Here is a 57,671-nt window from a genome sequence, read left to right on the forward strand (position 1 = left end):
GCTTGTCTGGATAATATCACTTCCGCTTGCCCCATGCCCCGCAAAATCAATCACCTTATTCCATTGCACATTTCCGGTGCCATCCAACTTCACGATCATGATGGCGCCGAGGTCATAACAGTAGGAAGAGGTAGTGCCGATAGCGATATAGCCATTGTCGGTTGTTGGGGCCAGGCTGGTAAACTCGTCATTCTGTACATCGCCATAAGTTTTGGCCCATACCAGCTCACCTTTGCTGTCGGCCTTGATCACATAGGCGTCTTTTGCGCCTTTACTACAACCAGTGGTAGAGCCGGCCATGATATAACCGCCATCCTGTGTTTTTTGGATGTCCATAATCACGTCCGTTCCGCCGTTATTATAGCTGCTGACCATTTGCTTGGCAGACTCCCCGCCAGGCTGGCAAACCACTACCCCGTCGCCGGGTGCAGGCGCCTGGTCACATTCACTCATATAGCTGATGTACTCCCATGCCTGTTTGGTGAAGCCCAAACGATTGTTCATGTAATTGGCAAAGAGCTCGTTCTTGAGTTGCTGAATAGAGTCTACTTCACCGGTTACAGGCACCACACCCGGATAAGTGCTCAGGAAAGTATTGTACAGTGTTTTCACCTCTTCGCAGGTAGTGCATGAACTTGCTGTACCGCACTGCATAAAGGCAGGAATGGTCAAGGGCTTTGGTAACCAGGTGCAGGCTCCTTCCGGTGCTGAACAAGCGTCCAGCAGCTGATCCAGGTTAGATTGTGAGATCTTCAGCTTCCTGGTGCGGAACAGGTATGCTGAGAAAGTACTATCCACAGGCTTCTTTAAGGCCAGGTATTCATTCTTCAGGATGCTCAGCTTATTACATTCGCATGCTGTTGGTTTGTTGTAGCTGATATTATCCACATAGACTGTCTGTTTGTCAAAAGGCTGTGGAATAGCCAGCAATTCAGCATTACAGGTATACTGATCCGCAGGATGGTTGTGTGATGTATTGAAATCATTGATCACGTCTGCAAAGCTTTTGTATTCGCTCAGGCTGCCAGGCCTTACGGTGCTGGCTCCTCGCAGGTGATCCGGGTCGCCGCCTTCCCTACACACATATTCCAGCAGGGGCGCCAGCTCGTTCCTTACTACGGCTTCTCCATAACATGGCGCCAGCTGATGTACCCAATACTCTACATAAGAATGACAGTTGTCTGCGATCAGCTGAGCCATCTGCGCCTTAGAATAGCTGATGGCTGCGGATTCTTCTGTTGGCAGATTATTCAGGCCGGCACTTTCAACAGCGCCGCCGGTGGTATAGAACCGTGGCATCTTTGGTACTTCTGCGCCTGTAAGGTCTTTATTTGAAGGGCCGCAGTTGGGTATCAGGCTTTCCAATAAAAGGCGTTTTTCCCGCAGGTAAGACTGGCGGAAAGAGCGCCATGCCATATCCCTGTCACCCGGGCATAGCATCACCTCGTCAAATGCCTTTTCAGTGGTATTGTATTTGGCGGCGCAGCCCAAGTCGTCCTTACCACATTTTATACTGATCGTTGCAACGCTCCACATGGAGTATCCAGGATTGTTCCCGTCCTTTACATAGGTGATCAGCTTATTGGTAAAATCATTGCGTTGTGCGGCAGACAGCTGCGATAATAACGGATCAATATTATTTGCAGGGAACAGCGAGATATTACCCGCAGGGTTCAGGAAACCGGAGTCTTTTGCTTGTTGGTAAGTATCTATCTTCTCCATCCTTCTGTCCCAAAGGCCGCTGGCCTGATATTGCTCGTATGCTGTCAGCTTGCAATATTCCGGGTGGAACTGCAGCAGCGCAGCTGCCCAGGATGGTTTGAACAGGGCTCCGAACTGCTCTTTATTCAGTTGCTGGGGCTTTACATAGACACCTGAAAGATCATCATATACCAAATCCGGCTTGCCTGCTTCATCCAGGTATACTATATCATCCCGTTGATAAGGAGATTTTGCATCGGCATTGGGTTTATAGAATATCGAGTACGGATAGAGGGAATCAATAGCCGGATTGGCATACTGGCCGGAAGGCGCAGACACGTCTGCCAGCATTAAAGCCCTGATATCGTTTGTTTCTGTATTTTCATCACAAAGGGACCTACATGCCTCAACCGCGCTCTGATAAGCGGCAAGGGCTTCTTCCCTGAAAAGAGCTGTATCTGCTATATTATTACCGGCATCCACCACATACTTCACACGAAAATTATCCCAGCTGCCCAGGTTAGCCTTACAGCTTGCGCAATCGGGGAAGCAGCTTACTGTACGCTGTATGATCTTCTGTTTTTCAATCTCTTCGTTCAGCGAGGTACATACGTTAGTGGTCAGGAAGAGGCTATCCCGGTAATATTCCATTCCCTGCTTATTCACGGAAAGCGACTTGGTGATCTCGTAGTTGCCTTTTTTCAGGAGGAGATCAAACCTGATCGTATCCGGTATAGGGTTACAGTCGGGCAGCACGTTGCCGCCTGTGTAATTATGGAAAGATGTATCAAAGGGTTGTTTGCCAGGCAGATGCTGGTTGTATACGTTATCTGTTATCCTGATGTTCAGATCATACAAGCCGGCATAGCATATCATATTTCCCTCACAATCCGGTTTTCTGAGCACTGGCTTGGGTAATATATATATAAAATGGTAAGTGCTATCTTCTCCCACCAGCAGGGAACTTTTACTTTCCATTACCAGGTCTTTCAGGGTATTCTTTCCCGGGCCGGAAAGGCTGTCGGTCACTGTTCTTGTTTCTTTGTTAGGCAGATCGGACAGGCTGATATTTTCCGGGGATCCCAGCAGGGCGGTAGCAATGGTACGGCCGTGCATGTCCTGGTACGTTACAGCGTACTGTCCATTGGCGTCTGCTACCATGTTCTTGAAATAATGGGTCACATCGCCTACTTCGGTACCAAACAATGCATACAGGTCTTCCTGCGAAGGTGAGCCATAAAAGTATTGCGTTTCATGGTTGCTGCCTATTTTGAAGGTGGGCCCTACCCCACTTTGCTTAGCGATACGGCCGGTGTTATCCTGCGTGTATTGCGTTTCGGTAAAGGCAAAACCTTCTGCTTTAGGTATGTATTTGTTGAAACCGTTATTCTTGTCTGGGTTCTGCGAAGAATAGTAACGGTTGGCGCCGGACGTTGTATCCATCGGCGCAGCGCTGGCCGTGAGGTAATCTTCGGGAGTCGCTATATAATCATAGTGATCTTTATCATACTCTGCACCGTTGATATCGCGGTTCAGGTTACGCGTGAACTTGAGCACATTGCTGAGCGTAGGCGCCGGCAGTACCTGTATAGCGGGGCGGCCCTGGTAATCATAGGCTGTTTCTGCAACAATAGTGGTATCGGTGTTATTATCCTTCGTTACCGTTTGCCGGCTTCTCAGGCTACCGTCAAAATATTGTACGGTTACTTTGCGTTTACCATCTTCTGCATAGGCAATGGAAGACTGCCAGTTCAGCAGGCGCTGATGCCCCATGAAACTGTAAGCCCCTAAACCACCACTAAAATATGAGCTCCAGACGGATTCCAGGCGCCGGTTATTTCCTTTCTCCTGCACTGCTCTTACGCGGTAGAATAAGATACCGCCATCATCATACAGCAAAGGGATCCTGTAGGAGTTAGTGGCGATAGTTACACGCGTGCTGTTATAGGCGAACACCAGGTCTGCATTTACGGGGTTGCCATAACGTGACAGCGCGCTGGAATCTATGTATGCCCATTCCAGGTCATATACATCAGCACCGGTAGCTACGTCCCAACCCACCCGCAGTTCATCCGTAGAGTCAGTGTTGGGCGTCGTGTTTGGATGAAAGCCCTCTACTGCATTGTCAGTACATGACCACTTATAAGCGGGATGCAGCTCAATTGCGTTTTCCAGCATAAGGGCGGGCAACACATTGGCGGCAGCATCCGTGGTGATGCTCATGATCTCTACCTTTACCTTGTGCGCATGGGCAAACACGAAGCTGCTGCGCATGGTATAGGTATTGGCGGTATCGTAGTTGATCGTAAGATCCTGCTCAATTGTTTCCTCATTCATCTGCGGTGTAGTATACGTGATACGCACATGTGCAGTAACGCTGAATGCTGTGCCCAGATAGAGCGGAGAGAATTCATTGATCTTCAGGGTAACGATATTCCGTACCGGGTAAGGTGTATCCAGCTTACTACGGAGCGCTTCATCGAAATAATCGCTATCCTGTACCGTAACGGAAGAATCTTTTGCCAGTTGGCCTTTGGCACCATCCAGTACATTCTTTAGTACAATTCCGGGGCCGGTTTGTGCCTGTACTTTATTAACAACTGCCAGCAACAGCATCCATAAAAAGCATATACCGGTCAGTTTCTTCAAAATAGGGCTCATATTCTATAGGTTAGGCGATCCTGTGAAAATTTTATAGTCATTGTAAGCGGAAGTAGCTTTAAACTCCTGCCCGTCTTTATAAAAGAAGCTGTTTTCATTAAAGCCGGCATAATCTGCCGGAAGCAGCTGATAGTGATCAAATACCGTTTTCACGATGGCATATTCTCCGTACTCCGCATTGACCTGGTCTGCATTGAGAGCAGTATTCTGGCCCATCAGCATGGCGGTCTTAACCACATACCGCATAGATGTAACATAGCCGGTCTTCTTTTCAATGCTCATATCCATTTCCCGGTAGGGCCCATCCGGCCCGAAATCGACGTGCAGGGTTTTAATGCCTCCCTGCTGGGTAATGCGGCAGCTTTTATACCCGGTTTTCTGCAGCACCGTGCGCATTTGCTGCACGGGGTCCAGCGTAGGGCCCAGCGCGGAAGGCTTTGACAGGTACATTACCTTGTCCTTTTTAAACAGGGTAATGCTATAATTTTTATTGGAAAAGGTTTCCACGCTATCGAGCCAATAGTGGTAGTTGGCGCCTGCATAAGCTATCCCTCCTGCTGCGGAATCCTGTACAGCACCGGGCTGCTTTTCGCTGGCATAGGTAATTCTCATGTTGAACGACAGGCTGCGGTTATAGATCTCCTGCATCTGTTTCATTTCAGCAAACAGTGCAGCAGTGTCGCTGGCATCCTGCGCTTTTACCTGCTGCCCAAGCACGGTGAGCAGCAATACTGCGGTCGTCAAAAATATCCTGCGCATTTTCATATCAATAAGTGTCAATATTGGGGTCCTGATCTGCTGCTTCTTTTATCAAAGCGCTCCTTGTTTCTTTAATTGTTTTCACGCCTCTTTCTGTTTCTTTCTTCACGCGGGTTAAAGTGCCGTCGTCATCATACTCATAGAAAGTAGCGTAGTTATTTTCATCCAGCTCGGCCATGAGGCGCAGGTTCTGCGCATCGTAAACAAATGATTTCATGTTGGCATTGTAAGGATGTATGCGGATATCATCAAAGTACGCTACACCTGTCGTATCCAGCAGGATCAGCGAAAGGGCCTCTGTGCCGTCTGGCAGATCCACCACCTGCTCAATACGCTGCCAGCCGTCTATGATGGCGCCTTTTGGACTTGCCGGATAGATAGCGCTACCGCTGGCGTCTGCGCCTTTCACTACTACTTTGATATAGCTATTGGTATAAGAAGTGCACTTACAATCCTGTGCTTCTTTTACCCAGGCGCTTACCACTGCTTTTTTGCCGGAGAGCAGTGACAGTGCGGGCAGCAGCACGTTTTTATTTGCTTTTACCTCTACCAGTAGCGAATCATAGGGCGGACATCCGTCTTCTACTTTAATGAAAGTGGGATCTGTTGGATCAGTGGCTGTTGCGGTTACCGGCATCATAATCGCGATGCTGTCTTTATCAGCATTGGTAACTTTCAGGCTGTACCTGCCTGTATGATATTCTGTATTAATGATCCTGGTGCTGGCGCCAGAAAGGTTAAACCGCCTGTCTACCGGGCATTTTCCGTCGTCGCAGTTGCTGCTGATGAATGCGTAGTCTTCAAATCCATCGAAAGTAGATTCACAGTAGCGGCTGTTCTGGACTACGGCTACCGGTACGGCGTTGTCATAACCGTAGATACCGGCGTTGTAACGGCCCAATGGGTCTTTATTCTCCAGTTCAAACCCTTTCTTATTGAAAAGCGTAGTTTGTGCGTTCCATACCCAGTTGGGGTCCGTTGTCTGTGCTTTCCAGCCGTCTGTTTGCTGTTGCCAGAAGGCCATAAAGTCGTTAAAGGCGCCATTCTTACGGATATTGGTTCCCTGGTTGGGGTCGGACTCTGCGCGCGAACCGTAATATGTATAGGTACGCACCGGCCGCCAGGCCCCCAGGAGCCCATAGGCGTAAGGGTTTACGCTGGTGTCTGTAACGGCGCTGTAACAGCTGGTGATGTAAGATGCCAATACGACGTTCACATCTGCAGTAATGGGCTGTTTACAGATATCGGAGCTGATGGTCACATGATAAACACCTCCGGTCTTTTCCGTGACGGGGCTTATGGTTGGATGATGTGCCTGACTGCTGAAATTATCGGGGCCTGTCCACTGATATGCGATGGCTGTAGAAGGCAGGTTGATCACGCTGAAACGCACCTCGTCGCCAAGGCAGTACTCCGCCTGGTTGGCAGTAGCTATTTCTGCGGTTGTGAGATCCACAATCTTAATTGCCTGCACTACGGAAGCGCCACACTCGTCCACTATCTGTATATCATAATTCTGATTCCTGGTCAATGTATAGGCGCCGCCTGATGCGGAGGTGCTGAACTGACCGCTGGTATTAGTTGCCAGGTAAGGCCCGGTAGCTCCGTTGCCTGCTGCGGCAAGCTTATAGGTATATACTCCGGTGGAAACCGTACTGCCGCCGATGCCGTAGACCCTGAGATATCCTGAGTCAGCCGGAAGACCCGGACATACCCATCCCATTGACCGGTTAACGTCTACGGTTAAGGGAGCAATCTGGAACACTTGCGTTTTTGTATTAACATCGGGACCGTAGTTAAATATGTATGACTGTGCGCCTATGCCAATAGTATACCAACCATTGGATGTGACGTGTATAGGGGTGCCTAAAGGCACGCCCGCATTGATGCCAAAACTGGTGGTAAAATAGACCGGGCGGCTGATGCCTTTGTACATGGCAGTTCCGGTAGGTGTAACGTCAAGCCCGTTACAGGTTTGTACGGGCGCAGGGATGCTCCAGTTGTAATTGTACACATCATCTTCTGTTACAGTGATCGGTAGCTCTGTGGTAGTACAACCATCTGACACCTTAAATTTGTAGGTATCCGGATAAAAAGGAACATCTCCGTTTGCGGCAAAGATCAAAGTATTAGCAACACCTGCGTCTGCGAAATCGGAATACTGATACGTAGACGGGCTTATCAGGTCAATGCGGGTTTGTGACGTAAAAGTCCCGATAGACTTATGAATACTAAAGCTGGCCGCTCTATGCCTTCCGTATGGCCCTTCAATAGCACCGGAGGTGATAGAATAACTTGCTATGGGAGGAGCCTGTAGAGACCAATTCGTATTCTGCAGGGTAAAGCCGTCTGCCGTGCTGGCCGTAACTGTGTAGCTGCCGTAGGCGAGCCCATTAACAGTCCAGGAAGTAGTATTGGTAAGCGTATCCCTGGAAATGCCGGTGCTATTATTGGTAACTGTAAAGTGAACAGGATAGCACAAAAAATCGTAACCAAAGCCAACAGACATATTAAAATCAATGTCGCAATTGGGTGAAGCCGAAATATTGAGGGTCGGCGTAGGTAAGGTTGTATTACTTTGTACTTCCTGCCCGCAGCTTGTCCTGATGTAAAAGGTCACTATCTTGCCGTACATATTCTTTAACGTTTGCCCAGCCGGCAATACCACGGTATCTATGGTACTGGCTATTGGTTTGTAGGGAAGTTTGGCGCCACCATCAAAGGAAACACTGTAACTGAGCGGAGTACCAGGAACATTGTAATCCTCAGTGACTATTTGCCATATCGGCCTTCCAACCGTAAACTGGTTACAGCCGGTTCCCAGTGCAGCCGGATAATTCCAGGAGAAAAGACCGGTAGACAAGGTCGGCGTTTTGGTCACTGTTACTGTCCGCGGAACAGCACCACTACAATCGTCGCTTATATTCAGCGAATAACTACCATCAGATAAATTATCGATCACATAGGTATTGCTGCTTGTAACAAAAGTTGTGGGGCCTGTATATGTTGCAGGCTTATTAGTGATATTAATTGTATAAGGAGCTTTACCGAATGAAAGGTTAACCAATATGCGGCCGGTGTAGCAGTTTTCCAATGTTCTACGGGAAACCACCGCATTGGCAGAAAAGGGCGCATAGAATCCCTGTACGGTGATCGTGGTGGATACAGAATCCGACGCACCATTGCACACGCCCAGCGCAACCACTTTATACTGATCGGGCGCAAGGTTTTGAAATACCGGGGAACTGCTTTCGGGCACTTCAAAGATCCTCGTCAAAGAGGTCAACCTATACCTGATAGTGCCTGTTATCGATCCGGCATTCACAAGCGTGGCCGTTACGGTACCATTAGCGAGGCAGGTAGAAGGCTCAGATGTGGCAGTAACACTCCAGCCACAGTTCTGCGCATGTGATCTGACCGCCGTCAGCAACAGCATTAACAACACCGGCAGAAAAGCTATATATGTTCTTTTATAAGCAATACTCTGTGTCATTGTTTCTTACTATTTTTTCCTGTAATAGCAGGTGTACACCAGCTTTACTGCCAGGTTTCTGTTAATGTCTTTATAAAAAGCTGCAGGCATATTCACCACCAGTGCAGATGATTGCTGCAGGCGGTAGGTATATTCAGTACCGGTCAAGCCGACCAATTCACGGCGGGAGGCCTGTTTCCTGAGCCGTTGCTGCGCCAGGCGAAGCACATCATCCTGCAGATATTGGAAGATGCCATTCTGCGGCAATACATAGTGGCCATGTTCCGTGCCTGAAGGCGATGTTATTGTACAGTCATGCTGCCCGAACCTGATACTCAGCGGTACAAAGGCGTTTATAGCCTTCATATCGTCCGGGGAAGTATATGTTTTTGTTTCCAGCAAGGTGTTTCCCTCCTGTGTAAGCAGTTTCGTTTCTACCTTTTCAATCAGCCATTCTCCATGCAAGCGCGCGGTATCAGACCTTTCCTGTGCCTGCAGGCCGCCGGCAGCGCCCAGGAGCATTGACAATACAATAAGGAATCTTTTTATGAGCATATTGCTTATTTTATTCGTTTGTGTTTACAGTTAGAAAGAGCATCTTGTCACTGACTTCTTCTTATCCTCCACCTGCCAGCTCTGTTTGTACTCTGTTACTGCCGCATTAATTATTTTGGAATCCTTGTTTATTATCAGGTTGTACTTGCCGCTAACATCTTTCTTCAGCGGGTTTAACAACATGGTGACTGAGCCTGCGCTCGCGGAGATGTTCTTTCTGCCGGAGCGGATCACTTTCAGGATGAGATCATTGCCGGAGTAAGGATTGCCGTCATGATCCATAAAGAAAAGGTCTGGTGTGCCGCCCTTGATGGCATTAGCATCCACCACCCATACTTTCGCCGTGCTACGGAAGCTGGCCAGCTGCGGATCACAGTCGCCATTAAAGTCGACCGCATTACGGGAATAAGCAATGATCTCATCACCCGAAGCGAAGTACTGTCGTACCTCTTCCGGTGTAAGGCCGGAAGTAATGCGTCCCTGCCTGATGTTAACACTGTCTGTTGTGAAACCGACGTTCTTATACGCCCCGCTCATACCGTCATACACCCAGGCGGCCGGATAATTGAACTGGTAAATAGAATCACCAAATTCATTCTGGACCGCAGAAAGCAGCACATCACCTGTCTCACCATCGTACAGCAGATTGCAGGTAGTTACCTTGCTGCCTTTATCAATGGCAATGGTACTATCCAGTATGCCGTGGCGGTTAATGATCTTGGTAGCAGCTGCCGAACGGAACAGGTTCTCCTCAGAGTTCGGCCTTGGAATGAGAGACAACCAGCTGAGCACCGGCGGCAGGGCAAAGGTGAATACGTCTCCGTTCACATTGGCGCTCATACCTTTGGTAACAGATGATTGTTCGCGCATGTCCATCATCAGCTCTATATCTTTTCCAATCACAGCTGTGGTGTCTATTTCACCCTGGGGGCTCATAGACAATACCGTATTGTTCAGGTGCTTGAATTCATCGGTTACATTATCTACGTGATAGTAGTTTTCTGTGTAAGAAATGGGATGCAGGCTGTCTGTTTCTGCATATACAGCATGACCCCTCGGTTTGCCATGCATATCATTCAGCTCAACTTTAAAGCCCTGGCTCATTACCAGGTGATTATGCGCATCTATCCGCAGCAGGTTGCCCAGTGCAGGCTTGTAAGTACGTTTGGTGCCGTTACCGCTGCCCAGTATAGAATGATCGGTAATGGTGGGGAAATCATACGCCGTATAGAAAGTGCTTTCTTCATATCCATTGGCAGAACGGGTATTCTTCGTTTTAATAGAACGCGTACGCACTTTACTATAGCCTACCGAAGCAGAGGGGAAGAAAGATTCTCCCAAAGGCTGTTCCACATAACCCATGTTGGTGGGCGCCAAGGCTGCCGCCTGCTCGGTATATTCGATCGGCAAGCGCCAGGGGTTCTCTTCATTACCCATCACAGGCTCATATGCAGCCACCCCGCTGCTGATTTCTACACTATCTCCGTGGATGGTCTTAATAGTAGTGTACAGGTATTCTGTACCGTAAGTGGATTCCTTTCTGGCTTTACCAGTCATGGCATTCCAGTTATCGTTGACCACGACACGTTTTACACGCAGGCCACCACCAAGCTTCTTGTAATTGGGCACGTTGAGCCTCACAAAGCTACGGCTCAGGTCTACATCCCTTGCCCATCCGTTGCTTCTGGCGATATTGTCAAAACCGGTGAACAGTTCTTTAATATTACCGGCCATTGAGAACAGTACTTTTACGCCGTCTACCAGGTCGAGGTTGTCTCCTACGTCTGATCCGGGATAGGCTTTGGAGGGCAGGTTAAGCCGCAGGAACTGTATAGCAGCTTTAGCCATAGGGCTCAGTGAACCACCTGAATTGCCGTTATTGTCTATGCCCTGTACCTGCGCCCAAATGATATTGGTGTTGGGAATGAAACCATACTCCCCTTTTACCAGGCGCACATAGCCGGATACATATTCGTACCCTCTTCCGAACTTATCTGAAGGCATTTTCACATTCAGACGGTAGAACATGGTATCGCAGCCTTCCAGGTATTTATAATATACCTCCTCTTTTGAATGAACTGGTTCCGATACGTTAATGGCGATGAACAGATTTTCTTTAAGACCACCATACAGACGGTTTGTCAGCATACCTGCAGCGGTAGGCTGTACCGGCGAGAAGCCTGCAACACTTGTCATCCTGGCGGCACGGCGATTCTGCACATAGGCATAATCATCGCTCTCATAGGTGATCGTAGTGCGGCCGCCTGAAGGGAGAATGATGGTATCCAGTGTCCATGCGGCAGCATTATAAGCTGCCTGTGCACTATCCTGCAAAGCGTAGGGAAATTCTGCGTTGGTGATCAGGTTTCCGGCAGAAGATCCCGGGTTTTGCAGTGCATTCTTATAATTACCCCAACGGTCATACGATTTTGTATTATAGTCGGGGTTGTTGGGATGATATTTGAATATGTAGGGATTTTTACGTCCTTTATTATTTCCGTTATAGGTGAACCAGATCCGCTTCAGCGTGAGCTTGCCGTTGTTACCCTTGGGTGCGTTGATACCTTTACACAGCTCATAAGAGTAATCAAAGTGCACGGTTTTTATCGGCTTGGCGCTGGTACCGTATTTCAGAAAATCGGCCTTTGTATACAGGTTGATCTCTTCGAGTTTCTGCGCCAGGTGGTACCCGGTATCTTTCACGCCTCTTTCATTGATAGGCGCCAGGTCTTTACGGGGGCCCAGCTTGAAAGTGGCTATCATATTCTTTGACACGATGGAATTGAGGTACCAGAGCTCTTTCTGACCGTATACGTAGCTGCCTTTAGCGTCGCGGGTATCTGTTTTCAGTCCCTGGTTAAAGTTGGCTGAATCTGAATAAGGCGTGCGCCATTCATATGGATTATACTGACCGGCTGTTTTGGTATAGTTGAACTTCACCGCATCGCCCAGGTCATCATCCGAGATACCATCGCCTGTAACGTCCACATAATCGGGAGATAGTACGCCGGTAAGCAGGAAAGAGTGTGCGTAAGGCGGCGTTTCCTCGCTGCTGAAATAGCGGTCGGTACCATTCATGTTTGTGGTAGAGTCGTCTCCGTCGCCTTTGTGGCCGGGATCCAGGCGGGAATCATATTTTGCAAGACCGGTTTCAGGATTGCCGTTCTCGTTCTTCACAGCGAAGCTTACTTCTTTCTGCTTCAGGTTGTAAACAGGTATGCCGTATACATAACGCTTGCCATCGTTATTGAGCACGGATATTTCCGACAGGTGATTGCTCTTGCGATAGTTGTTCACCCTTTTCTCTTTGTGCAGCGGGGCATTTGCCTCAGCAGGGAAGGTATCCAGTTTAGGTACCATATAGAGGTACTGCGTTGGCACGATCTCTTTTGGCTGGCCGGGGTAAGTCCAGCTGAATCCCATATTAGAACCTTCCATACCGCCACCGCCCCATTGGGTGTAATTTACCCGCAAACGATAAAAATGATCCTTCTCCAGCCATAAAGTCGGGGATGTTATATTCCAGTGATGCCCTTCATAAAGCGCATCTATCACGCGGATATCCTCGATCCAAACTTCTGCTCCGTCATCGCTGTCGGTGATAAAGGTATAGGGACCGGTTACCGGCGCTTTGAGCAGGCCAGACCACTTAATAGCGAAGCCGTTATCAAATTCCACCCAGCTGGGTGTGCCCGGAAGCTTATTCTTCAGATAATCTTTTGCATTGGGGAAAGCAGCATAAGGCTCAGGCCCTCTTGCAAACATGAAGCCGTACTTAAACGTCTGGTCGGCCCAGTATTCTGCCCACAAGCCTTTTCCTTCACCACTCAGCTCGTCCTCCGGGAACTTGTTATCACAGTTGCTTAACGTGTAAGTATTAAGGCTATAGTTCTCGATATATTTATTCATCGCCCCCATATCCGCATCTTCCGCGCTGAGATAGGTGATCAGCTGTGATCTTTTGTCGCGATGCTGCTTTATAGCGGTAGCAGGCGTTATTTTAATATCGCCTTTACTTTCACCACCGGCATACTTTGTCAAAAAGTTAGTGGTGGCAATATAAGATGAACCATTGTTCCCGGTTAATTTGGGCGCCACTACATCGTCATCCCCGATGGCATTGTAGAAGTCCCGGGTATTGATCGTCTTTTCGCCGGGGTTTTTAAAATAAACAGCTTCGTAGTTCTTATCAGATTTTGTGAATTGAATGGTCCTGGCCAATGGGTTCATCGCTTTCCAGGGGCCGCTGGTGGTGTTGGCCGAAGTGAAGTTGATGTCAACACCGCCGTGCACCAGGTCGCCACCGCCAAAGTCAACGCTGGCGCCGCCTGATTTATCTTTGGTGCGCATGGCGTGATCATACACATAGCCGATGTCGCTGCGGTAAGCGCGGAATGATCCGCCTGTTCCTTCGCCGGACATGCTGAACACGTCGTAGGTATAAGAGGGTATCGCAATATTGGGGATCTCGGGTTTGTCGCGGTAAACCATTTCTTTTTCCCGGTTAAAATCGAGCAATGCGCCCGGATTGCCGGTCCCATTCTGGTAGTTCAGATAGCCGAAGGCAGGTATACGCGTTCTTTTATCTTTGTCGTCTATATATTGTTTGGAAACATAACCGCTGATAAACAGGCTGGGGTGACCTACCTTTATTTCACCGCCAGTTTTTAATGTAACAGTGTACAGATAACTGGTATAGGGCAGGTTAATAGTAGGTGTGAAAGACGGATAGGCAAAAGAGAGACTACTGCTGAACAAGCCCAGGTTTGACCCCAATGGTTTGGTATCTGCAACCGCCTTGCCGGTCGCCTTTGCAACGGTCTCCAGTTTATACGTTTGGCTAACCCCTGCCGAGAACTGCAATGCTTTCATACCAGACCGTGTATTGTAGGACAGTCCTGTAGATACGCTGCCACTATAGCCGCCTTGTTCTTTCGTATCGGCGATAGCAAATGAATAAGACAGACTTGGAGACAGGGTAACACCGTTCTGGGAACTGCTGGTGAGCGACAGGCCGCCTGCGAGCGTGCCCGAGGAACTGGCGCCGGAGTTGATACCTGCACTGACACCGCTTTCCATTCCCCAGCCGCGATAATTGTTATGCAATACGCCCAATGAAACGCCGAGCGTCAATGGGAAACCAGCCAGCTCGAAATCTGCGCCCGCAGTCACACCGATCGTTTTGTTTTCCTTAATGCTCGCTGTTTTTATGATAGAGTCCGATGCTCCGCTGAAATCATCCGGCAAACCGCGCATGTTACGCGTGATAGTACCTGGGTTGATATTCCAGCCGAGACCCACCCAGCTGGCTTCCTGGTCCATGGTAATACCGCTGTTGTAACCGATGGCTACGGGGTAGCCGCCTACGTCTATCAGGGGAATGCTATAGTTGAGATCACCTGTGAACAGGTCCACCATATTGGCATTATTCACCGACTGGAAGGCCTGGCTCTCAGGCTGTGTAGGGCCGCCAATATCTTCCATTTTCTTTACGCTGCGCGGAACCGGTGCCGGGGCTGGCAATAAACCCTCCTTCACCACATTGCTATAATAAACCGCCCGGGGAGTACCCAAAGCATAGGAAGGGATGACCGTTTCGAAATAGATCAAAGCCAGCATTACGCACGCAATCTTTTTCTTCCCTTTTGCAACAAGAGCCAGTATCATTTCAGCTTTATTTATAGGTATAAAGTGTTATCTTATCTTTTTACAGTTAATCTTCACGGGTATAAATGAATTTCACCTGCCAGTATTCATTACGGGTGTTGCGCAGGCGGAAGAGGTAACTTTTTCCCACATCCAGGCCTCTTTTCAGCGGCACATCCAGTTTATTTGCTCCCCGTCTGACAGCTAAGGTTCCCGTAGTGACAACATCGTTGTTATTTTCCAGGGCAATCACTTCGTAACGCAGGGTACTGTCGGCAGTTTCATTATTATATTCACAATGCAGGCTGCTGCAGCTGATGACGGTTCCATCCAGTTCCTTTCTGAGCGCTACATATGCGCCGTTAGCGGCGTTCAGTGACGGGTGCACACCTTTTATGCGGAAAGTCCATACTTCGGTTTGAGCGGCAAACAGTGAGCCGTTACGCGCCACTACCGTCCATGCATATTGTCTGGCCGTATCCAGGGCTACAGCGCCTGCAGGATAGTTCACAAACATGTTCCTGAGGCGGGGCGCCCTGTACACCGGGATATTCGTCTGGATGGCTTCCTGCGCAGATTGCCCCGGGCGTACTTCTACAAGGGTCATTTCATAATTCAGATCATTAAACATATTCAGCGGCGCAGGCGGCAGCCAGGTGAACTGGGGCAGTCTTGACTCCAGCACGCTTTCATTGGCGGGTGTATTCAACAGGGGCGGGCTTACGGGTTCCACTGCAAAAGGGATACAATCCTCGCCGGGCTGATTGCCATCCTTATCGTTGACCACCACCAGGCTGTAGCAGGCCACATAGCTACCGGCAGGGAGCATGCCATTCACACTTCTGTCTATGGCTGCGGAGAGATATTCATATCTGTACCGGCATCACATCTCCTATGCGGAGCTGTTTGGCGCCTTTATTTAAAATGATGGTACGTGTGATGCCTGTAAGCACGGGCTGATTGGTCTGGGCATCCATCAGGCGCATGGTGATCTTTACATTCGACGGCCTGTCAACGGCAGACACCAATACGATATTCCACAGCTGGGCTTTCTGCAACACTCCTGCTGGTGGCAGCTGTACGGTCATACTTACCTGTGCGGCCGCACGAAAAGCCAGCATGGACAATACCAGGTATAGGTATAGGGATCTTTTCATAGTATCTCCTGTTTAAAATATCTTCGTATAAGTGAGGCGCCCTGTTTTGTTGGGCACCAGTTGTTTATTCACACCGGGCACAAATCCCTGGTCTGCCATCAATGCTATCTCACCGATCTTCGGAATGTTCACCTTTGCATTGGCCGTATAACCGGTTTGCTGCAAACGGTAGGTGGTCTGATAATTATATTTCAATCCTCCGCCCAGCTCCAGCCATGATGACACCCTGTATTGCAGGTTGCCGTCTGCCCCATATACTGCATAATCCTGGTTGGTGGCGGATGACAATCCCCCGTTAACAGTAAACTTACCCAGGAAAACTGTCTGGTTCAGCAGGAGGTTAGTACTGTTGAAGTATACAAACCCGCTGTCTGTTTGATGATTATAGAACCTGGTTCCGGAAAAGATCGTATTCATACTGATCCCCCGGTACTGGTAAAAATAGCTGGCGGTACCAACAAATGTATAGAACAGGTTCTCTATATACTTGTCATCGCTGAGCTTCATCAGCTGCGAGCTGGGAAAATATCCCAGGGAGAGCACCGGCCATTTCTTTCTGCGAAAAGTAGCCTGTATACTTTTGAAAATGGTGTTGCTGCGGTAGCTGGCATTTTCGAAAACACTGGTGTAAACATTCTGCCTGACAGACCCGGTAAGCGTCAGCTGCTGTTTGAAGAAGGGCTGTTCCGCCTTGATCATCCAGGCGCTTTGCGCAGAGCCGGTGGAGTACAGGCTAAACGATTGAAAATTGGCGCCCATGCGCTTAAACATACCGCTCAGACGTGTGCCGGTAAGCGGTACAAAAGACACCGCTGTTACGGCCAACGCTTCATTAGAGTGGTCGCTCATACTTACCATGCTGGCGCCCAGCCCCTGGCTGTGTGCTTCCCTTTTATAATATGGCATGGAAGATTTAGCCGCCTCTCCTATTATGTAGTTGTTCTTATTGATCTGCCACCTTCCTTCAAGGGACACTCCCATTATTTTATAGTCAGGCGCTTCCGTTGACACGCCTCCTGCGGAGGTATTAAAATTATACACCTGCTTTTTGCCAGTGTAAAAAGAGAGAATGACATTATTCCCTTCCTTCATACCGGTACCTACTCTCACCATGTTAAGATACTGACGCACCCTGTTGTCATTCACCACGAAATCGCGGAAGCGGTAATCCACCGCGCCTGTCGCAAATGCAACATAGTAAGACGGATTATACTCGGCCTGTACACCGGTGATGCTGATATTCTTTGCAGTCAGCTCAGAATAGTCTACCAGCGTTCTGCCGATGCCTACTGATCTAACAGCCAGCAGCGTACGGAACCCACGTGGCAGCACTGAATCGGGCAGGTGCATCGCTTCCAGGCTGTCCGCCAGCTCTTTATTGTTGCGGCTTTTCCTGAGCACGTCCATCAGCTGCTGTTTCCTGGCGCCTAAAAGCTGCCGTTTCCCGCGATACAGGGCTTCCCAATGGGCCAGTTCCTGCTGCAGGGAATCCAGTTTGGCGGCGTTTGCATTGTAAGTGTCTTTCACCTTACGGCTCAGGCTATCTGCTTTATCTTTCAGGGCGGTAAACTTGCCCAGGCTGTCGGGCATACCGGAATTCAGAGACAAACTATCTTTTACCTTTCCATACAACTTTCTTTCCCTTTCCTCGATCAGCTGCTGCAATGCAGAAGGACCGGATTTCCAGCTCTTCAAACGGTTAATTTCCTTCAGGCGTGCAGCTATACGCAGTTTCAGCTCTTCCAGCTCTTTCCACTGTTTTAACTGGCCGGCATCCCATTGCTGGGCGTTCTGCAACAGGATATTTTTGAAGTCGCGGTTGGTATATTGCATATTCGCTCCCGTCAGGTCGCGGAACAGGTATGAATTCCCTCTCATGGTAGAAAATGCTACTCTTACAGGATACCTGTCTCTTACGGTCACTTCCAGGGAAGTTTGCACCGTGTGCTGGTATATTTCTTTCTCCAGGTAAGGAGTGTCGGCATTTGACTGGTAGTAAAAATCGTACATCACATTTCCATGCACTACCAGGAAGGGTTTGCGTTGCGGCGTGATAACAGCCAGGTCTGCTGGTTTCCTTGGTTGATGTATCACCAGCGTTCTGACAGAATCATAATGTCTGGGGTAAGGAGGAATGGGAACAACTATCAGTGACTTGCATCCCGTTCGGGCAATAAAGTAAGTGCTGTCAATCATTTCCGGTCCTTCATCCCGGTGCGAGCCGTACACAATAACACCTGTATCCTTTGAAGAAGTCTGTGCTACCAGGGAGCTGTTCATAGTCAGCAGGCTACAAACAAAAAAGAATAACATTCTCACATATAGACTGGTTACTCCTGGTCTAATAACAGGCATAAGGACTCTTGTTACGGTTAACGGCTTGCAAGATATAAATCAGTTTTTAAGAATCATATTTTTTTCAGATGAAAAAATAGTGTTGACAGATAAATCACATGTTAGTAGTATCAGGATTTTTTCTTACAAAATTGACACGGATCACGAACACAATCGCATTCATGATCCGTGTTGAAATATTTATTCCAAGCCTACAAATTCAACTCCAGTCTCGCAAACAGGAACCTCCCGTTATAACCAAACTGTGTAGCCCGGCGACTATAAATAAACTGGTTATTGGTAGTATTAGCAGGATTAGCTACTTTATCCGGGTAGATGTCAAACACATTATTCGAACCTACGCTCAGCTTCACGCCTTTCGTAAACTTATAACCCACTGATACATCCGTTACCACTTTCGGATCAAAGGTCTGGAAGAAAGCAGGATCATTGGTCGCTTCTTCTACACTGCCGAAATACACATTACGCACAAACACGTTAAACCGGTTAATGTTGTACGTTAAGGTAAGGTTGATCTTCTCACGCGGCACGCTTCTTTCCAGGTAGATCCTGCTGGCGCGGCTGAAATAGATATTTTCTTTACCTGCCAGCTTCTCAGATGCCTTCACGTTTCCTACCTGTTGTGTATAGGAGTAGGTACCTGCAAGATCTGCCCTGAAACTGCCTGTGCCCAGGCGGGTACCATAGGTGAGCACTACATCCACTCCCCTCGTTTCAGAATTAATAGCATTGGCAAAGAACGCAGCGCGATTGGCGTTGGCCAACGATAAGAGCTGGTAGATCTCCTTATCTACGGGAGAGGCAGCGGAATCATTACGGCCGGAGAACTGATCGGTATAAACAATGCGATCATTAATACGGGTGTAGTATCCGTCTACGGTGAGGTTGAACTTACCAAAGGTACCGGTAAAGCCGGCGCTAAGGCTCTTTGATTTTTCCGGCTTCAGCTTAGGGATGCCCAGCAGTTCTGCCGGACGGCTATCATTGGTAAAGGTGCCCACTTCATACGGCAGGCCGTCTACAAACAATGTGGAGGTGCTGGAGTAAAAACGCTGATGCAGTGAAGGCGCACGGAAACCTGTACTGCCGGAGGCACGTAAAGCGGTTCGCTCACCGAGCTTGTAACGTGCAGTCAGCTTGCCGTTCAGCGTAGAGCCAAAATCGTTATAATTCTCAAAGCGAAGCGCACCGCCCAACAGGAATGCACTGCTGAAATTAGCTTCCACATCCACATATCCTGCGATGGCGCTGCGGGCGGCATTCACGGCATTCTCCGGACGGAAGCCGGGAAATACCTGGGCGCCACCGGGACGGGCCGTACCATCAGGACCAAACCTGGTATTGATAGCACCCTGCGGATCGGGAATAAGGATGGGACGACCGCTGCCGTCCTCCCCTATCTTGGTGGCGCGGCCGTAATCAGTGTAAGAATTTTCTTCACCCGCCACCAGCTGGTAACGTTCAAAGCGGTATTCTCCGCCGAAGGCCACATCAAGGCCCTGCAATAGATCAAAACGCTGGGAGAAATCCAGGTTGGTTGTATTCTGCGTGAATACCGGCCCGCCGGCATTGAAAGTGGTTGGCGAAGCTTTTTCCAGCGAAGCATTCAGCGAATTCGCTACGCTGAAAATAAACTGGTTTTGCCCGTAGGTATTGCTCACATCTACTTTCCAGTTACCCAGGTTACCGCGGATGCCGAAGGCCAGGGACTTATCATAGATGTCTGAGTGGATTTCCGGCAGGAAGCCCAGGGGATAGATATCGAGCACATTGCGGCTGTCGCTGGGCAGGCGGTAAACACCGGCCGCCTGGCCATTGCGGTAGCCAAGACCACCAAACAGGTAGAACTCTGCATTGTTCTCCATGGGAATACTGGCATTTACGAAGAGTTGTCCGCTACGCAGCTTTGATTGTCCTACCCGCATGCGGATATCATCGCGGGTGATCTTGTTGGCCAGCAGGAAAGAATCCGTTCTGTCTGCGCCGCCTGGGTAAGCACGATAGATAGGCCCTACCCAGGGACCGGAGCGGTTGGTATAATTACGGAAATCATAAGAGCCGCCCATGTTAATGAAGCCGCCCTTATTTCCCAGCGGGATACCGTAGTTGATACCGGTTTGCACTGTTTGTCCGTCAATATCATCAACAGATTGTGAAGTGAAGTTAGCGCCGGTAGTAACGTTTACGTTCAAACGATTGACGCTGTTCTTGAGGATGATGTTGATCACGCCTGCAATAGCATCTGAGCCATACTGTGCGGCGGCGCCGTCGCGCAGGATCTCAATGCGGTCAATAGCGGATGTGGGAATGGCGTTCATATCAGTGCCTACGGCGCCGCGGCCAAAGGTACCGTTCACATTCACCAGGGCGGTGTTGTAACGGCGTTTACCATTCACCAGCACCAGCACCTGGTCCGGGCCCAGTCCGCGGAGCGAAGCGGGATCGATATGATCAGTACCATCCGCCACTGTTTGTGTGCCCGAACTGAAAGAGGGCGCCACATAGTTCAGGATCTGGTTGATGGATACCTGCGGCGCATCCTGCGCCACTTTCTTGATATCGATCACATCCACCGGTACGGGCGTTTCCGTTTGTGTGCGCGGAAGGCTGCGGGAACCTAACACCACCAGTTCATTCATGGTGGTACTGGTCACCATGGAAAAATCCAGCTGTACGGTTTGCCCGGCTGTGACGGTAACCGGTTTACGTTGCGACGCAAAACCCACGAAGCTGACGGTTACGGTGTATTCGCCGGGAATGATGCTGAGTGAATAGCTACCGGCGGCATTCGTATAACCGCCTTTGTTAGTACGTTCTATCTGTACGGTGGCGCCGGCCAATGGCGCTTTACCATCTGTTACCGTTCCCTGTATGGTACCGGTTTGCGCCTGTGCGGCGGAGAAAAGGGTGAATAGGCATGTCAACAGTAACAGAAAAGGCCTTGAGGGTACTTTCATAGCGATTTAGATTAGAGGGTTTAGATTTGGTTATGTTCTAATTTACTAATTAAAATTGAGGTTTGAGGTTTGAAGTTTGAAGTCTGAAGTTCGTTAAATGTTTGGACGTTCAGGAAAAAAAACCTGCCTTAAACCTTTAAACTTCAGAACGAACCTCGGACCTCAAACTTCAAACCTCAAACTTTATGATAATGTTTAGTAAATTAGGCACAAACAAATGCCTGTAATGAGCATCAGATTTTTTCTTCTACCGACACTACTGATTGGAACGCATGCTTTTGCCCAGTCTGCACTTAGCACTGATCCGTATCATTATACTATCCGGAAAGAGGTGACCGTACAACACGGCGCCGTTGTTTCTGCCCATCCGCTGGCCAGCCAGGCGGGCGCCCGTATATTACAGCAGGGCGGCAATGCCGTAGATGCGGCTATTACCACACAGCTGGCGCTGGCAGTGGTATATCCCGCAGCCGGCAACCTGGGCGGCGGCGGCTTCCTGGTGGCGCATCTCAGTGATGGAAAAGATATCTCCATCGACTACCGGGAAATGGCGCCTGCAAAGGCCAAACGTGATATGTACCTGGATGCTGCGGGCAACGCCAATACTACCCTTAGCCAGGAAGGACACCTGGCCGCCGGCGTACCGGGTACCGTAGCAGGCATCTTCGCGTCCCTCCCTTATGCAAAACTGCCTTTGCGCAAGCTGATACAACCTGCCATCACACTGGCAGAAAAAGGATTTGCCATTACAGAAAAAGAAGCCAACAGCCTGAATGCGCATGCCGACATATTCAAACGGCTGAATACAAAACCCAGCCGCTTTGTAAAAAGCACGCCCTGGAAAGCAGGCGATACCCTGATACAGCCGGAGCTTGCCAAAACCCTGAAAAGGATCCGCGACAAAGGCATGGAAGGTTTTTATGAAGGCGAAACAGCCGCCATGATCGTAGCAGAGATGCAACGCGGCAAAGGCATCATCAGCGAAGCAGACCTGAAAGCTTATAAGGCCAAAGAAAGGAAACCGATCATCTTCAATTATAAAGATTACACCCTCATCACCATGCCCCTGCCTTCCAGCGGTGGTATTGTATTACAGCAGATGATGGGCATGGTGGAGAGCTACCCCTTATCCACCTGGGGCTTTCACTCACCACAGGCCATACAGTTGATGGTGGAAGCTGAAAGACGGGCTTATGCAGACCGTGCAGAATACCTGGGCGATGCAGATTTTGTAAAAGTACCGGTTAAGCAGCTTACGGATAAAAAATACCTGGAACAGCGCATGCGCGATTATGTACCCAATAAAGCGGGCACCAGCGTGGCAACAAAAGCAGGTGCGCCCATGCATGAGAGCGAACAGACCACGCACCTCTCCGTCATGGACGACCAGGGCAATGCTGTGGCAGTGACCACTACCCTGAACGGCAGTTATGGCAGCAAAGTAGTGGTAGGCGGCGCAGGCTTCTTCCTGAATAATGAAATGGACGATTTCAGCGTAAAACCAGGCGTACCTAATATGTACGGACTGGTAGGCAATGAGGCCAATGCCATTGCTCCGGGCAAGCGCATGCTCAGCTCTATGACGCCTACCATTGTGCTGCAGCGCAAGCACCCTTACCTGGTAGTAGGCACACCAGGCGGCTCTACCATCATGACCTCTGTTTTTCAGACGCTGATCAACATACTGGAATTCAGCATGCCGGTAGCACAGGCAGTGAATGAAACCAAATTCCATCATCAGTGGCTGCCAGACGAGGTAGAAGTGGAGCCAAATTTCCCGGACAGCATCAGCCGCTCACTGGAACAGATGGGTTATAAAGTAAAGCCCCGGCGCAGCACCATCGGCCGCACAGAAGTGATCCGGGTGAACAACAACGGCATGCTGGAAGCCGTGGGAGATGGCAGAGGAGATGATAGCGCGGCAGGATATTAACAGCTGAGGTTTGAAGTTGGAGGTTTACAGCAGGTTATCGGCCTTTGAAACCTCTAACCTTCAACTGACTTCAAACCTCAGACTTCAAACCTTAAACAATTTAAACTATGTCTATTGCAAAGATCTATCTCGACAGTATCAAAAAGCGGTTCATGACGTATAAGATACTCGGAGATAAAACACTGGAGCGGCTGGATGAGCAGCAATTGAACTGGCAGCCGGATGAGCATTCCAACAGCATTCGTTGCATCGTCAGTCATATCAGCGGGAATATGCTCTCGCGGTGGACAGACTTCCTCAGCAGCGACGGAGAAAAGCCCTGGCGCAACAGGGATACCGAATTTGCGGAGGGACACGCTTCCAAAGCCGAAATCATTGCCATGTGGGAAAAAGGATGGAACTGCATGATGCAGACCTTTGACAGCCTGCAGGAAACAGACCTGGAAAAGACCATTACCATACGCAGCGAACCGCTGATCGCTCTGGACGCGATCAACCGCCAGCTGGCACATATTCCCTATCATGTGGGACAGATACTGTATATTGGCAAAATGCTGCTGAAAGATAAATGGGAAAGTTTATCTATTCCCAAAGGTGGCTCAGCTGCATTCAATAAAGAAATGACGGAAAAAAAATAGGATCCAACATGATAAAATTCAGGTACCTGTTACTGCCTTTACTGGCAGTTGTGGCCATGTCCTGCGGCGGCAGCCATAACGACGCGCTGTTGAAGCACAAGAAATGGCGCGTGTACGACGTACAAATACCCAGCGGCGATCCCTATGACATTACACAGGTAAACCAGGCCACTGAGCTGAAAAAAGGCTATTACAGCGATGCCTATTACCAGTTCCTGGATAATAACCTTTTTATTGCTACCGTAGGCGGACAGGCTGATTCAGGCAAGTATCAGCTCCTAAGCAATGGCAGTATTATCAGTGTAACCGCCAGCAATGGATTGCGCACCGCAGAGCACCTGGTAACGGTTGTTCACCTGGATGATAAGCTGTTTGATATGAAGGTGCAATCCGGCGAGTATCATTTTATATTGAAGACAAAGGCAGAATAATGGAAATGGTTTGAGATTTGAAGTTTGAGGTTTGAAGTTAGTTGAAGGTTAGAGGTTAAAAGGCCGATAACTTGTCCTGAGCATTCAACATTTAACGAACCTTAAACCTCAAACTTCAAACCTCAAACTTTAAAGAATGGAAGCATTACAAACGCTCACTGTACCCGGCAGAACGGCCATTGTAGATGGCAGGACCTGCCTGTTCTTTTCCGGTTTCTCCTATCTCGGCATGCACGCCATGCCCGCATTCAGGGAAGCCTTCAAAGCGGGTATAGAACAATATGGCCCGGTATTCATGTCCTCCAGGGTGGCTAACCTGCGCCTCAGCCTGTACGAAGAGCTGGAACATGCGCTGGCAGTATTGTTCCGCCAGCAGGCTGCAGCTGCTTTTTCATCCGGTTATCTGGCTGCACAGGCAGCCATTCATTATGCCAGCCTGCATACTGCGGTGCTATATGCGCCCGGCACACATCCGGCGCTGCGCCTGAACAGGGACGCTCCGCCTGCAGTATCCTGGGAACAATGGGTGGAAGAAACGGTAGCGAAGGTGAACAGTGCGCCGGATCATAGCTTTGCACTGGCTGCGGATGCTGTAAATCCTTTAAGTAGTACTATTAACAACTTTGACTGGCTGCAGCGTATTGAGCGCAAGGTAATGGTGGTGATCGATGATTCTCATGGCGCCGGTATCCTGGGCCCTGATGGTGAAGGCATCGTACATGCTTTACCGGTACATCCGCCGCTGCGTTACCTGATCTCTGCATCAACGGCGAAAGCGTATAGCATAGAAGGCGGACTGGTGGCAGGACATGCAGCTGATATTGCCGCGCTCAAAAAACAGCCTTTCTTTACGGCCAGTACCCCGTTTATACCAGCCAATGCTTATGCATTTCTTCAAAGCAGGACGTTATTTGCCGCGCGGCGCCATCAGCTGAAATTCAATATCGATTATTTCCAGCGGCTGGTAGCAGGTAATACGATGGTACACAACCCGCATTACTTACCGGTATTTCTGTTAACGCCCGGTGAAACGCAACCATCTATTGACAGGTACCTGCTGGAGCACGACATCATCATTTCTTCCTTTGCATATCCGAGCCCTGACAGCCCGCCTATTCACCGCATCATACTCTCTGCCTTACATGAGCCATTTGATATGGACACACTGGCAGCATTAATTAATAATGAATAATTAACAATTAATAGTCTCAAGACTCGTAACAGGCCAGACTCCACGTAACCGGCATTATTAATTATTCACTATTAATTATTAATTATTGTTTGTCTCTCTGTATCGCCGCCTGTTCCTGTTCAATACGATCGCCGTTGTGATTCATGATACGCATATCATTCCTTTCTACTGCCAGCAGCTCACGGATGTTATCTGCATTAGCGGCCAGCAGCGCCTGGTCCCAATCGATCTTTCTGTCGAGGCGGGCTACCCTGGATGAATGGCCGGAATCAACGGCCTTTTGTCTTCTCGCTTCAAGCGACATCAGATCATCCTGCAGCGCTTCTTTTTCCTGTATCAGCTGAAATATCTGTGCCTGCTGATCTTCCAGGTTTGCTTCCAGGTCGTCATTCTGCTGCGCCTGCTGCTGGATCTCCATTCTATTCATTGCAATATCATTGCGTGCCGCCGGGTTACGGTCTCCGGCAAATGCGCCGGTGCTCATCATGGCAGTAACAGCCATTAAACTCATTCTCTTCATATTACTGATTTTTGGGTGCATGTTTTTAAAACTATCGGATATAAGACGCGGCATACATCATCACGTTTAACTGCGTGTTGGTTTTTAAGCTATTCTTAAGTTGTGTTAAAGGACTGTGAACACGGGACGGGATATATTGAGGCAGAGGCCGTCAAAGTGGCCATTAACAAGCGGCTAACAATACATTTTTGTTTAGCAGATAAAAAATCGGGAACTTTAAATTGTTATAGAGAACAGTGAATATATCTCCCCTCTCCGCTGTGTTTTAGTATTTGACCTCTCCTCTGAAACAAACATATTTATTACTGATGCAATGCTGTAAAGTGTGAACGGCGTTCTATATAAATGTGCACTGCATTGGTGAAGAATAAGCCGGGAGACCGGCTTGGCTACGAGTATTGAAAAGCCAACTTGGGGCGCCCCCTTTCTGAGCTTCAGCCAGAAGGGGGCTTTTTAATAGTGGACAGCTGTTATTAGTTGACAGTTATCAGTTATCAGTTGTCAGTTGTCGGTTGACAGTTCACTGCTAACTGACAACTGATAACTGACAACTGACAACTATATTATTTGTATATCAGCACTTCTACTTTTCCATCCGCCGTAATACTTCCACGGTACATACCTGCGGTATTGAAAGGCATAGCAATGTTACCATCTTTATCAATGGCGATGAGCCCGCCGTCTCCACCAAGAGCTGGTACCTTTTCCATGATCAGCTCATGAGTGGCCTGTTGAACGCTGAGCCCTTTATATTCCATCAGATCACTAACGGTCTTGGCTACACAGAGGCGAATAAAGAATTCGCCCCAGCCTGTGCAGGAGATAGCGCAGGTGGCATTATTGGCATAGGTGCCCGCCCCGATGATTGGAGCATCGCCTACACGCCCGAATTTCTTATTGGTCATGCCGCCTGTGGAAGTTGCAGCCGCCAGGTTACCCTGCTGATCAAGGGCTACTGCGCCTACTGTGCCGAATTTGTGGTCTTTATTTTCAATGCCCAGCAGGCTCGAAGATGGCTTGTTCAGGGCAGAGTCGTGGTCCAGCTGTGTTTTATTGGCGTCCATCGCTTTAACCTTTTGCAGGGCCTTCCAGCGTTCTTCCGTATAAAAGTAGGACGCGTCTACGATCTCCAGTCCGGCTTCTTTGGCAAATTGCTCCGCACCGCGGCCGGTGAGCATCACATGCTGGGATTTCTCCATTACAGCACGGGCTGCGCTGATAGGATTTTTGATCACCGTTACCCCGGCTACGGAACCTGCACCCAGGGTTTTACCGTTCATGATCGCGGCATCCATCTCATTCTTGCCTTCATTGGTGAATACGGCGCCTTTGCCTGCGTTGAACAAGGGAGAATCTTCCATGACCTTCACGGCCGCTTCTACCGCATCCAGGCTGCTGCCTCCGCGCTGCAGAATAGCATAGCCATTGCGCAATGCCTGTTCCAGCGCTGCTTTATAGGCCTGTTCGCGCTGGGGCGTCATCTGGGATTTTAAAATAGTGCCGGCGCCTCCGTGGATCACCATTACATATCGCTGTTTGACAGCAGAGGTATCGCCATTATGAGACAGGGCACTGGTGTTGATGCTGATTGTCATAAATAGGGCTGCAGTTAACAAGGTAGTTATCATGACATAAAAGTAAATGATTTGATTTTGGTATTTTTGCCGGATAAATGCGAATCGCTGAAAAAAGTACGTAAAATATTATCCATTGTCCTGCTTTCCCTGCTGGGCATTATTATATTGACGGGCATACTGGTGAACATTCCTGCTGTACAGCACTGGCTGGTGGGCGAAGCCACCCGCCGCCTGTCAGATCAGTTGCAAACGCGTGTAGAGATCAAGGGGGTCAGCCTCCGGCTGTTTAACCGCGCGCGCCTGGAAGGCGCCTATATAGAAGACCGCCATAAGGATACCCTGCTGTATGCGGGCGCACTGGAAGTGCGGATCACGGACTGGTTCTTTTTCCAGGACAAGCCCGTGCTGAAGTTCATCGGCCTGGAGAATGCAGAAGTGAACCTGAAAAGGCCCCGCAATGATTCACTGTGGAACTACCAGTTCATTGTGGACGCTTTCAGCTCCCCTGCCCCGGATACCAGCCGTAAGACCACACCCTCCAAAGGGGTGTCGCTGGACCTGCGCAAAATAGACCTGTACAATATCCGCATCAACAAAATAGACGCCTGGGTGGGTGAAGATATGCGCGGAACCGCCAAACGTATTTACCTGGACGCCAAGAACCTGGACCTGCAGAAGCATAATATTGACATCCAGGAGCTGCTGCTGGACCAACCTTCGTTTATTGTTTCCAGTTACTCCTCCTCTCCCCTTCGCAAACGCAGACCCAAAACAGCCGAAACGTCCATTCCCGCCGTAGACAGCAGCGGCGAGCTACGCTGGAACAGCAGCAACTGGAAACTGATCGTCAAAGAACTGGCCATCCGTAACGGACTGTTTGGCGTCGAGAACCCCGAAGATTCCACTCCCGTGGAAGCAGGATATTTTGCCCCGCACCATATCCGCTTTGCCAACATCAACCTGACCCTGAGCAATACCAGCCTGGTAAAGGACAGCATTATAGGAGACCTGAGCCTGAGCACTAAAGAACGCAGCGGCTTTGAAGTGAAAAAGCTGACCGCCCGCTTTAAGATGTCACCCGTGGAAATGGAATTCTCCCAGATGGACCTGATCACCAACAGGAGCCACCTGCGCAACTACTACACCATGCAATACACAGACCTCAGCGACATGAGCGACTATGTAGACCTGGTGTTCATGAAAGCGCGCTTCATTAACAGCACATTATCCTCTGATGATATTGCCTACTTTGCCCCTCCTCTTTCCGGCTGGAAAAAGGAGATCTCGCTGAACGGCGTCGTAAAAGGGCCCGTGAGCAACCTGGATGCCGACAGCGTAAGCCTGCAGGCGGGCAATACCACCCTGAAAGGACGTATGAGAATGCGCGGCCTGCCGGATATAGATGAAACCTTCATGGATTTCCAGGCAGAACAGCTGGTGACCACCGGAGACGATGTGGAGCGCATCTTCCCTACTTTAAAGAATGTACAGCCCCTGCGTATGGACCGGCTCTCCGACATCCGCTTCCAGGGAAGCTTTACCGGTTTCGTGAACGACTTTGTGGCCTACGGTAAATTCCAGACCAATCTTGGCAACCTGGATTCTGACCTTAACTTCAAGACCAGCGGCGATGTGCCCGTATACTCAGGAAGCCTGGTAACCAATAATTTTGACCTGGGCGCCCTGCTGAACGTCGGGCAGATGTCTACCGTCTCCCTCAACGCCAAGGTGAACGGCGCGGGCTTTAACCTGCGTACCCTGAAGGCAGCCGTAGATGCGGATATCAAACAAATCTCCCTGTATAACTATACCTACACCAATATTAAGACCAACGGGGAAATGAACCGCAAGTTCTTCAACGGTTCCCTCACCGTGAATGATCCCAACCTGGATATGGACTTTGCAGGCACTATCGACTTTAACGGCGCCGTGCCTATGTTCCGCTTCAACTCTGAGATCCGGAAAAGTAACCTGAAAGCACTGAAGCTCACCGCCGATTCCATTACCCTGCAGAGTCGCCTGGACCTGAATTTTGCAGGCAGCAACATCGACAACTTTGACGGCACCGCCCGCATATACGACGTTTCTCTCTATAAGAACCAGAGTCGCGTGGATTTTGACTCACTGAACGTGAGCACCCATATGGAGAATAACCTGAAAGTGCTGGATATTAAAGGCAATGAGATCACCGGCTATGTAAAAGGGAACTACAGCTTCATGGAACTGCCCGGCGCCTTCCAGCTCTTCCTGAATAAATATTATCCCAGCTTCTTTCCCTCCGCTCCTTCGGGTAATATCCGGGAGGACTTCAGCTTCGATTTCCAGTTCGGGCAAGTAGACAAGTTGATACGGGCCTTTACCACACAGGTATCCGGCTTTGACCAAACCCGGGTAAGCGGGGCCCTCAACACCATACAGGGCGCTATTTCCCTGAATGCGAATGTGCCGATGGCCAGCTACCAGGGCTATAATATACAGGACCTGCAGCTGAAAGGCAGCGGTAATTTTAATAAGATTGACGTCAGCACCGCCATTGGCAAAGTATCTTCCGGCGACCGGGTATGGATGCAAAACCCGCTGATCCTGGCCAGTTCCAGCCATGATACCTCCTTCATCAAGATGGACATGCAATCGCAGGACACCTCTTCGCTGGATGGTTTCTATGCACGGGTGATCACCGTCAATGAAGGCGTGAAGATCAATTTCCTGAACAGTGCCTTCACCGTGAATGAACGGCAGTGGAACATGACACCCGGCAACGAGATCTATTGGAGCAAGCATTTCCTTACCATTAGCAACCTGCGGGTAACCCGCAATGATCAAAGCATTACGGTAGAAACCAATGAGTTCAACCCGGATGAGTCGCGCTTCATGATCACACTGAAAGACCTGAACCTGGCAGATGTGATCCCCGGACAGCTGATCACCATGCCTATAGAAGGACAGGCCAACGGCACCATTAATATCTCTGACCCTACGCGTAACCTGGATATAGATGCCAACATTACCACCACCGGCCTGCGGCTGAACAACGACTCCCTGGGACTGGTAACACTACGGGGCGGCTTCCGGCAACAGACAGGGGAAATGAACCTGGAAGTTCAGTCTAAAAATGCAGGCCGGAACTTCAGCATCTCCGGCCTGGCCGGCCTCACCAAGGACAACAAACAGTTGTCTGCCACCATAGACCTGAACGGCGCTTCCATAGATCCGCTGAACCGCTACCTGGGCGACTATGTGACCGACCTCTCCGGCCTGGCCACCGGCCAGCTGACGGTAAGCGGCACCACAGACAGGCCTTCCATCAAAGGAAAAGTGCAGCTGGACAGCGCAGGCATCAAAGTGCTGTACCTGGGCACCTATTATAAGATACCGCGCTTAAATATCAATGTGGATGATAACCTGATCGAGTTCGGTAACTTCAGCATCATCGACAAATACAACCACCGGGCTAACGCCAGCGGCTATATCTCCCATGACCATTTCGAGAAGCTGAACTTCGACTTCGACGTAACAGGCCGCAACTTCCTCTTCATGAACACCACCGAGGCAGACAGTGACCTGTTCTACGGGGATGTGATCGCAGACGGGAAAATATACTTCTCCGGCCCGCTGAATGATATGCAGATGCATATCCTGGCCAGGCCAGTGAAGGGCACGCATTTTTACCTGCCCATGTCAGACACCAAGGACATCGGCAAGTACGACTACATCACCTTCAAGACCTACGGCACCGAAATGGAGCCGGTTAAGAAGAAGAAGAAGGACAATGTGAACCTGAACATCCGCCTGGACATAGCCGCTAATCCCGATGCACAGATAGACGTGATCCTGGATGCCACCACCGGCGACGTGATCTCTGCCAACGGTAACGGTAACCTGCAGATCAACGTGAATACGGATGGTGATTTCACCATGTTCGGCGACTATGAGATCAATAACGGATCCTATACCTTCACCTTCCAGCGCCTGACCAGCTGGAAGTTTGATATCACCAAAAGCAGTACGATCTCCTGGAACGGCGATCCGCGGGAAGCCAGGATGAACATCACCGCCAAGTATACCGTACCTAAAGTGCTGCTGTATAACCTGGTAGGACAGATGGGCTCTGCCAGCTCCGATAAGCTGGCCACCCGCCAGGAAAGAGTGGATGTAGTGGTGAACCTGCGCGGAGAGATGATGAAACCGGATATCGCCTATGAGATCCAGCTGCCGGATGTAGGCTCCCTCTCCTATGAGAGCGGTGTGGCCGCCAGGCTGCGCGAGATCAACCAGGACCAGAACAAGGCCCTGCTGCAGGTATACGGATTGCTGCTTTTCAACCAGTTCCTGCCAAACGACAATACCGCCACCGGCGGCGCAGGCATTGTGGGCAGGAACAGCGTGGGACAGGCATTATCCGCCCAGGCATCCGCCATCCTGAACAACATTACCGGGGCCTTCCTCAAGAACAGCGGCATCGGCATCAATGTGAACTACCGCGCCTATAACGTAGGCAACACCGTTAATAACGATAATATAGACCGTAACCAGCTGAGCGCCGGTATCACAGGCAACCTGTTCAACAATCGTGTACGCATTTATGTGGGCGGCGATTACGACTGGGGCAACACTACCACCAGCGCCAATGCCAACCGCTTTGCCGGCGATTTCAGGGTAGAATACCTGCTGACACCCGATGGGCGTATCCGCGTAAATGCCTTTAGTAAAACAGATTATGATGTGTACAACCTGGTGAACCGGAACAAAGCCGGTTTAGGTATTTCGTATGTACGTGAGTATAACCGCCTGCGGGAACTGTTCGAGTCAAGACGGCCTTCCAGGAGGATCCTGGATTCTATGCGAAGAGCGGAGGCGCTGCCCCCGGAGGATTCAACGAAAAAGAAGAAGGTTTGATAGTCGTCAGTTGACAGTCGTCAGTCGTCAGTGATTGACGCGATTATAAGCTCCGCATTGATCACTGACGACTGACGACTGACGACTGTCAACTGACGACTGTCAACTGACAACTGTCAACTGTCAACTAACTTTTCAATATCTCATGCCCCAACTTATCCCTTTTCGTTTTCAGGTAAAACTCATTATGCGGGTTGGGATGGATCTCAATGGGAACATTTTCAACGATCTCTAACCCGTAACCGGCTAAACCGGCGCGCTTACGCGGGTTGTTCGTCATCAGGCGGATCTTGCCAATGTTAAGATGGCGGAGGATTTGCGCTCCTATGCCGTAATCACGCTCGTCCATCTTAAAGCCCAGTTCCAGGTTGGCTTCTACGGTATCGCGGCCTTCTTCCTGGAGCTTGTATGCTTTTAGCTTGTTGAGCAGACCTATGCCGCGGCCTTCCTGGTTCATATACAGGATGAGGCCTTTGCCTTCATTCTCCACCATTTGCATGGCAGCTGCCAGCTGTTCGCCGCAGTCGCAACGGAGGGAATGCAGTATATCGCCTGTAAAGCAGGAGGAGTGTACACGTAACAGCACCGGTTCGTCTTTATCCCAATCGCCTTTTTTGAGGGCCATGTGCATATCGCCGGAGTTGAGCTGCTTGAAAGCGATCAGCTCAAAGTTGCCATGTTTGGTAGGCATCTGTACCCTTACCTCTTCTTCTATCAGGGTTTCGGTACGCAGGCGGTATTCTATCAGGTCTTTGATGGAGACCAGTTTAAGATCAAAGCGGGAGGCGATCTCGCGCAATTGCAGAAGGCGGGCCATGGAGCCGTCTTCGTTCATGATCTCCACCAGTACGCCGGCCGGCTCAAAACCTGCCAGTCGGGCCAGGTCGATGGTGGCCTCTGTATGGCCGCTGCGGCGGAGCACCCCACCTTTTTTAGCTTTCAGCGGGAAGATGTGCCCGGGTTTGCCAAGGTATTCGGGACGGGTATTGGGATCGATAAGGGCCTGTACGGTTTTGGCCCTGTCGTGGGCGGAGATGCCCGTTGTACAGCCATGCCCCAGGAGGTCGACACTCACGGTAAAGGGAGTCTGATGGAGGGCTGTATTATCGCGGACCATCATTTCGAGGCCCAGCTCTTCACAGCGCTCTTCTACGAGGGGAGCGCAGATAAGGCCCCGTCCGTACATGCTCATGAAGTTGATGATCTCCGGAGTAACGTTACGGGCTGCTGTAACAAAGTCCCCTTCATTCTCACGGTCTTCATCGTCTACCACAATCACCAGTTTTCCTTTTTTGATGTCTTCTATGGCTGCTTCAATTGTGTCTAGCATATATCGAGATCAATCTATTTGAAATAATGGGCAAAGTTATGACAAATTAGGCAGCTTATGGCAGGCGTATAGGCATTCGGAGCTTACCGGGGGGTAAGCGGGCGCCTTCCAGAGGAGAATTCGGCTGAAGCCCTTTACTACATTGGCTTAGGCTATAGATGTCTGCCATATGTCTCTGGGTTATAAGCAAGATACAAGCGAGATATAAGCCCTCTATATAGATAGCAGGTATCTTGCTGGTAACTTCCTTAAAAGTACCTGGAAGCCACTAAAAGGCCATTTATACCAGGGAAGGTAAACAGACCATTATAGTGTATTACAGGGGAGAAATAAGGGGTTGTGCGGGGGTCTTAGCTGGAAACCAATGAAAATGAAGCAAAAAGGGGTTAAAAACTCAATTCAAGAGGCCGTTGCTATCAAATAGGCCGCCATTTTTCCACATTCATTATATATTAAACTAATCAAGATTTGAAAAACTGTAATTTCTGTGGTAGGTCTTTGCAAAAATGGAAACATATAGGGAATTAATTGAAATACTGTTTAACGAGCATGTATGAACCGCTGAAAACTATCACGGCTTAACAATTTGTTAATTCCACGTTAAAATTTTAAGCCGATTATTTCTCAATTTTGCGGGATAATCAAACTGCAAAATATGGGATTTCACAAATTTCTACTCACTGTTACCCTCATTGTGAGTGCATTTATTTCCTATGCCCAGGTTACTACCAGTAGTATGACCGGCACCGTGAAAGATGCGAAAGGCGAAGCCCTGATCGGAGCTACTGTAAAAGCAACCCACCTCCCATCAGGAACCGTTTACGGTACCACTACCCAGGCCGATGGCCGCTATACCATCCCCAACATGCGTGTTGGCGGACCTTACAAGGTTGAAGTGAGCTATGTTAGCTACTCCGGCCAGAACTTCAATGACCTGTTCCTCAAACTCGGCGCTCCCCTGAAGCTGGACGCCTCCCTGGAATCAGGCACTCAAACCCTTAAAGAGATCACTGTCAGCGGCAACCGCAATGGTATCATTAACCCGAACAACAACGGTACCGCTGTGAATATCACCCGCAACCAGATAGAGAACCTGCCTACTGTTAACCGCAGCGTACAGGATTTTGCACGTTTGAGCCCACAGGCCAACGTGTCTACCAACGGTACCGACGGTTCTCCTATGGGTATCTCCTTTGGCGGCCAGAACAACCGTTACAACCAGTTTGCCGTAGACGGCGCCGTGACCAACGACGTATTCGGTCTGGCTGCCTCCGGTACCAACAGCGGTCAGGCAGGCGCCAACCCGATCTCCATCGAAACTATCGACCAGATCCAGGTAGTGCAGAATCCTTATGATATCAAACAAAGCGGCTTTACCGGCGGCGGCATCAATGCCATTACCAAAAGCGGTACCAACACTTTCCATGGAACTGCCTGGTACTATCTGCAGAACGAAGGTATGGTAGGTAAATCTCCCGACACCCTGCATAATAAATACGGCGATTTCAGTAACAAGATCTTCGGCGCTAACTTCAGTGGCCCGATCATTAAAGATAAATTGTTCTTCTTCGTGAACGCTGAAAGGAGCAAAAGAACCAACCCCGTTGATTTTGATCCTACTGCAGGCGCTTCCAACGTAAAGCCTGATGAGCTGAAAACCATTTACGATTATGTATCTTCCAAATATGGCGTTGACCTGGGTGGCTATGGCACTCAGAGCAAAGACCGCACTGCTACTTCTCTCTTTGGCCGCGTAGACTGGAACATCAACAGCGTTCACCGTCTGACCTTCCGTTATAACTATGTAGATGCCAACGATATTAACACAAGCCGCAGCAACAGCAGCGCCTATTTCTACAATGCTTATTACTCCTTCCCCTCAAAAACACACTCTACCGTGCTGGAGCTGAACTCTACCTTCTCCAACAAGCTGAGCAACGAATTGAGGATTGGTTATAATAATGTAAGAGATCGTAGAAGATACCTGGGCGATCCGTTCCCGAACGTGGTGATCAACGACAACGGCCGTACCATTAACCTGGGCAGTGAGTTCTCGTCCAGCGCCAATTCGCTTGACCAGGATATCTGGACCCTGGTAGACAACCTGACCTTCTACAGAGGTAAGCACACCATCACTGTAGGTACCAGCAACGAATTCTATAACATCAAGAATACCTTCATACAGGCTGCTTTTGGTGCTTATGTCTATGATTCTATCTCCGGTTTCATCAATAACCTGAAACCCCGTACCTACCAGATCAACTATACTACCGACAACCCTGCTTTAAGGGAAGGTATCGGTTTCAAAGCCGCCCAGCTCTCCGCATACATACAGGATGAGTGGGACGTGCTGAAAAACCTGCGTTTGACAGGCGGTTTAAGGATTGACCTGCCGGTTATCCCTACTGATCCCCCGAATAACGCCGCTTTCGAGAAAGATCCTTCTTTCCTGGGTTACTCTACCACCCAGCTGCCTAAGAAAAGGTTGTTATTTGCCCCGAGGGTCGGTTTTAACTGGGACGTTTTCAACAACGGCCAGACACAGGTCCGCGGTGGTGCAGGTATCTTTACCGGCCGTGTGCCCTTTGTGTGGATCTCCAACCAATATGGCAATACCGGTAACGTATATACTAACGTTAACCTGACCGGTAACGCACTGCCTGCGGCCTTCCGCTTCAACTATGACAAGAACGATCCGTTCTATGGCCAGTACACTGCTGATAACCTGGTTGCAATGGGCGCCAATATCACCAACAAGCCTTCCAATATCAACCTGACCTCAAAGGACTTTAAGTTTCCGCAGGTGTTCAAAACCAACCTGGCAGTTGACCAGCAGTTACCCTGGGGCGTTGTTGGTACCCTGGAAGGTAACTTCACCAAGACCATCAACAACGTGATCTGGACTAACCTGAATGCAGTTCCGAGAGGCGATACCACCATCTCCTTCGGTTCCGGTGATATCAAAAGACAGGCCTGGAAAAGGAAGACCAATACTTTCGGCGACCAGGTGTTACTGCTCGATAATACCAGCGAAGGTTATGCCTATAACATCAGCGCTGAATTAAGCAAATCCACATCCAACGGGCTGTTTGCCAAGATCGGCTACTCCTATGGCGATGCATACGCTTTGAACGACGGTACTTCTTCTACCGCAGGTTCCAACTGGAGGTTCCCGCCCAATACACAGGGCCTGAACAGGCTGGATGAAGGCCGTTCTAAATACAGCATGGGTCACCGCATCCTGGCCGTTGTAGCCAAGACCTTCCGTTACGGCAGCAAAGACAGGCAATATGCCACTACCGTGAGCCTGTTCTATAACGGTCAATCCGGTCAGCCTTACTCCTGGGTGTACTTTAACACCGTGGATCCTACCGGTGATGACCAGGGCTCAAACGGTAACAACGACCTGATCTACATCCCCACACAGGCGGAAGTATCCACCATGCGTTTTGACGCGATCCGTCAGACCTCAGGCGGCGTAGTTACCTACGAGCGTACAGAAGCACAACAGCGTGAAGACCTGGAAAGACTGATCAGCAACGATAAGTACCTGAGCAAGCACCGCGGTCAGGCAGCTGAAAAATATGCTGTAAGAACACCGTTTGAGAACGTGTTCGACTTCAAACTGGTACAGGTGATCCCGATCATCAAACAGCACAAGCTGGAGATCACTTTCGATATCCTGAACGTAGGTAACCTGCTGAACAAAGACTGGGGCAGAACTTACTTTATCCTTAACAACGTTGCTACTCCGCTCACCTTCCGCAAGTGGGACGCTGCTACCGGCACTCCTTTCTTCCAATACGATCAGAGAAGGGTGAAGAACGGCGACCGAGACGAAACTCCTTACACCATCAACAACTTCACCTCCCGCTGGAGAGGCCAGTTGGGCTTGAGGTATAGCTTCTAATTGTTTTACATCGCATCATAGTTATAAAAGCCGGATCGTCTGATCCGGCTTTTTTCATTACTTTTATTATGTGACGGAAAACTACTACAAATGGCATTCCCCGCAGATCCTTTTCCCAGCTATCTATCCCTTATCAAATGAATCCGTAAAGGCAAGTTCTTAAACCATAAATCGTTAACGGATGAAAAAAATAGGCCTGCTCTTTGGTCAGGAGACCAATTTCCCCCTTGCTTTAATTGAGCGTATTAATCAGCAGAAAATACGTGACATCAGTGCAGAAGCGGTGCTGATCGACAAAGTGCTGCAGGGAACCGACAGCGGTTATACCGTGATACGGGACCGCGTCTCGCATCATGTGCCCTTTTACCGCTCCTGGTTAAAACATGCTGCACTGAACGGCGCCGCCGTGCTCAATAATCCTTTCTGGACCAGCGCAGATGAAAAGTTTGTGAACAACGAGCTGGCCCTCCAAACCGGGGTTGCAGTACCCAAAACGGTACTGCTGCCTACTGCTGACCATCCGCCGCATACCAGCTCTGACAGTTTTCGCAACCTGGCATATCCTTTTGACTGGGAGGCGATCTTTGCCTATACCGGTTTTCCAGCCTACCTGAAGCCCATTGCAGACGGCGGCTGGCGCAACGTGCACCGCATACAGGACCGTGAAGAACTGTTTGCCCGCCATGCGCAAACCGGACAAGCCGTCATGCTGCTGCAGGAAGAGATCCATTTTGATGCTTATTTCCGCTGCTTCTGTATCGGTAACGAAGTAAAGGTAATGGGCTATGATCCCAGGCGCCTGCATCATCACCGGTACCAGACAGAGTTCCACCCGGATGCTGATTTGCTGCAAACCCTGGCACAGCAGGCCCTCAAACTGAACCAGTACCTGGGCTACGACTTCAACACCATTGAAATGGCGGTACGCGAGGGCGTGCCCTATGCCATCGACTTTTATAACCCGGCGCCGGAGGCGGACGCTCATGTGATGGGGGATGAAAACTTTGAATGGGTGGTGCAAACCAGCGCCAACTACCTCATTGAAAGAGCACAAGCGCATCAGCGCGGCAACAACCTTACCTGGGGTGGATACCTGCAACAGGCCCTTCCGGCGGCAAAGGCGAAAGCCACCGCTCCCAAAGTAGCTAAAACAGCGACCAAACCGGCTGCCAAAACAAACGCCAAAGCAGCTGCCAAACCCGCCGAAAAAGCAAACGGCAAGGCTGCAGCGAAACCAAAGAAAGCAGCAGATAGCAAAAGCACGGAGTGAGGGCGATCAGGAATGATTAATAATGCTTCCAGGCTTTTAAATATTTTGAAATATCCCGCAGGTCGGCCCTGGAGATCTGATCCGGTTTAAAGGAAGGCATTGCACCCAGGCCATGACGCACCTGGAATCTTTTAATGAACTGCGGAGCCGGATTGGAGCTGATAGCAGGCCCCAATCCGGCTTCTCCTCCCGGATGACACTTCTGGCATTTTTCCATGAACACTACTTCGCCATGGGCTATACGTTCATTGGCGGGTACAAACGGACGCTGCTTTATAATTTCGCTGCGGCGGGAAGCGCATGCCATGGTGAGCGTGATCAGTATTGCTGCTGTGAATAATTTTGCCATACCTCATTGTTTAGATATCTTCCAGATAACACCCGTCTTTACCCTGGGTTGTACACCACCGGTAATGGTCATGGTCAGCACGCCAAAATCCACCACGTACAAGTCTTTACCGGAGGGATCAAATTTCACCGAAATAGGCCTTTCGAATCCCGCGCCGCCTAACCAGCTGGCAGGCCCGTTCCTTTTGCCTTTATTGGCTGCGAAATCCCTGATGATGCCCTTATCAACGTTTACCCGTACTATTTTAAAACCAACCGGCCGCAACACCTTACCCGCTGCAGGCGCCATATCGCCAAACTGGGCCACAAAAGCTTCGTTAGGAAAACCAAAGGCTTCCCTTGCAAAATCCAGCCCATTGGCAGAAGCATGCACACCAAAGATCGCCGCAGGTTTAGGCGGCGTGCCCGGATACTGCTGCAACAAGGCTTTGGGAGCGGCTTTGCCTGGCACTTTGAACTCTTTAAAATCTTTTAGTGCCTTGCCTGCAGAAAAATCCGGCCATCCATACCACTGCCCCTGCTTTATTTCCCACAGCACATCTCCCGCGCCCCATACCGGGCGGCTGCCCCGGTCGTCGAAGCCATTTTCTGTAATGAAGATCTTTCCTCCCGGGGATAGCGCCATGCCAAAGGGGTTGCGGAGCCCCCAGGCCACCAGTTCCGGCTTCCCGCCCTGCAGTGGAATACGCATTACAGCCCCATTGCAGGGAACGCGTCCTTCGATCTTCTGGCCGGCGGTGGTAGATGTATTAAAGGGCACGTAGGCGCCTGTTACTGCTTCATCGTTCGGCGCGTCGGTGAGCAGGTTGGAGGAAGCGTAATTTTCGCCCGACAGGATCACGTCTGCACAGGGAATATCGTGAAAGTCTTTTTTCCGCATCAGCCAGCCGTATTGTGCATTATCATCTCCTACCACGCCGGAATTAGTGGCAGTGCCCTGTCCAAAATAGATATAACCATCGCTGATCACCGGGCTGTTGGTATGATGATCTCCCACACTTGGCAGGCCATCGGTAAGTGTTGTGATGTTTCCGTCCATACCGACCTTCAGTATTTTTCCGCCTGCTGCTTCGCCACCCTCTGATACATAGAACGCGCCTTTATAGAATACGCCTCCTGTCCACGGGCCGTTCTTGCCGCCGCTGGCAATGGTGGTGGTAGTACCATTGGGCTCCAGCCGTAGCAGCTTCGGTGTTTCCCAGATCTCTCCGTAGGAATAGCCTGCTTCGATCACATATGCCTTTCCCTCATCGTCAAAAGTTATAGCCGTTGGGAATGTAAGACCTGTAGCTACAGCAGTTACAGTATAACCGGGCGGTACCGCGATGGCCCGGGGATCGGTTCGCCGTTCGTCTGTAGCCTGTACCTGTCCCCCGCCTTTGGAAGCTCTGATCCCATAGCAGGCGGCCAGGGTTACCAGTGAACATATAGCCATAATAGCGTAAAAGCGTACTGCCATAAGCAAAGATTATAGCAACGATGACTCAAAATCTGTACCCGCAGGCTACCATAGCACTGCAGCACATCTTCACTGATGAGTAGTGGAAATTTATCTGCGGATACTTTGTATTTTCGTTTGTAATTGACATTCCTAATTCGTAATCCATAAAAATGTTCCAACACTTCACGCTTGGTATCGAGGAAGAATATATGGTGATGGACCCGCAAACACGGGAGCTACGGTCGCACGAGCAAAAAATAGTAGAACAGGCGCACAAGGTGCTGCGGGACAAGGTAAAGGCCGAATTTCACCAGGCGGTAGTGGAAGTGGGCACCCAGATCTGCGCCAATATTGAAGAGGCCAGGGAAGATGTGGCTATGCTACGCAAAACCATTTCCGGCATTGCGGGCGACCTGGGCTACAGCATCGGCGCTTCGGGCACGCATCCCTTCTCCAAATGGGAGCTGCAGCTGATCACTGATCATCCCCGCTACTTCGAGATCGTAAATGAGATGCAGGACGCCGCCCGCTCGAACCTCATCTTCGGGCTGCATGTGCATGTGGGGATGGAAAACCGGGACATGGCCCTGCATATCGCCAATTCTGTACGTTATTTCCTGCCGCATATATTTGCGCTGAGCACCAATTCTCCCTTCTGGGAAGGCCGTAATACGGGTTTTAAATCCTTCCGTACAAAGGTGTTCGACAAATTCCCGCGTACCGGCATACCGGACTATTTTGGAAGCATTGCAGAATACGACAACTACATTGCGCTGCTCATCAAAACCAATTGTATCGACAATGCCAAGAAGATCTGGTGGGACCTGCGCGTACATCCCTTCTTCAATACACTGGAATTCCGCATCTGCGATGTTCCGCTTACGGTAGATGAAACCTGCACGCTGGCGGCGCTTTTCCAGGCTGTATGCGCCAAGATCTACAAGCTCCGCGCCCAGAATCTTAACTTCATTATCTACAACCGCGCGCTGGTGAACGAGAACAAATGGCGGGCTTCGCGCTATGGCATTGACGGCTATTTGATAGACTTCGGCAAGGAAATGGAAGTGAACGCACGGGCCCTTATAAACGAACTGTTAGATTTTGTGGATGATGTGGTGGATGAGCTGGGCTCCCGGCCTTTCATTGAAAACACTAAGAAGATGTTGGAAGAAGGCACCGGGGCGGATAAGCAGCTGAAAGTATATGAGGAAAGCAATGACGTTTCGGTGGTAGCAGACTTTATCCAAACGCAGTTCCTGCGGGATATTTAACGGGGTCCCAGGACTTTCTTAACTTTGCACTATGAGCCTGCCTGTTAAACAACACTGGAAAATAGCCGTGCTTGACATGTATGAGGGAGTACCCAATGAGGGAATGCGCTGCATCCGGGAGATACTGGGAGCATACGGCGACAGGAACAAGCTTCAGCTGGAAGTGCACGAATACGAGGTACGGCAGCAACAACAGGTACCTGATCTCTCCTACGATATTTACCTTTCTACCGGCGGTCCCGGCAGCCCCGTTGACAGCGAGGGCAGCGAATGGGAAAAGGCCTATTTCGGGCTGATACAGGCATTGCTGCTATGGAATGAACGGGAAGCCGTTAAGAAGCCCATGCTGTTTATCTGCCATTCCTTTCAGCTGATGTGCCGCTATTTTGGACTGGGCGAAGTATGCCAGCGCAAATCACCGGCATTCGGGGTTTTCCCGGTACATAAGGTCAATGCAGGCAGCCAGGAAAGCAGTTTCCGCACGTTACCCGATCCCTTCTATATTGTAGACAGCCGCCACTGGCAGGTGATATCGCTGCGGCAGGATAAAATGGAGGCCATGGGCGCACAGGTACTGGCCATTGAAAAAGAACGCCCGCATGTGCCCCTGGAAAGGGCAGTCATGGCTATACGCTTTACGCCGCAGTTCCTGGGCACACAGTTCCATCCCGAAGCAGATGCGGCCGGTATGCGTAAATACCTTTTACAGGAAGAGAAAAAAGATCATGTGATCCGCCACTACGGCGAAGAAAAATATACAGACATGCTGGAACAGCTTACTGATCCGGAAAAGATCATGCTTACCCATAACCGGCTCATACCTACATTCCTGAACGATATCATTTATGATTCCCGCTTTACGCACATATTACAATCAACACTTCAGTAAAAGTAAATACGAGGCTTTTTTAGACAGCCTGGCCAGTGAGGCAGGACAGGCGCCTGCTTTCAGGGTGGCCGAAACCCCGGTATTTGTGCCCGCTGCACTGACCAACAAACTGGTGCAGGCCTGCGAGGAGATCGTAGAAGTGATATTACGCCCCGATTTTAAAGAGCTCACTGCAGATGCCATTCCGCACCACCTGAAAGTGCCCGGAGAAAATGAGCATCCGCATTTTCTTATCATCGACTTTGCCGTTTGCCGCCAGGAGAATGGCGAGCTGGCGCCGCAGCTGATAGAGCTGCAGGGCTTTCCCAGCCTCTTTGCTTTCCAGGAGCTGATGGCCCGCCAGTTCCGGGCGCATTTTAATATACCCGACACCGTAGATAATTTCTTTAATGGCCTGAACGGAGACAGCTACTTTGCCCTGCTCCGCGAGCTGATCTGCGGGCCTTATGACCCCAGGGAAGTGATCCTGCTGGAACTACGGCCGGATGAACAGAAAACACGGATAGACTTCTATTATACACAGCAGAAGCTGGGCATCATGCCCGTGTGCATCAGCGACCTCGTACAGGAAGGATCGAAACTCTACTATTATCGCGATGGAGAAAAGATCCACATAAAACGTATATACAACCGCGTTATATTCGATGAGCTGTTCAAAAAGGAACTTCCGCCCGGCTCCTATCCCAACCTGTTCCAGGAACTGGATGTGGAATGGATCACGCACCCCAACTGGTTCTACCGCATCAGCAAGTATATGCTGCCGCTGATCCACAGCGAGTTTGCACCCAAGAGCTGGTACCTGCACAGCTTACCGGTAGTGCCGTCTGACCTGGAGAACTATGTGCTGAAACCTTTGTTCTCCTTCGCCGGGCAGGGAGTGATCATTGATGTAACGGCAACGGATATAGATAAGATCAAGGACCCGGAAAACTGGATACTGCAGCACAAGGTGCAGTATGCTCCTGTAATTTACACACCGGGCGCTCCGGCCCATTGTGAGATACGTATGATGTATATCTGGCCTGATGGCAGTCCGCGGCCAATGCTGGTGCATAACCTGGCCAGGATCAGCCGGGGAAAGATGATCAGTGTGAGCAGCAACAACCAGGATACGTGGGTAGGCGGCAGCTGTTGCTTCTTTGAAGTTTGAGGTTTCAAGTTTGAGGTTTGACGTTTGAGGTTCGTTAGAGGTTAGAAGTTCATAGAAAGATACTCGCCTAAACCTCCAAACTTCCAACGAACCTCAAACGTCAAACCTCAAACCTCAAACTTTCATATAATAATGCTAACTTAACTTCAAATCCTGTATACCCTTATGTTTGGAAACGTAGCCCTTGATGTTGCCATTAGCCTGGTGTTCATTTATCTGCTTTACAGTTTACTGGCTTCTATTGTGCAGGAGCTGATCTCCCGTGCATTCAACCTGAGGGCGCGTCTGCTCACCAAAGCGCTGCGGCGGCTACTGGACAATGATATGCGGAAGAGCAACCTGGGCTACCTGGGGCAATTCACTTTCTTCAGCTGGTGCTACGAACAGGTATGGAGCATCATCTACTTCTTCCTTCCATTTAAGAACAGCCCTTTCCTGAAGAAATTCTATGATCATCCCGGCATCAAATCGCTGGGTGAGGACAGGGCTGCCAGCCGCCCGTCTTATATCAGTCCGCAGATGTTTGTTCAAAGCCTGATGCACATCCTGCGCGGCCCGGGCTTTGACGGCGCGAAAGACGACGAGGCCATACGGGTAAAGCAAAACCTGGAAGCCGGACAAACATTGATAGGCCCTGAAACGCGGGAGCACCTGCTCAACCTGATAGAGGACGCCAAACACGAATCGGAAGAGTTCCGCCATAAGGTGGAGCAATGGTTTGATGAAGTGATGGCCCGCACCAGCGGCTGGTACAAGAAACAGACGCAGGTGGTACTGATCGTTGTGGGCCTTATTATTGCCTGGCAGTTCAATGTAGATTTTATCGCTATTGCCCGCATACTGGCAAAAGACAAGAAATCGAGGGAACAGCTGGTGGCGCTGGCTACCAAACGTTACGAAGTATATGGTCAATATAAAGACAGCCTGCAACGTAAAATGGTGATCCGGGAAGATACCATTGAAGCAGGCGACAGCGTGATCATCCGGATGGATACGGTATACCAGGCATCTATACCTGACCAGGAAATGGACAGCCTGTACCGCAGCCTTTCCAACGATGCCGCGGAGGTGCAGAACATTTTAGGCATTAGCCGGGGCAGCTGCGGCAGCGATACAGATACTGCCTATGCCCGGCTTCGTACAAGGATGGACAGCGTGGCAGGTAGGTTGTTGTCTCCCAATGAACAGGAAAAATACCGGCAGGCTATGGAGACTGTGGCCAGGCGGAAAGTAGGCTGCTATACGCACCCCTATCAGCAGAACGGCTGGCTGGTATTTGCGGGATGGCTGATCACGGCGCTGGCGCTGTCATTAGGAGCGCCTTTCTGGTTTGACCTGCTGAACAAGGTGGTGCAGATCCGCACAACAGGGCCGCAGATCCAGTCATCACAGGCAGCGAAGGCGAAAAAGTAAATCCCAACATATGCAACGCACAAATTTCTCTTCCGGCGCCCCCTGGGAAAACAAAGTCGGCTATTCAAGGGCCGTCAGGGTGGGCAACGTTATCGAGGTTTCAGGAACAGTGGCTGCAGACGGCGACAAAGTAGTAGCAGTGGGTCACGCCTACGAGCAGACCAAGTATATACTGGCACGGATTGAGGCAGTGCTGGTAGCGGCGGGGGCCAGTCTGCACGATGTGGTTCGCACGCGTATGTTTGTAACAGATATTTCCCGCTGGGAAGAGATAGGCCGGGCCCACGGCGAGTTCTTTCAGAGCATTAAACCTGCAACGACGATGGTGGAAGTGAGGAAGTTAATAGATGACAGGTATTTGGTGGAGATAGAGGCGACGGCGGTGGTAAATTAAAAGTCGTAAGTCGAGAGTCGTCAGTCGTCAGTTGTCAGTTGATAGTTGATAGTTGTCAGTCGACAGTCGTAAGTCATAAGTGATTGCATTTGCTGTTTTATTCGATTCAAGCACTGACAACTGACAACTGACAACTGAGACTAACGACTAACGACTAACGACTAACGACTTTTATCTTCCGAATTTTTCTTCCCACTTCAGCATGCCGCCTACGAGGTTCTTCACGTTCTGAAAGCCCATTGTTTCGAGTATCATAGCGGCTTGTCCGCTACGGTTACCGCTGCGGCAGTATACGATCACTTCTTTGTCTTTCAGGTCTTCCAGTTCGTCTACCTGCATGGCCTGTATCTGTCCGAGCGGAACGAGGGTACCCCCGATGTTAAAATCTGCGTGTTCATGAGGCTCGCGCACATCCACGATATTCAGTTGCTCTCCGCTATCCAGGCGCTGTTTCAGTTCTTCTGCTGTTATATTTTCCATATGTATCAAAAATTTGGCAGTAAATGATCCTGCCAAGTTATGAATTATTCATGAGTTGTATCATGCTGCGGGATGGGCGCCGAGTCTTTCACGGGCTTCACCGGTCCGAGCCAGATGTCGATGCTTTCACCTGCGCGCACCATGTTGAGGTCGCCCAGGCTGTTGCGGCGGCCGGGCACCTGTTTGGTTACGTAGGCATTGGCGGTATCTGATACCCCAGCATCAATGAGGGCGGTACCCAGGTTCAGGTTGCTGGCATTCAGGATCTCGCGGGCTTCGAGGTAGGTAAGGCCTACGAGGTCGGGCACGGGATTTTCGATGCTGCCCGTACCGCTGCTGAGCACCAGGGTAATGTTGCTCCCCTCGGGGACCATTTTACCCGGTTTGACGGTCTTACCGTTCAACAGCTGCTGTAATACGGTATTGGTGGCGAAATCAGGCTTATAGATCGTGTCGCCTACATTGAGGCGGCGGCTGTGCAGCGTCATTTCGGCGCTGCGGAAGGTAAGGCCTTCCAGGTCGGGCATGGCCACCATGGGCGGCACTACCTTATTGATGGTGAGGTAGATGGTGCGTCCCACTTTTACCTGTGCGCCGGTTTCTGGTTGTTGTTCCCATACGGTGAGCGGCTTGAGGGAGTCGATATATATAGAGTCGCGTACGTCTGCTTCAAAGCCAGCTTTTTCGAGCAGCAGGATCGCTTCCCTTGCGTTCTTATGGCGTACATCCGGTACTGTTAATATCTGGTTGTGGCGGGTAATGACGCCCAGGAGAAGAAAGAACAGAATCCCGATTACCACCAGCAAGCCTAGTGCTATTAAGAGATTAAATCTGAAAGAGCGTTTGGTGATGGATTCAAACACGTTAGTTACTTTGTTTTTGATCATATATGTAAAAAAGCTGTTGGCTATTGGCTTTCAGCTGTTAGTAATAAATAGCAGCTACAAGCATACTTTGCGAAAACCAGCTACGCGCTAAAAGCTAACTGCCAGCAGCTAATAGCTATTGTTTCAAGCATTCTTCAATTAACATGCCGTAAAACTCCTGTAAGGTCCTGCCGGAGGCGCGTACCTGCTGCGGCACGAGGCTGTTCTCTGACTGGCCGGGCATGGTGTTGGCTTCCAGGAACCAGAGCTTATCAGTAGCTACTTCCCAGATGAAATCGATACGGACAATGCCCCTGCAATTCAATTTGTTATATAGGATAGAAGCGGTTTGCTGCACCCTTTTGGTAATTTCATCAGGCACCTGTGCGGGAGTGATCTCCTGGGAAACACCGGGAGTGTATTTGGCTTCATAATCAAAGAATTCCTTGCTGCTGATCACTTCTGTGATAGGCAGTACGGTGATTTCGCCGTTCACCTTGAACAGGCCCATGGTGAGCTCACGGCCTTTGATGAACTCTTCTATCAGCACCTGGCTGTCTTCTTTAAAGGCTTTTTCGATGGCTGCGGGCAGCTCTTCTGCTGTAGTTACCTTAGACATACCGATGCTGCTGCCGCCTTCCGCTGGTTTTACGAATACCGGGAGACGGAGCTGCTGCAGGATAGCGGCCGGATCATGCGGCTGATCCCTGAAGACATGCACGGATTTCGATACGTTCACCACATCGAGGGCGGCTACGATCTTATTGCAATAGCTTTTGTTAAAGGTGATGGCGGAAGTTACCATGCCGCAGCTGGTGTAAGGGATGCCGAGCATTTCGAAGTATCCCTGCAGGCGGCCGTCTTCTCCCGGTGTACCGTGGATGCCGATGAAAACGGCGTCAAAACGGATCTTGCTGCCGTTAAGGGGCAGGGTAAAATCGTTCCGGTCCACTTCCACGGATGTGCCGTCGGGCGCGGTGTAGGTCCAGCCCTCGCGGGTGATCACGATCTTATATACATTGTACTTGCTTTTGTCCAACTGTTGTTCGATAACAGCTGCGCTTTGAACGGATATAACATATTCGCCGGAATATCCGCCGGCCACCAATGCAATGTTCTTATTCATATACTCCTATCCAGGTTTGAAGTTTGAAGTCTGAGGTTTGAGGTTCGTTAAAGGTTGGGAGGTTCACAGGAAGACACCCGCCTTAGACCTTTGAACTTCCAACGAACCTCAAACCTCAAACTTCAGACCTCAAACTTTAAATAATTATCTTATAAGCGGGTAAAGATAAAAGAAAAAACCTTTATTTCCCCAAACCTTCGTTGCCGGTGTCCAGCACGAACCTCCAGTTACCAGCAGCATCCTTTTTCCAGATAGTAACGTAAGTGCCTTGGGTAGTAGTGTCTTTGGCGGCAAAGGTGTAGATGCCGTAGGTGTAGGCCAGGTCGCCCGAGCTGGCTACGCTGGCAAAGTGGGGTTCCCAGGTGAGGGTAACGCCGGTGTCGTTCATGGATTCAATAAACCGGAAGGCGGCACGTCCTTCCATGGGCAGGTTTTCTGCACGCAACAGCACTGCGGCACTATCGGCATAGGCCAGGAAGGCATAGCGGAATCCTTTTTTTCGGGAGAGCTCAGAAAAATCGGTATCAGCCTTCAATACGGACTTGCGGGCAGCGTCAGTGTCTGTATCCTTCACGGCTGGCGCTTTACAGGCGGTGGCGCATAACAGCAGCAACCATAACGCCGGAAAATAACGTAGCATATTTTCTCAGGATTTTACCTGAATATAAAATGAAAAAAGGAGAAAAGGCACAAAAAGCCCTCTCTCCTTTTCTAATGCTTCCTTATAATATCTTAGATATGTAATTTTTCTTTCTTGGCCAGGAGCTCGTCAACGGTTTCCTGGTACATTTCGTCCGGTACACAACAATCTACCGGGCATACAGCAGCACACTGCGGTTCTTCATGAAAGCCCTGACACTCTGTACATTTATTGGGAACTATATAGTAAGTATCTACGCTGATAGGGGCATTTGCCTGGTCTGCATCGATGGTAGAGCCATCCATAAGGGTATAGGAGCCCTTTACAGTGGTGCCATCTGCAATACGCCATTCCACTCCACCCTCATAAATAGCATTGTTAGGGCACTCCGGTTCGCACGCGCCACAGTTAATACACTCATCTGTTATCTTAATTGCCATAGTATAAACTTTTTGTTTAAGTGGTAAGCCATTAATTTTGTTAACAAAAATAGAATTTCCGGAATTAAAAAGTTTAAATATTTCTTACCCATTCATGAACAATACAGAAAAAGTTGCTGCCCTGGTACGTTTACGGCAATACCTGACCAGTGATGAGCCGGCGTTGCAAAATGTAAAAGAGCAGGCATTCCTTGCCAACGGGTGGTTTACCCCGGCATCTATAGAAATTGCTATCCAAAATATCTGCCAATATTTCCTGGACGAGGCCCTGCTCTCGGCCTGGCTGGAAGCTTATCCACAACTGGGGATGCGGGCTCCCCGTACTGTAGGCATTGTGGCGGCAGGCAACATTCCGCTGGTGAGCTTTCATGACTGGCTCTGCGGTTTTGTCAGCGGTCACCAGGTAAAGCTGAAGCTGTCTTCCAAAGACTCGGTACTGATGACACATGTGCTGGCAAAGATAGCGGAATGGTATCCTGGCTATGCCACGCAGACCGTTCCCAGCGAGATGCTGAAGGATTGTGATGCTTATATCGCCACCGGTAGCAATAACTCGGCCCGCTATTTTGAGTACTACTTTTCAAAATTCCCGCATATTATCCGCCGCAACCGGACATCAGCCGCCCTGCTGAACGGACAGGAGACGGAGGCGGAGCTCCAGGCCCTGGCAGATGATGTGATGCTTTACTTCGGCCTCGGCTGCCGTAATGTGACCCAGGTGTTTGTGCCCGAAGGCTATGACTTTACACCGCTGCTGAAAGCACTGGAGAAGTATGATCACCTGATGGACCATCATAAGTACAAGAACAATTACGATTATAACCTGGCGCTCCTGCTGCTGAACAATAGCGCCTATCTTACCAATGGCAGCATTCTACTCCGGGAATCTGCGTCCCTCTTCTCTCCTATCAGTGTGCTGCACTATGGGTACTACAAAGACGCCACCGTACAGGCTGCGGCGCTGCTGGCCGATGAGGACCTGCAATGCCTGGTAGGCCAGGGCTTTACACCTTTCGGGCAGGCGCAGCAACCTTCCCTGACAGATTATGCAGACGGAGTAGATACGATGGCCTTCCTGGAAGCGTTATAAGAATAGTCCATGGTGGTCCATAGTCGATGGTCCATGGCATATCAGATAGCAAAACCTGGCTGGCCTGACAATGTGTTGGTTTATGCTATGGACTATGAACCACCGACTATGGACTTATCTAACATTCTGTCGCTTGAATTGTTATTCTGACAGTAGCTGGTGGTATGTTGTCATGCTGCAAACATTTGGAGTTTAACTATTTATTTATATTTCATATAAAAAACTGTTAAAGTGAACTGGCCCCAATGGCACTGATACTTCAGGAGGCTTAAATTTGTATTCGAGGCATATAAATTGATAAGTTATCAGTGTAATCAACCTCAATTAACTTTAAACTTTCAGATATATGAAATTTCGACAAATTGCTGCGACTGTGCTAATTAGTGCGGCGACTGCCTTTGCCAGCATATTTGTTTACAGCAAGTATTTTGAAAACCGGCAGGCAGGCCCCTATCAGAACGGATCAAATAATATCCCTGTAAACTATACCAGCTACATGCCTGGTACGGAAACCAGGAACATCACCCCTCCGACCGACTTTACACAGGCGGCGAAGATCGCATTACCAGGCGTGGTGCATATCAAAACAAAGATCAACCCGCGCCAGGTGACCAACAACCTGCAAAGGAGAAGATCTATCCTGCAGGACCTCTTTGGTGACGATTTCTTTGGAGACGAGTTCCAGGGTGAAGGCGGCGGACGCCGTTACTACATACCGGGCCAGATGGCTTCCGGTTCAGGCGTACTGATCTCTGACGATGGTTATATCGTGACCAATAATCACGTGGTTGACCAGGCAGATGAGATAGATGTAACGCTGAATAACAACCGTAATTACAAGGCCAAAGTAGTAGGCGTTGACCCGAATACCGATCTGGCTGTGATCAAGATCGACGCACGTAACCTTCCTTACCTGATCTACGGCAACTCTGACGATATACAGGTAGGCCAGTGGGTACTGGCAGTAGGTTATCCGCTGAACCTGGAGACCACCGTTACCGCCGGTATCGTGAGCGCCAAAGCGCGTACCATTGGCATCAATAAAAGGAACCGCAGGAGCGCGATAGAATCCTTCATTCAGACGGATGCTGCCGTGAACCAGGGTAACAGCGGCGGCGCATTGATCAATACCGCCGGCGAGCTGATAGGCATTAACTCTGCCATCGCTTCCCCCACAGGTGCTTACGCAGGTTACTCTTACGCCATCCCCGTGAACCTGATGAAGAAAGTGGTGAACGACCTGATGAAGTATGGCAACGTACAACGTGCTTACCTGGGCATCAACTATATTGATCCCAGCGGGCTGTCTGAAGATGAACTGCGCCAGCGCGGCATCAGAAGGGATATTGACGGTGTAGTGGTACAGGACGTTCCTGCCAGCGGCGCTGCAGCTGCAGCCGGTATTCACAAAGGCGATATCATTACCAAGATCAATGGTATCTCTACACCTTCCATCCCGGAAATGACAGAGCAGATCGCCCGTTACAAACCCGGTGATAAGATCAGCATCAGCTACCTGCGCGATGAAAAGGAATATACTGTGAACAATGTGATGCTGAAAAATGAAGACGGCGGCACTGATATTGTAAAAGTGAGCATACTGGATAAACTGGGTGCAGACCTGGTGACCTTACAGAAGAATGATGCATCCCGCCTGGGAATAAGAGGTGGTGTGTTTGTGAATGATGTAGGCAGCGGATTGCTGAAGAAGCAGACGAATATGAAGCCCGGTTTTGTGATATTGAAAGCTGGCGGACAGGCAGTAGCTTCTGTGGATGATTTGAAGAAGGTGTTGCAGAAACAGTCTAAGGTGCAGCTGGAAGGGATGTATCCTGATTATACGGGAGTTTACTATTACAATGTGGATTTGAATGGTGGAAGTAGTGAGGAGTTTTAAACAGCTATTGGCTGTTAGCTGCTAGCTGTTAGCTATTAGTAGCAGCGGAGTTTGAAAATGTTTTTTATAGGTTTTATAGGTTAGGGAAAGTCCTGGTTCAGACCAGGGCTTTTTTTATAGTTTGAGGTTTGAAGTCTGAGGTTTGAGGTTCGTTGGAAGTTGGAGGTTACGGACACAGGTATCCTTAAAGGCGGCCCGTTTTGAACATTTAACCTTTAACGAACTTCAAACCTCAGACTTCAAACTTTAAACTAAAGATTTATGACTCCCTTCAGCTGGGCGAAGAACTCATCTTTCTTACGGGAAGAGATTGGAATGTTTTTCTGATCGCTCATTACAACGGCGGTGCCGAGGCCTTTGATGATCTTGACGATATGGTGAATGTTGATGAGGAAGGACTTGTGCACACGGTAGAACCCTTTGTCGGACAACATTTCCTCGTATTCTTTGAGTGATTTGGAGATCAGGTGAGATACGTTGTTGATCAGCTGGATCTTGGTATAGCTGTCGAATGCCTCGCAGTAGATAATGTCTTTCAGATCTATCACGTTGTAGCCGTCGTTCACGGGGATCACTATCTTGGAGAAGGCGTTATCGTTATTCTTTACGTAATCTTTCAGGATAGAAGCCAGTTCATTGAGGCGCCCTTTCTTGCTCTTCTTCACTTTTTCCAGGGCGTCTTCTACCTCGCTCACCTTGATGGGCTTGAGGAGATAGTCCAGCGCAGCAAATTTGATTGCCTGCAGGGCATACTCCTGGAATGCGGTAATAAAGATCACCTCAAAGTTGAGAACCGGGAACATTTCGAGTAACTGGAAGCCGTTGTGAGGAGGCATTTCAATATCAAGAAACAGCACGTCGATGGGGTTACTCTTGATCATTTCTGCAGCTTCGTGGATATTCTGAGCTTCCCCCACCACTGTAACATCCTTACAGTAATTCTCTAAAATATTTCGTAAAATATGGATGTTGCGGACTTCATCGTCTACAATCGCAGCTTTTATAATACTCATAACATCTTAACAATGGGAATCAGAATTTCTACCAGGGTACCTTCCTTGTTGCCAAACCCAGACTTAAATTTATCAATAATTTCTAACTTTCCAACACTTCCATTAAAAGATTTTATAATCTGCAGGCGCTCCCTGATAACGCTCAGGGCGGTAGATTCATGCTTCACCAGGCGGCCTGTTTTAATGCTGTTGGAGTGTTCCCAGCCTATCCCGTCGTCATCTACCGAGCAATATAAAAGGTCGTCTACCATTTCCAGCTTTATTTCCAGATGACCGGCGCTGTTCTTGGGAGCCAGACCATGTTTGATCGCATTTTCCACAATCGGTTGGATGATCATCGGCGGTATATAGACCGTATAGTCTTTCAGTTCAGGCTCAATATCAAAGTGATATGTAAAGCTATGCGCAAACCTGATCTTTTCCAGCTCCAGGTAGCGGGTCAGGAAGGCGGTTTCTTCCTCCAGGGAAATATAGGATTTCCGTGAATTGTTCAGCATCTGGCGCATAAGGGTGGCAAAGTCGGCCAGGAAGTTGAGCGCCTGCTTCTCCTCTTTTTCCAGGATCAAATGTTGTACTGAGTTCAGGGAATTGAAGATAAAATGCGGGTTCATCTGGTTGGTCAGCGCTTTGGCTTCCAGTTCGGCAATGCGCCGGTTGTAGTCTGTTTTATTCTTTTCGGCCTGCTTGATCCGCTTCACGATATAACGCAGAATGGCCAGTATGCCCAGCAAGCCAAGCAGGATCAGGATGCCCCTCGCCCACCATTGCTGGTACCACTGCGGCAGGATGCTGACCGAGATGGTGAGGGGCTGGCTCCATTCACTTTTGAACTTGCGGGCTCGTAACAGCAATTTATAGCTACCGGGCTGCAGGTCGGGGAAGGGAATGATATTACTCATGGTGGTGGTCCACCCCGCAGAAGTATCGCTGGAGAAATTGTACTGGTACTCTACCAGGTCCGGCAGGTCGAAGGCGATGGCGCCGAACTCCACTTCAAAGGAAGTTTTCCGCTTGTACAGGTGCACAAAACTGGTGGCGGGCAGGTAGGTGGTATCGCCATAACGTATGGCGCTGAGGTATACGGTAGGCGGCACAGTGTCCACCGGCATATTATGATCCTTGAAATAGCAAAGGCCATTGGAAGTGGCTATGTAAAGCATGCCCTGCTGGTAATAAACGCCGCGGGTATCGTCCGACATCAGCCCATCGTTGGAAGAGATGTTCCGTGTAATGGTCATCTCCTTCACATCGATCACCGATACGCCGCGGTTGGTAGCCACATACAGGCGGCCGATGCCGTCGTAGTACAGCTGCTGGCAGATATCGCTGGCCAGGTTATCGGTGGTGCGGAGATGTTTCAGTACGCGGTTATTGCGCACCACGTAGATCCCCTGGTCGCTGGTGCCTACCCAAAGATAACCATCTATCAATTTCAGGTCTTTGATGCTCTGTCGCATGGAGTCCCCTTCGCCAAAGGCCGGACGGATCGCTTTTGTCCGGTCGGAACCGTAATACAGGCCGCCATTGGTGCCAAGGTAATACGAGGTATCCGTTCCTACGATCGAGGTGATCAACGGCTCCTGCCAGTCCACCGTGTATCCGTCCAGGAGGCTGACCTGGTCTTTTGCCGCCATCCTTACTTTACCGCCGGGAGAAACGTCTATATCCTTCAGGTTCTTTACCGGGTGAAGGTTGGAGATCTGTTGGCGGCGCGTGTTAAAGGTATACAGGCCGTTATCAGCGCCCAGCAGGATCTCGTCATTATGATAAGGCAGTATGCTGAAGATGCTGTTACGGCCGCTGGAGGTATCCAGGGTATGCTGGCGGATGCGATGGAGGGTGTCGATGGTATTGAGCACACCGGCGTTCTGGCCAACAAGCAGCATACCGGTACTTCTATCCCGCAGGATACTGAAGATAGAGTGCGAATACAGGCCGTTGGTATTATCGAGATAGTTGAAATAAAAGTTCTTGAAGGGGATATTGTAAACGCCATCGCCGAAGGTGGAGATCCAGATATTACCATCGCGGTCTTTCAGCAGGGAGGTAATATAGTGGTTGTCCAGCAGCTTGGTCATATTCCTGGCGCCGCGGAAAAAGTCTTTTATAAAGAACAGCGCGCGCTGCGTGCCTATCCAGAGATTATCGTTCTCTATGCATACATTGGTGATCTCGTCGGTAATGCCCCAATCGCGGCCATTGAAAAAGCAGATCACATCCTTCACGGTATAGCTGTAGAGCGAATTCTTTGTAATGATAACGGGGTTCCCGCGGATACGGGCTACGAAAGTTTCATCATCGAGCGGGTAGGGTGAAACGGGGAATATTTTCTGGTCCTTATTGTTGTCGTCCTTAAAGGAGCCGAGATGAAAGGCCGCATGCATGGGCCTGAAAATGGTATCGTGCCGCAGGAAGTAGAAGATGTCGTACTGCCGGTTATCGAACTTGTCGTACTCCGTCCGTCTTTCTACGCTGTTATATTCAATGAGGTGGTTATCCGAGTTGAGAAACCAGATGTTATGGGCTTTATCCTCAAACGCGTACTGCATGTAATGCCCATGGCTGTTGAACTGCAGGGAGGAGTCGTTCTCAGCGGAGTGGATAATATAGTTACCATAGAAGGAGGGCATACCGTTGAGGGTGAAGAACCAGAGCCGCCCTTTGGAGTCGGGCGCCAGTTTGATCACGTCGTTATCGGTAAGCCCATCCTTTTTGGAATAGTTGCGGAAGCGTTTGCCATCGAACTTACTGACGCCCGTAGGCGTAGAGAACCAGATGAACCCATCCTTATCCTGTACGGCCGTGTATACGGTGGCGTTGGCCAGGCCATCCTTTACGTTATAATTGCGTATCATGAAGCCCTGCGCCAGGGATCGGTTCCCTGTGCACAGCACCATTAATACCAGCAGTATGTAACGGGCATTGGGCATAATGTATGTTTTCACAGGGTATAGGATGGTCCTCAATTCGTAATTCATCAATGGCCTTAGTATGCCCGTGCAAACAGCACGCGCTGGATAGAAGGTTTACCTGTAAGGATACAGGTGCCTGCTTCAAGCGGGTTGTTTAACGGGATACAGCGAATGGTAGCCTTCGTGCGCTCTTTGATTGCTTCTTCCGTTTCTGTGGTACCGTCCCAGTGTGCTGATATGAAACCACCTTTTTCATCCAGCAACTTTTCAAATTCCTCAAATGAATTGGCAGGAGTAATGTGCGTATCGCGGTAGGCTTTGGCCTTGTTGTAAATACTTTGTTGGATCTCTTCCAGCAGGTCTTTGATGCGTGCGGCGATGCCATCCAGTGAGAGGCTGGATTTTTCTTTGGTATCACGGCGGGCCACTTCTGCTACGTTGTTTTCCAGGTCTCTTGCGCCGATGGCGATGCGTACGGGCACGCCTTTCATTTCGTATTCGGCGAATTTCCAACCCGGTCGGGCATTGTCCGAGTCGTCGTACTTAACAGACACGCCGGCGCGTTTCAGGTCCTGCACGATCTCTGCTACTTTGGCGTCTATTTTAGACTTCTGCTCTTCGTTCTTATAGATGGGCACGATCACTACCTGGAGGGGAGCGATGCGGGGAGGCAGTACCAGGCCGTCGTCGTCGCTGTGCGTCATTACCAGGGCGCCGATCAGGCGGGTGGAAACACCCCAGGAGGTAGCCCATACGTATTCCAGCTTATTATCCTTGTTGGAGAACTGTACGTCAAAGGCTTTGGCGAAGTTCTGGCCGAGGAAGTGGGAAGTTCCGGCCTGCAGCGCTTTACCGTCCTGCATGAGGGCCTCGATACAGTAGGTATCTACTGCACCGGCGAACCTTTCTGCGGGTGATTTTACGCCTTTGATCACCGGCAGGGCCATGTAGTTCTCTGCAAAGTCGGCATATACTTCCAGCATGCGGCGTGTTTCCTCTACTGCTTCATCGGCGGTAGCGTGGGCGGTATGCCCTTCCTGCCACAGGAATTCTGCGGTACGCAGGAACAGGCGGGTACGCATTTCCCAGCGCACCACGTTGGCCCATTGGTTGATGAGCAGGGGCAGATCGCGGTAGGACTGGATCCAGTCTTTATATGTATTCCAGATGATCGTTTCGGAGGTAGGGCGGATGATGAGCTCTTCTTCCAGTTTAGCTTCGGGATCTACTATTACGCCGCCGCCGTTGGGATCATTCTTCAGGCGGTAGTGGGTCACTACGGCGCACTCTTTGGCAAATCCTTCTACGTGGTCGGCCTCACGGCTCAGGAAACTTTTGGGA

36 protein-coding genes (2 of these 36 cut by a window edge) are annotated in these 57,671 nt (G+C 49.8%); 14 read left to right on the forward strand and 22 right to left on the reverse strand.

The window, feature by feature from the left end:
* The 9 genes from ACR9Y8_RS07245 to ACR9Y8_RS07285 form a co-directional block, all read right to left on the reverse strand.
* Positions 1 to 4,362 carry the 5' portion of an RHS repeat-associated core domain-containing protein gene (locus ACR9Y8_RS07245; RefSeq protein ID WP_481212573.1) on the reverse strand. It extends 4,224 nt beyond the left edge of the window, so only the first 4,362 of its 8,586 coding nucleotides appear in the window; it begins with the start codon at positions 4,360 to 4,362; the stop codon falls past the left edge of the window.
* A 3-nt stretch (positions 4,363 to 4,365) separates the two neighbouring features.
* Entirely contained in the window at positions 4,366 to 5,121 is a 756-nt protein-coding gene (locus ACR9Y8_RS07250) for a LolA3 family protein (RefSeq protein ID WP_481212574.1), read from the reverse strand.
* 7 nt (positions 5,122 to 5,128) lie between these two features.
* Positions 5,129 to 8,614, reverse strand: a complete 3,486-nt coding sequence (locus ACR9Y8_RS07255) for a carboxypeptidase-like regulatory domain-containing protein (RefSeq protein WP_481212575.1) — start codon at positions 8,612 to 8,614, stop codon at positions 5,129 to 5,131.
* Positions 8,615 to 8,623: 9 nt separating this feature from the next.
* Positions 8,624 to 9,148 carry a hypothetical protein gene (locus ACR9Y8_RS07260; protein WP_481212576.1) on the reverse strand — a complete coding sequence of 175 codons (525 nt, stop codon included), beginning with the start codon at positions 9,146 to 9,148 and terminating at the stop codon, positions 8,624 to 8,626.
* A 30-nt stretch (positions 9,149 to 9,178) separates the two neighbouring features.
* Complete coding sequence (locus tag ACR9Y8_RS07265; protein ID WP_481212577.1) at positions 9,179 to 14,815, reverse strand: PA14 domain-containing protein; 5,637 nt, start codon at positions 14,813 to 14,815, stop codon at positions 9,179 to 9,181.
* Positions 14,816 to 14,861: 46 nt separating this feature from the next.
* Positions 14,862 to 15,632 carry a hypothetical protein gene (locus tag ACR9Y8_RS07270; protein ID WP_481212578.1) on the reverse strand — a complete coding sequence of 257 codons (771 nt, stop codon included), beginning with the start codon at positions 15,630 to 15,632 and terminating at the stop codon, positions 14,862 to 14,864.
* Positions 15,633 to 15,660: 28 nt separating this feature from the next.
* Positions 15,661 to 15,951 carry a hypothetical protein gene (locus tag ACR9Y8_RS07275; protein WP_481212579.1) on the reverse strand — a complete coding sequence of 97 codons (291 nt, stop codon included), beginning with the start codon at positions 15,949 to 15,951 and terminating at the stop codon, positions 15,661 to 15,663.
* Between the two features lie 12 nt (positions 15,952 to 15,963).
* Positions 15,964 to 18,231 (reverse strand): hypothetical protein, encoded by a 2,268-nt coding sequence (locus ACR9Y8_RS07280; RefSeq protein ID WP_481212580.1) that lies wholly within the window; start codon positions 18,229 to 18,231, stop codon positions 15,964 to 15,966.
* A 266-nt stretch (positions 18,232 to 18,497) separates the two neighbouring features.
* A complete protein-coding gene (locus ACR9Y8_RS07285) occupies positions 18,498 to 21,263 on the reverse strand; it encodes a TonB-dependent receptor (protein WP_481212581.1) in 2,766 nt (921 codons plus the stop codon).
* Between the two features lie 226 nt (positions 21,264 to 21,489).
* On the opposite strand from ACR9Y8_RS07285, the gene ggt reads away from it, so the two are divergent.
* The 4 genes from ggt (at position 21,490) to ACR9Y8_RS07305 (ending at position 25,457) form a co-directional block, all read left to right on the forward strand.
* Positions 21,490 to 23,196, forward strand: a complete 1,707-nt coding sequence (gene ggt, locus ACR9Y8_RS07290) for a gamma-glutamyltransferase (protein WP_481212582.1) — start codon at positions 21,490 to 21,492, stop codon at positions 23,194 to 23,196.
* Between the two features lie 107 nt (positions 23,197 to 23,303).
* Positions 23,304 to 23,834 (forward strand): DUF1572 family protein, encoded by a 531-nt coding sequence (locus ACR9Y8_RS07295; protein WP_481212583.1) that lies wholly within the window; start codon positions 23,304 to 23,306, stop codon positions 23,832 to 23,834.
* A gap of 8 nt (positions 23,835 to 23,842) precedes the next feature.
* Positions 23,843 to 24,265, forward strand: coding sequence for a hypothetical protein (locus tag ACR9Y8_RS07300; protein WP_481212584.1), 423 nt, complete (start codon positions 23,843 to 23,845; stop codon positions 24,263 to 24,265).
* A 136-nt stretch (positions 24,266 to 24,401) separates the two neighbouring features.
* On the forward strand, positions 24,402 to 25,457 hold the full coding sequence (locus tag ACR9Y8_RS07305; protein ID WP_481212585.1) for a hypothetical protein: 1,056 nt from the start codon (positions 24,402 to 24,404) through the stop codon (positions 25,455 to 25,457).
* Between the two features lie 82 nt (positions 25,458 to 25,539).
* Here ACR9Y8_RS07305 and ACR9Y8_RS07310 read toward each other — a convergent pair whose 3' ends face one another.
* Positions 25,540 to 25,977, reverse strand: coding sequence for a hypothetical protein (locus ACR9Y8_RS07310; protein WP_481212586.1), 438 nt, complete (start codon positions 25,975 to 25,977; stop codon positions 25,540 to 25,542).
* Between the two features lie 563 nt (positions 25,978 to 26,540).
* Positions 26,541 to 27,572 (reverse strand): isoaspartyl peptidase/L-asparaginase family protein, encoded by a 1,032-nt coding sequence (locus tag ACR9Y8_RS07315; protein WP_481212587.1) that lies wholly within the window; start codon positions 27,570 to 27,572, stop codon positions 26,541 to 26,543.
* Positions 27,573 to 27,623: 51 nt separating this feature from the next.
* Here ACR9Y8_RS07315 and ACR9Y8_RS07320 point away from each other — a divergent pair, with 51 nt between their 5' ends.
* The gene (locus ACR9Y8_RS07320; RefSeq protein ID WP_481212588.1) at positions 27,624 to 32,450 is read left to right on the forward strand and encodes a translocation/assembly module TamB domain-containing protein; all 4,827 of its coding nucleotides are present in this window, start codon (positions 27,624 to 27,626) and stop codon (positions 32,448 to 32,450) included.
* A 127-nt stretch (positions 32,451 to 32,577) separates the two neighbouring features.
* Here ACR9Y8_RS07320 and ACR9Y8_RS07325 read toward each other — a convergent pair whose 3' ends face one another.
* A complete protein-coding gene (locus ACR9Y8_RS07325; RefSeq protein ID WP_481212589.1) occupies positions 32,578 to 33,780 on the reverse strand; it encodes a bifunctional 3,4-dihydroxy-2-butanone-4-phosphate synthase/GTP cyclohydrolase II in 1,203 nt (400 codons plus the stop codon).
* Between the two features lie 655 nt (positions 33,781 to 34,435).
* On the opposite strand from ACR9Y8_RS07325, the gene ACR9Y8_RS07330 reads away from it, so the two are divergent.
* The gene (locus tag ACR9Y8_RS07330) at positions 34,436 to 37,690 is read left to right on the forward strand and encodes a TonB-dependent receptor (protein WP_481212590.1); all 3,255 of its coding nucleotides are present in this window, start codon (positions 34,436 to 34,438) and stop codon (positions 37,688 to 37,690) included.
* 181 nt (positions 37,691 to 37,871) lie between these two features.
* The gene (locus ACR9Y8_RS07335) at positions 37,872 to 38,960 is read left to right on the forward strand and encodes an ATP-grasp domain-containing protein (protein ID WP_481212591.1); all 1,089 of its coding nucleotides are present in this window, start codon (positions 37,872 to 37,874) and stop codon (positions 38,958 to 38,960) included.
* A gap of 16 nt (positions 38,961 to 38,976) precedes the next feature.
* Here ACR9Y8_RS07335 and ACR9Y8_RS07340 read toward each other — a convergent pair whose 3' ends face one another.
* Both ACR9Y8_RS07340 and ACR9Y8_RS07345 read right to left on the reverse strand, forming a co-directional pair.
* On the reverse strand, positions 38,977 to 39,309 hold the full coding sequence (locus ACR9Y8_RS07340; protein WP_481212592.1) for a c-type cytochrome: 333 nt from the start codon (positions 39,307 to 39,309) through the stop codon (positions 38,977 to 38,979).
* Positions 39,310 to 39,312: 3 nt separating this feature from the next.
* Positions 39,313 to 40,767 (reverse strand): PQQ-dependent sugar dehydrogenase, encoded by a 1,455-nt coding sequence (locus ACR9Y8_RS07345; protein WP_481212593.1) that lies wholly within the window; start codon positions 40,765 to 40,767, stop codon positions 39,313 to 39,315.
* A 152-nt stretch (positions 40,768 to 40,919) separates the two neighbouring features.
* On the opposite strand from ACR9Y8_RS07345, the gene ACR9Y8_RS07350 reads away from it, so the two are divergent.
* From ACR9Y8_RS07350 to ACR9Y8_RS07370, 5 genes are all read left to right on the forward strand, one after another.
* The gene (locus ACR9Y8_RS07350; RefSeq protein ID WP_481212594.1) at positions 40,920 to 42,020 is read left to right on the forward strand and encodes a carboxylate-amine ligase; all 1,101 of its coding nucleotides are present in this window, start codon (positions 40,920 to 40,922) and stop codon (positions 42,018 to 42,020) included.
* Between the two features lie 31 nt (positions 42,021 to 42,051).
* Positions 42,052 to 42,909, forward strand: a complete 858-nt coding sequence (locus ACR9Y8_RS07355; protein ID WP_481212595.1) for a type 1 glutamine amidotransferase — start codon at positions 42,052 to 42,054, stop codon at positions 42,907 to 42,909.
* Positions 42,866 to 44,059 (forward strand): hypothetical protein, encoded by a 1,194-nt coding sequence (locus ACR9Y8_RS07360; RefSeq protein WP_481212596.1) that lies wholly within the window; start codon positions 42,866 to 42,868, stop codon positions 44,057 to 44,059. Before ACR9Y8_RS07355 ends, ACR9Y8_RS07360 begins: the two co-directional genes overlap by 44 nt.
* A 165-nt stretch (positions 44,060 to 44,224) precedes the next feature.
* Positions 44,225 to 45,472, forward strand: a complete 1,248-nt coding sequence (locus ACR9Y8_RS07365) for a hypothetical protein (RefSeq protein ID WP_481212597.1) — start codon at positions 44,225 to 44,227, stop codon at positions 45,470 to 45,472.
* A gap of 10 nt (positions 45,473 to 45,482) precedes the next feature.
* Positions 45,483 to 45,866 carry a RidA family protein gene (locus ACR9Y8_RS07370; RefSeq protein ID WP_481212598.1) on the forward strand — a complete coding sequence of 128 codons (384 nt, stop codon included), beginning with the start codon at positions 45,483 to 45,485 and terminating at the stop codon, positions 45,864 to 45,866.
* Positions 45,867 to 46,037: 171 nt separating this feature from the next.
* Here the strand turns inward: ACR9Y8_RS07370 and ACR9Y8_RS07375 are convergent, their stop codons facing one another.
* From ACR9Y8_RS07375 to ACR9Y8_RS07395, 5 genes are all read right to left on the reverse strand, one after another.
* Positions 46,038 to 46,346 (reverse strand): rhodanese-like domain-containing protein, encoded by a 309-nt coding sequence (locus ACR9Y8_RS07375; RefSeq protein ID WP_481212599.1) that lies wholly within the window; start codon positions 46,344 to 46,346, stop codon positions 46,038 to 46,040.
* Between the two features lie 44 nt (positions 46,347 to 46,390).
* On the reverse strand, positions 46,391 to 47,233 hold the full coding sequence (locus ACR9Y8_RS07380) for a PASTA domain-containing protein (RefSeq protein ID WP_481212600.1): 843 nt from the start codon (positions 47,231 to 47,233) through the stop codon (positions 46,391 to 46,393).
* 115 nt (positions 47,234 to 47,348) lie between these two features.
* Positions 47,349 to 48,338 carry a D-alanine--D-alanine ligase gene (locus ACR9Y8_RS07385; protein WP_481212601.1) on the reverse strand — a complete coding sequence of 330 codons (990 nt, stop codon included), beginning with the start codon at positions 48,336 to 48,338 and terminating at the stop codon, positions 47,349 to 47,351.
* Between the two features lie 181 nt (positions 48,339 to 48,519).
* Positions 48,520 to 48,978: a YybH family protein gene (locus tag ACR9Y8_RS07390; RefSeq protein WP_481212602.1), complete on the reverse strand. Its 459-nt coding sequence runs from the start codon at positions 48,976 to 48,978 to the stop codon at positions 48,520 to 48,522.
* Between the two features lie 92 nt (positions 48,979 to 49,070).
* Positions 49,071 to 49,418 (reverse strand): 4Fe-4S dicluster domain-containing protein, encoded by a 348-nt coding sequence (locus tag ACR9Y8_RS07395; protein ID WP_481212603.1) that lies wholly within the window; start codon positions 49,416 to 49,418, stop codon positions 49,071 to 49,073.
* A 94-nt stretch (positions 49,419 to 49,512) separates the two neighbouring features.
* On the opposite strand from ACR9Y8_RS07395, the gene ACR9Y8_RS07400 reads away from it, so the two are divergent.
* The gene (locus ACR9Y8_RS07400; protein ID WP_481212604.1) at positions 49,513 to 50,508 is read left to right on the forward strand and encodes an aldehyde dehydrogenase family protein; all 996 of its coding nucleotides are present in this window, start codon (positions 49,513 to 49,515) and stop codon (positions 50,506 to 50,508) included.
* A 346-nt stretch (positions 50,509 to 50,854) separates the two neighbouring features.
* Positions 50,855 to 52,405 (forward strand): trypsin-like peptidase domain-containing protein, encoded by a 1,551-nt coding sequence (locus ACR9Y8_RS07405; protein WP_481212605.1) that lies wholly within the window; start codon positions 50,855 to 50,857, stop codon positions 52,403 to 52,405.
* Between the two features lie 251 nt (positions 52,406 to 52,656).
* Here the strand turns inward: ACR9Y8_RS07405 and ACR9Y8_RS07410 are convergent, their stop codons facing one another.
* The 3 genes in view from ACR9Y8_RS07410 to proS are tightly spaced (at most 41 nt apart) and all read right to left on the reverse strand, a layout consistent with a single transcriptional unit that may run on beyond the window.
* Complete coding sequence (locus ACR9Y8_RS07410) at positions 52,657 to 53,418, reverse strand: LytR/AlgR family response regulator transcription factor (protein WP_481212606.1); 762 nt, start codon at positions 53,416 to 53,418, stop codon at positions 52,657 to 52,659.
* Positions 53,415 to 56,363: a sensor histidine kinase gene (locus ACR9Y8_RS07415; protein WP_481212607.1), complete on the reverse strand. Its 2,949-nt coding sequence runs from the start codon at positions 56,361 to 56,363 to the stop codon at positions 53,415 to 53,417. The genes ACR9Y8_RS07410 and ACR9Y8_RS07415 overlap by 4 nt, the downstream gene beginning before the upstream one ends.
* A gap of 41 nt (positions 56,364 to 56,404) precedes the next feature.
* Positions 56,405 to 57,671, reverse strand: the 3' portion of a protein-coding gene (proS, locus tag ACR9Y8_RS07420; protein WP_481212608.1) for a proline--tRNA ligase. Its footprint extends 209 nt past the window's final position; the window shows 1,267 of its 1,476 coding nt (coding positions 210–1,476); its start codon lies beyond the right edge, outside the window; it ends in the stop codon at positions 56,405 to 56,407.

It is taken from the genome of Chitinophaga sp. SVR4-12A (assembly GCF_056754765.1).

What these genes read in the sequence shown, in the direction of transcription:
- ACR9Y8_RS07335 (WP_481212591.1), top strand. Translation starts at nt 37,872, where the DNA reads ATGAAAAAAATAGGCCTGCTCTTTGGTCAGGAGACCAATTTCCCCCTT.
- ACR9Y8_RS07280 (WP_481212580.1), bottom strand. Translation starts at nt 18,231, where the DNA reads ATGAACAGCTCCCTGGTAGCACAGACTTCTTCAAAGGATACAGGTGTT.
- ACR9Y8_RS07325 (WP_481212589.1), bottom strand. Translation starts at nt 33,780, where the DNA reads ATGCTAGACACAATTGAAGCAGCCATAGAAGACATCAAAAAAGGAAAA.
- ACR9Y8_RS07370 (WP_481212598.1), top strand. Translation starts at nt 45,483, where the DNA reads ATGCAACGCACAAATTTCTCTTCCGGCGCCCCCTGGGAAAACAAAGTC.
- ACR9Y8_RS07390 (WP_481212602.1), bottom strand. Translation starts at nt 48,978, where the DNA reads ATGCTACGTTATTTTCCGGCGTTATGGTTGCTGCTGTTATGCGCCACC.
- ACR9Y8_RS07410 (WP_481212606.1), bottom strand. Translation starts at nt 53,418, where the DNA reads ATGAGTATTATAAAAGCTGCGATTGTAGACGATGAAGTCCGCAACATC.
- ACR9Y8_RS07310 (WP_481212586.1), bottom strand. Translation starts at nt 25,977, where the DNA reads ATGAAGAGAATGAGTTTAATGGCTGTTACTGCCATGATGAGCACCGGC.
- ACR9Y8_RS07365 (WP_481212597.1), top strand. Translation starts at nt 44,225, where the DNA reads ATGTTTGGAAACGTAGCCCTTGATGTTGCCATTAGCCTGGTGTTCATT.
- ACR9Y8_RS07340 (WP_481212592.1), bottom strand. Translation starts at nt 39,309, where the DNA reads ATGGCAAAATTATTCACAGCAGCAATACTGATCACGCTCACCATGGCA.
- ACR9Y8_RS07360 (WP_481212596.1), top strand. Translation starts at nt 42,866, where the DNA reads ATGATTCCCGCTTTACGCACATATTACAATCAACACTTCAGTAAAAGT.
- ACR9Y8_RS07345 (WP_481212593.1), bottom strand. Translation starts at nt 40,767, where the DNA reads ATGGCAGTACGCTTTTACGCTATTATGGCTATATGTTCACTGGTAACC.
- ACR9Y8_RS07265 (WP_481212577.1), bottom strand. Translation starts at nt 14,815, where the DNA reads ATGATACTGGCTCTTGTTGCAAAAGGGAAGAAAAAGATTGCGTGCGTA.
- ACR9Y8_RS07395 (WP_481212603.1), bottom strand. Translation starts at nt 49,418, where the DNA reads ATGGCAATTAAGATAACAGATGAGTGTATTAACTGTGGCGCGTGCGAA.
- ACR9Y8_RS07250 (WP_481212574.1), bottom strand. Translation starts at nt 5,121, where the DNA reads ATGCGCAGGATATTTTTGACGACCGCAGTATTGCTGCTCACCGTGCTT.
- ACR9Y8_RS07330 (WP_481212590.1), top strand. Translation starts at nt 34,436, where the DNA reads ATGGGATTTCACAAATTTCTACTCACTGTTACCCTCATTGTGAGTGCA.
- ACR9Y8_RS07405 (WP_481212605.1), top strand. Translation starts at nt 50,855, where the DNA reads ATGAAATTTCGACAAATTGCTGCGACTGTGCTAATTAGTGCGGCGACT.
- ACR9Y8_RS07275 (WP_481212579.1), bottom strand. Translation starts at nt 15,951, where the DNA reads ATGAAAAGATCCCTATACCTATACCTGGTATTGTCCATGCTGGCTTTT.
- ACR9Y8_RS07375 (WP_481212599.1), bottom strand. Translation starts at nt 46,346, where the DNA reads ATGGAAAATATAACAGCAGAAGAACTGAAACAGCGCCTGGATAGCGGA.
- ACR9Y8_RS07300 (WP_481212584.1), top strand. Translation starts at nt 23,843, where the DNA reads ATGATAAAATTCAGGTACCTGTTACTGCCTTTACTGGCAGTTGTGGCC.
- ACR9Y8_RS07350 (WP_481212594.1), top strand. Translation starts at nt 40,920, where the DNA reads ATGTTCCAACACTTCACGCTTGGTATCGAGGAAGAATATATGGTGATG.
- ggt (WP_481212582.1), top strand. Translation starts at nt 21,490, where the DNA reads ATGAGCATCAGATTTTTTCTTCTACCGACACTACTGATTGGAACGCAT.
- ACR9Y8_RS07285 (WP_481212581.1), bottom strand. Translation starts at nt 21,263, where the DNA reads ATGAAAGTACCCTCAAGGCCTTTTCTGTTACTGTTGACATGCCTATTC.
- ACR9Y8_RS07400 (WP_481212604.1), top strand. Translation starts at nt 49,513, where the DNA reads ATGAACAATACAGAAAAAGTTGCTGCCCTGGTACGTTTACGGCAATAC.
- ACR9Y8_RS07385 (WP_481212601.1), bottom strand. Translation starts at nt 48,338, where the DNA reads ATGAATAAGAACATTGCATTGGTGGCCGGCGGATATTCCGGCGAATAT.
- ACR9Y8_RS07355 (WP_481212595.1), top strand. Translation starts at nt 42,052, where the DNA reads ATGAGCCTGCCTGTTAAACAACACTGGAAAATAGCCGTGCTTGACATG.
- ACR9Y8_RS07260 (WP_481212576.1), bottom strand. Translation starts at nt 9,148, where the DNA reads ATGCTCATAAAAAGATTCCTTATTGTATTGTCAATGCTCCTGGGCGCT.
- ACR9Y8_RS07315 (WP_481212587.1), bottom strand. Translation starts at nt 27,572, where the DNA reads ATGACAATCAGCATCAACACCAGTGCCCTGTCTCATAATGGCGATACC.
- ACR9Y8_RS07380 (WP_481212600.1), bottom strand. Translation starts at nt 47,233, where the DNA reads ATGATCAAAAACAAAGTAACTAACGTGTTTGAATCCATCACCAAACGC.
- ACR9Y8_RS07305 (WP_481212585.1), top strand. Translation starts at nt 24,402, where the DNA reads ATGGAAGCATTACAAACGCTCACTGTACCCGGCAGAACGGCCATTGTA.
- ACR9Y8_RS07255 (WP_481212575.1), bottom strand. Translation starts at nt 8,614, where the DNA reads ATGACACAGAGTATTGCTTATAAAAGAACATATATAGCTTTTCTGCCG.
- ACR9Y8_RS07295 (WP_481212583.1), top strand. Translation starts at nt 23,304, where the DNA reads ATGTCTATTGCAAAGATCTATCTCGACAGTATCAAAAAGCGGTTCATG.